The 54798-nt window shown below is 70.2% G+C and carries 55 protein-coding genes and 2 pseudogenes (1 of these 57 only partly in view); 20 read left to right on the plus strand and 37 right to left on the minus strand.

Features of this window, described 5'->3' with window-relative positions:
* Positions 1-131 precede the first annotated feature (131 nt).
* Positions 132-683 (minus strand): cysteine hydrolase family protein, encoded by a 552-nt coding sequence (locus tag ACH47Z_RS22915; RefSeq protein WP_399076466.1) that lies wholly within the window; start codon positions 681-683, stop codon positions 132-134.
* A 53-nt stretch (positions 684-736) separates the two neighbouring features.
* Between ACH47Z_RS22915 and ACH47Z_RS22920 the strand changes: the two genes are divergently transcribed.
* The 4 genes from ACH47Z_RS22920 to ACH47Z_RS22935 all read left to right on the plus strand — a co-directional run bounded on the left by ACH47Z_RS22920 (position 737) and on the right by ACH47Z_RS22935 (position 2665).
* The gene (locus ACH47Z_RS22920; RefSeq protein ID WP_399076468.1) at positions 737-1300 is read left to right on the plus strand and encodes a GNAT family N-acetyltransferase; all 564 of its coding nucleotides are present in this window, start codon (positions 737-739) and stop codon (positions 1298-1300) included.
* Between the two features lie 84 nt (positions 1301-1384).
* Positions 1385-2050 carry a Crp/Fnr family transcriptional regulator gene (locus ACH47Z_RS22925; RefSeq protein WP_399076470.1) on the plus strand — a complete coding sequence of 222 codons (666 nt, stop codon included), beginning with the start codon at positions 1385-1387 and terminating at the stop codon, positions 2048-2050.
* A 118-nt stretch (positions 2051-2168) separates the two neighbouring features.
* Positions 2169-2321 (plus strand): hypothetical protein, encoded by a 153-nt coding sequence (locus ACH47Z_RS22930; RefSeq protein ID WP_399076472.1) that lies wholly within the window; start codon positions 2169-2171, stop codon positions 2319-2321.
* 17 nt (positions 2322-2338) lie between these two features.
* Positions 2339-2665, plus strand: coding sequence for a hypothetical protein (locus ACH47Z_RS22935; RefSeq protein WP_399076474.1), 327 nt, complete (start codon positions 2339-2341; stop codon positions 2663-2665).
* 10 nt (positions 2666-2675) lie between these two features.
* Here the strand turns inward: ACH47Z_RS22935 and ACH47Z_RS22940 are convergent, their stop codons facing one another.
* The 9 genes and pseudogenes from ACH47Z_RS22940 to ACH47Z_RS22980 form a co-directional block, all read right to left on the minus strand.
* Complete coding sequence (locus ACH47Z_RS22940) at positions 2676-4139, minus strand: type VI secretion protein (RefSeq protein ID WP_399076475.1); 1464 nt, start codon at positions 4137-4139, stop codon at positions 2676-2678.
* Positions 4140-4154: 15 nt separating this feature from the next.
* The gene (locus ACH47Z_RS22945; RefSeq protein ID WP_399076477.1) at positions 4155-5567 is read right to left on the minus strand and encodes an ATP-binding protein; all 1413 of its coding nucleotides are present in this window, start codon (positions 5565-5567) and stop codon (positions 4155-4157) included.
* A gap of 14 nt (positions 5568-5581) precedes the next feature.
* Complete coding sequence (locus tag ACH47Z_RS22950; protein ID WP_399076479.1) at positions 5582-7141, minus strand: SCO6880 family protein; 1560 nt, start codon at positions 7139-7141, stop codon at positions 5582-5584.
* Positions 7138-8466, minus strand: a complete 1329-nt coding sequence (locus ACH47Z_RS22955; protein WP_399076481.1) for a hypothetical protein — start codon at positions 8464-8466, stop codon at positions 7138-7140. The genes ACH47Z_RS22950 and ACH47Z_RS22955 overlap by 4 nt, the downstream gene beginning before the upstream one ends.
* The gene (locus ACH47Z_RS22960; RefSeq protein WP_399076483.1) at positions 8456-9298 is read right to left on the minus strand and encodes a hypothetical protein; all 843 of its coding nucleotides are present in this window, start codon (positions 9296-9298) and stop codon (positions 8456-8458) included. The genes ACH47Z_RS22955 and ACH47Z_RS22960 overlap by 11 nt, the downstream gene beginning before the upstream one ends.
* A gap of 146 nt (positions 9299-9444) precedes the next feature.
* Entirely contained in the window at positions 9445-9753 is a 309-nt protein-coding gene (locus ACH47Z_RS22965) for a hypothetical protein (protein ID WP_009189392.1), read from the minus strand.
* Positions 9754-10137: 384 nt separating this feature from the next.
* Positions 10138-10640: pseudogene (locus ACH47Z_RS22970) on the minus strand (hypothetical protein); the annotation flags it as partial.
* A gap of 150 nt (positions 10641-10790) precedes the next feature.
* Positions 10791-12146 carry a peptidase S8 gene (locus ACH47Z_RS22975; RefSeq protein ID WP_399076485.1) on the minus strand — a complete coding sequence of 452 codons (1356 nt, stop codon included), beginning with the start codon at positions 12144-12146 and terminating at the stop codon, positions 10791-10793.
* A 275-nt stretch (positions 12147-12421) separates the two neighbouring features.
* Positions 12422-13027 (minus strand): TetR/AcrR family transcriptional regulator, encoded by a 606-nt coding sequence (locus ACH47Z_RS22980; RefSeq protein WP_399076487.1) that lies wholly within the window; start codon positions 13025-13027, stop codon positions 12422-12424.
* Positions 13028-13089: 62 nt separating this feature from the next.
* Here ACH47Z_RS22980 and ACH47Z_RS22985 point away from each other — a divergent pair, with 62 nt between their 5' ends.
* From ACH47Z_RS22985 to ACH47Z_RS23010, 6 genes are all read left to right on the plus strand, one after another.
* On the plus strand, positions 13090-13989 hold the full coding sequence (locus ACH47Z_RS22985) for an oxidoreductase (protein WP_399076489.1): 900 nt from the start codon (positions 13090-13092) through the stop codon (positions 13987-13989).
* Positions 13990-14082: 93 nt separating this feature from the next.
* Positions 14083-14478: a hypothetical protein gene (locus ACH47Z_RS22990; protein ID WP_399076491.1), complete on the plus strand. Its 396-nt coding sequence runs from the start codon at positions 14083-14085 to the stop codon at positions 14476-14478.
* Between the two features lie 616 nt (positions 14479-15094).
* Entirely contained in the window at positions 15095-15865 is a 771-nt protein-coding gene (locus ACH47Z_RS22995) for a trypsin-like serine peptidase (RefSeq protein ID WP_399076493.1), read from the plus strand.
* 21 nt (positions 15866-15886) lie between these two features.
* Positions 15887-17602, plus strand: coding sequence for a serine/threonine-protein kinase (locus ACH47Z_RS23000; protein WP_399076495.1), 1716 nt, complete (start codon positions 15887-15889; stop codon positions 17600-17602).
* Between the two features lie 102 nt (positions 17603-17704).
* Positions 17705-18661, plus strand: coding sequence for an NlpC/P60 family protein (locus ACH47Z_RS23005; RefSeq protein WP_399077024.1), 957 nt, complete (start codon positions 17705-17707; stop codon positions 18659-18661).
* 215 nt (positions 18662-18876) lie between these two features.
* Positions 18877-19581: a phosphatase PAP2 family protein gene (locus ACH47Z_RS23010; protein WP_399076497.1), complete on the plus strand. Its 705-nt coding sequence runs from the start codon at positions 18877-18879 to the stop codon at positions 19579-19581.
* Positions 19582-19610: 29 nt separating this feature from the next.
* On the opposite strand, the gene ACH47Z_RS23015 is transcribed toward ACH47Z_RS23010, so the two are convergent.
* Positions 19611-21167 (minus strand): FAD-binding oxidoreductase, encoded by a 1557-nt coding sequence (locus tag ACH47Z_RS23015; RefSeq protein ID WP_399076499.1) that lies wholly within the window; start codon positions 21165-21167, stop codon positions 19611-19613.
* Between the two features lie 410 nt (positions 21168-21577).
* Between ACH47Z_RS23015 and pstS the strand changes: the two genes are divergently transcribed.
* The 4 genes from pstS (at position 21578) to pstB (ending at position 25712) form a co-directional block, all read left to right on the plus strand.
* Positions 21578-22714: a phosphate ABC transporter substrate-binding protein PstS gene (pstS, locus tag ACH47Z_RS23020; RefSeq protein ID WP_399076501.1), complete on the plus strand. Its 1137-nt coding sequence runs from the start codon at positions 21578-21580 to the stop codon at positions 22712-22714.
* A 116-nt stretch (positions 22715-22830) separates the two neighbouring features.
* Complete coding sequence (gene pstC / locus ACH47Z_RS23025; protein ID WP_399076503.1) at positions 22831-23838, plus strand: phosphate ABC transporter permease subunit PstC; 1008 nt, start codon at positions 22831-22833, stop codon at positions 23836-23838.
* Positions 23835-24896, plus strand: a complete 1062-nt coding sequence (pstA, locus tag ACH47Z_RS23030; RefSeq protein ID WP_399076505.1) for a phosphate ABC transporter permease PstA — start codon at positions 23835-23837, stop codon at positions 24894-24896. The genes pstC and pstA overlap by 4 nt, the downstream gene beginning before the upstream one ends.
* A 39-nt stretch (positions 24897-24935) precedes the next feature.
* Positions 24936-25712: a phosphate ABC transporter ATP-binding protein PstB gene (gene pstB, locus ACH47Z_RS23035; RefSeq protein ID WP_399076507.1), complete on the plus strand. Its 777-nt coding sequence runs from the start codon at positions 24936-24938 to the stop codon at positions 25710-25712.
* 441 nt (positions 25713-26153) lie between these two features.
* On the opposite strand, the gene ACH47Z_RS23040 is transcribed toward pstB, so the two are convergent.
* Entirely contained in the window at positions 26154-27152 is a 999-nt protein-coding gene (locus ACH47Z_RS23040; protein ID WP_399076509.1) for an anion permease, read from the minus strand.
* A 7-nt stretch (positions 27153-27159) separates the two neighbouring features.
* Positions 27160-27780, minus strand: coding sequence for a DUF47 family protein (locus ACH47Z_RS23045; protein ID WP_365718149.1), 621 nt, complete (start codon positions 27778-27780; stop codon positions 27160-27162).
* Between the two features lie 206 nt (positions 27781-27986).
* Between ACH47Z_RS23045 and ACH47Z_RS23050 the strand changes: the two genes are divergently transcribed.
* Positions 27987-28292, plus strand: coding sequence for a metal-sensitive transcriptional regulator (locus ACH47Z_RS23050; protein WP_208900074.1), 306 nt, complete (start codon positions 27987-27989; stop codon positions 28290-28292).
* Positions 28293-28304: 12 nt separating this feature from the next.
* Here the strand turns inward: ACH47Z_RS23050 and ACH47Z_RS23055 are convergent, their stop codons facing one another.
* The 9 genes from ACH47Z_RS23055 to mshD form a co-directional block, all read right to left on the minus strand.
* The gene (locus tag ACH47Z_RS23055; RefSeq protein WP_399077048.1) at positions 28305-28463 is read right to left on the minus strand and encodes a hypothetical protein; all 159 of its coding nucleotides are present in this window, start codon (positions 28461-28463) and stop codon (positions 28305-28307) included.
* A 110-nt stretch (positions 28464-28573) separates the two neighbouring features.
* Complete coding sequence (locus tag ACH47Z_RS23060; protein WP_399076512.1) at positions 28574-29446, minus strand: hypothetical protein; 873 nt, start codon at positions 29444-29446, stop codon at positions 28574-28576.
* Positions 29447-29756: 310 nt separating this feature from the next.
* Positions 29757-30167: an NUDIX hydrolase gene (locus ACH47Z_RS23065; RefSeq protein ID WP_399076514.1), complete on the minus strand. Its 411-nt coding sequence runs from the start codon at positions 30165-30167 to the stop codon at positions 29757-29759.
* Positions 30168-30178: 11 nt separating this feature from the next.
* Positions 30179-31321: a CHAD domain-containing protein gene (locus tag ACH47Z_RS23070; protein WP_399076516.1), complete on the minus strand. Its 1143-nt coding sequence runs from the start codon at positions 31319-31321 to the stop codon at positions 30179-30181.
* Positions 31302-33713 carry an RNA degradosome polyphosphate kinase gene (locus ACH47Z_RS23075; RefSeq protein WP_399076518.1) on the minus strand — a complete coding sequence of 804 codons (2412 nt, stop codon included), beginning with the start codon at positions 33711-33713 and terminating at the stop codon, positions 31302-31304. Before ACH47Z_RS23075 ends, ACH47Z_RS23070 begins: the two co-directional genes overlap by 20 nt.
* Before the next feature lie 144 nt (positions 33714-33857).
* Positions 33858-34874 carry an ABC transporter permease gene (locus ACH47Z_RS23080; protein WP_399076520.1) on the minus strand — a complete coding sequence of 339 codons (1017 nt, stop codon included), beginning with the start codon at positions 34872-34874 and terminating at the stop codon, positions 33858-33860.
* Entirely contained in the window at positions 34871-35767 is an 897-nt protein-coding gene (locus tag ACH47Z_RS23085) for an ABC transporter ATP-binding protein (RefSeq protein ID WP_399076522.1), read from the minus strand. The genes ACH47Z_RS23080 and ACH47Z_RS23085 overlap by 4 nt, the downstream gene beginning before the upstream one ends.
* On the minus strand, positions 35764-36183 hold the full coding sequence (locus tag ACH47Z_RS23090; RefSeq protein ID WP_399076524.1) for a GntR family transcriptional regulator: 420 nt from the start codon (positions 36181-36183) through the stop codon (positions 35764-35766). The genes ACH47Z_RS23085 and ACH47Z_RS23090 overlap by 4 nt, the downstream gene beginning before the upstream one ends.
* Before the next feature lie 103 nt (positions 36184-36286).
* Positions 36287-37213, minus strand: coding sequence for a mycothiol synthase (mshD, locus tag ACH47Z_RS23095; protein ID WP_399076526.1), 927 nt, complete (start codon positions 37211-37213; stop codon positions 36287-36289).
* Between the two features lie 321 nt (positions 37214-37534).
* On the opposite strand from mshD, the pseudogene ACH47Z_RS23100 reads away from it, so the two are divergent.
* A pseudogene (locus tag ACH47Z_RS23100) lies at positions 37535-39143 on the plus strand (ABC transporter ATP-binding protein).
* Positions 39144-39149: 6 nt separating this feature from the next.
* Here the strand turns inward: ACH47Z_RS23100 and ACH47Z_RS23105 are convergent.
* The gene (locus ACH47Z_RS23105; RefSeq protein ID WP_399076528.1) at positions 39150-40028 is read right to left on the minus strand and encodes a helix-turn-helix domain-containing protein; all 879 of its coding nucleotides are present in this window, start codon (positions 40026-40028) and stop codon (positions 39150-39152) included.
* Positions 40029-40223: 195 nt separating this feature from the next.
* Between ACH47Z_RS23105 and ACH47Z_RS23110 the strand changes: the two genes are divergently transcribed.
* Positions 40224-40991, plus strand: coding sequence for a D-Ala-D-Ala carboxypeptidase family metallohydrolase (locus tag ACH47Z_RS23110; RefSeq protein ID WP_399076530.1), 768 nt, complete (start codon positions 40224-40226; stop codon positions 40989-40991).
* A 79-nt stretch (positions 40992-41070) separates the two neighbouring features.
* Here ACH47Z_RS23110 and ACH47Z_RS23115 read toward each other — a convergent pair whose 3' ends face one another.
* From ACH47Z_RS23115 to ACH47Z_RS23180, 14 genes are all read right to left on the minus strand, one after another.
* Positions 41071-42138, minus strand: a complete 1068-nt coding sequence (locus ACH47Z_RS23115) for an N-acetylmuramoyl-L-alanine amidase (RefSeq protein WP_399076532.1) — start codon at positions 42136-42138, stop codon at positions 41071-41073.
* Positions 42138-42515 carry a hypothetical protein gene (locus ACH47Z_RS23120; RefSeq protein ID WP_399076534.1) on the minus strand — a complete coding sequence of 126 codons (378 nt, stop codon included), beginning with the start codon at positions 42513-42515 and terminating at the stop codon, positions 42138-42140. Before ACH47Z_RS23120 ends, ACH47Z_RS23115 begins: the two co-directional genes overlap by 1 nt.
* Positions 42516-42535: 20 nt before the next feature.
* Positions 42536-42955: a DUF2690 domain-containing protein gene (locus ACH47Z_RS23125; RefSeq protein WP_399076536.1), complete on the minus strand. Its 420-nt coding sequence runs from the start codon at positions 42953-42955 to the stop codon at positions 42536-42538.
* 26 nt (positions 42956-42981) lie between these two features.
* On the minus strand, positions 42982-43413 hold the full coding sequence (locus ACH47Z_RS23130; RefSeq protein WP_399076537.1) for a DUF2690 domain-containing protein: 432 nt from the start codon (positions 43411-43413) through the stop codon (positions 42982-42984).
* A gap of 159 nt (positions 43414-43572) precedes the next feature.
* Positions 43573-44697: a tetratricopeptide repeat protein gene (locus tag ACH47Z_RS23135; protein WP_399076539.1), complete on the minus strand. Its 1125-nt coding sequence runs from the start codon at positions 44695-44697 to the stop codon at positions 43573-43575.
* Positions 44694-45938, minus strand: coding sequence for an ATP-binding protein (locus ACH47Z_RS23140; protein WP_399076541.1), 1245 nt, complete (start codon positions 45936-45938; stop codon positions 44694-44696). Before ACH47Z_RS23140 ends, ACH47Z_RS23135 begins: the two co-directional genes overlap by 4 nt.
* Positions 45939-45966: 28 nt before the next feature.
* Entirely contained in the window at positions 45967-46311 is a 345-nt protein-coding gene (locus ACH47Z_RS23145; protein WP_399076543.1) for a Uma2 family endonuclease, read from the minus strand.
* A 35-nt stretch (positions 46312-46346) separates the two neighbouring features.
* Positions 46347-46529, minus strand: coding sequence for a hypothetical protein (locus tag ACH47Z_RS23150; protein WP_399076545.1), 183 nt, complete (start codon positions 46527-46529; stop codon positions 46347-46349).
* Between the two features lie 268 nt (positions 46530-46797).
* Entirely contained in the window at positions 46798-48240 is a 1443-nt protein-coding gene (locus ACH47Z_RS23155) for a sensor histidine kinase (protein WP_399076547.1), read from the minus strand.
* Positions 48237-48971, minus strand: a complete 735-nt coding sequence (locus ACH47Z_RS23160) for a response regulator transcription factor (protein ID WP_399076550.1) — start codon at positions 48969-48971, stop codon at positions 48237-48239. The genes ACH47Z_RS23155 and ACH47Z_RS23160 overlap by 4 nt, the downstream gene beginning before the upstream one ends.
* Before the next feature lie 67 nt (positions 48972-49038).
* Positions 49039-49272 carry a hypothetical protein gene (locus ACH47Z_RS23165; RefSeq protein WP_399076552.1) on the minus strand — a complete coding sequence of 78 codons (234 nt, stop codon included), beginning with the start codon at positions 49270-49272 and terminating at the stop codon, positions 49039-49041.
* A gap of 57 nt (positions 49273-49329) precedes the next feature.
* Entirely contained in the window at positions 49330-50322 is a 993-nt protein-coding gene (locus tag ACH47Z_RS23170; protein WP_399076554.1) for a S1C family serine protease, read from the minus strand.
* A 103-nt stretch (positions 50323-50425) separates the two neighbouring features.
* Entirely contained in the window at positions 50426-51451 is a 1026-nt protein-coding gene (locus ACH47Z_RS23175; protein WP_399076557.1) for a LacI family DNA-binding transcriptional regulator, read from the minus strand.
* A 117-nt stretch (positions 51452-51568) separates the two neighbouring features.
* A complete protein-coding gene (locus ACH47Z_RS23180; protein ID WP_399076559.1) occupies positions 51569-52360 on the minus strand; it encodes a response regulator transcription factor in 792 nt (263 codons plus the stop codon).
* Positions 52361-52543: 183 nt separating this feature from the next.
* Here ACH47Z_RS23180 and ACH47Z_RS23185 point away from each other — a divergent pair, with 183 nt between their 5' ends.
* The 3 genes in view from ACH47Z_RS23185 to ACH47Z_RS23195 are tightly spaced (at most 57 nt apart) and all read left to right on the plus strand, a layout consistent with a single transcriptional unit that may run on beyond the window.
* Positions 52544-53395 (plus strand): alpha/beta hydrolase family protein, encoded by an 852-nt coding sequence (locus ACH47Z_RS23185; RefSeq protein ID WP_399076561.1) that lies wholly within the window; start codon positions 52544-52546, stop codon positions 53393-53395.
* A 57-nt stretch (positions 53396-53452) separates the two neighbouring features.
* A complete protein-coding gene (locus ACH47Z_RS23190) occupies positions 53453-53707 on the plus strand; it encodes a MoaD/ThiS family protein (RefSeq protein WP_399076563.1) in 255 nt (84 codons plus the stop codon).
* 7 nt (positions 53708-53714) lie between these two features.
* Positions 53715-54798, plus strand: the 5' portion of a protein-coding gene (locus tag ACH47Z_RS23195) for a hypothetical protein (RefSeq protein WP_399076565.1). Its footprint extends 8 nt past the window's final position; only the first 1084 of its 1092 coding nucleotides appear in the window; its start codon is at positions 53715-53717; the stop codon falls past the right edge of the window.

Genomic DNA, 54798 nt, shown 5'->3' on the forward strand with positions numbered 1-54798 from the left:
CCGGAAGCTAAGCCTCACAGCGCCGATGGTACTGCAGGGGGGACCCTGTGGGAGAGTAGGACGCCGCCGAACAAATTTTGAGAAAGGCCCACGCCATCCGGCGTGGGCCTTTCTGCGTTTCAGGAACCTTTTCAGAAGGTCACCTCGGCCGTGTTCACCGTCCCGCCCTTGCGGCCGGGTGCGTGCTGGCCGTTCCAGTAGAGGTTGGTGTGGGCGATGACCTGCTCGGGGGCCGGCGCGCCGTACTCGGTGAGGTCCTCCGTGGTGTGGGCGTCGGCGACCAGCGTCGCGTCGTAGCCCCGTGCGAGGGCGCCGTGCAGGGTCGATCGGATGCAGAAGTCGGTCTGGGCGCCCGTGACCACGAGGCGGCCCACTCCGCGCTCCGCCAGGACGGTCTCCAGGTCGGTGTCCTCGAAGGAGTCCCGGTATCGCTTGGCGATCAGGGGCTCGGAATCGAGTCGCTTCAGTTCCGGGACGTACTCCCAGATCTCGGTGCCCGGCACCAGCTCCTCGTCCTGGTGCTGTACCCAGAGCACGGGTACGTCCGCCGCGCGGGCCTCGTCGATGAGCGTGCCGATGTTGGCGATGACGTGCTCGCGGTTCGGTGAGCTCGGCACCATCACACCGTTCTGTACGTCGATGACCAGCAGGGCGGTATGCGGACGGTGAGGCAGTGTTGTCATGGCGTCCACAATATGGGATGCCGCTGACAACAAGGCCGCACTACGGTGAGGCCATGAGCAGCCATGACAGTCATGACTACGTCGTCCGCGCCATACGAGCGGACGACTGGCCCCGAGTGAAGCAGTTGCGGTTGGAAGCGCTGCGGGATCCGGTCGCGCATCTCGCCTTCATGGAGACCTATGAGGAGGGCGAGGCCAAGGCGGACGCCTTCTGGCAGGACCGGGCCGTGGGATCCGGTGAGGGGTCCACTGCGGCGCGGCAGTTCATCGCCGAGACGCCTGGTGGTGAGTGGGTCGGGACGGTGACCGTGATCATCGAGGAGGCCGGGACGAAGGACTGGGCGGGGCACGCCGTCGAGCGCCGGCAGGGGCATGTGGTCGGGGTGTACGTCCGGCCCGAGCACCGAGGGAACGGGCTGATCAAGGCCCTGTTCGACGCCGGCGTGGAGTGGGCCTGGGAGCGGGGCGCCGAGCGGATGCGGCTGCACGTGCACGAGGAGAACGCGCGGGCCCAGGGGGCGTACCGGAAGGCGGGGTTCGTGCCGAGCGGGGTAGAGATGGCGTTCTTCAAGGACGAGACGCAGAACGAGTTGGAGTTCGTGCTGGGTCGTCCCTGACCTACCCTGACCTCTCTGACCTTGTCTCTGCGCGGCATACATGGGGCATACCTAAGTCGAGTGTGGATTTGTACACTCAATCGCATGGGAAACCAGGCTCATTCGACCATCATGCAGGTGCTGCCCGCCGAGCAGCGGAAGGCCCTTCGGGCGCAGGGGAGCGAGGTCCGCTTTCCCGAGGGACAGGTCATCTTCTGGGAGGGGCAGCCTTCTCATTCGGTTCTCGTCATCGAGGAGGGCCATGTGAAGGTGACGCAGCGCGCCACGGACGGTGCGGAGGTCATTCTGGCCATCCGCGGGCCCGGCGAGGTGATGGGCGACGAGGGCGTGCTGATGGGGGAGCCCAGGTCGGCCACGGTCACGACCATCAGCGAGGTGGTGGGAGTCGACATCGCCGCCGGCGACCTGCTCCGGTTCGTGGAGGAGCAGAGGCTGTGGCCGGAGATGTACAGGGCCGCCGTACAGCGTCGTCGCCAGTCGGACCAGCAGGTGCTCCTGAGCCGGCTGGGGGTGCGCAACCGGCTGGCGCGCTGGCTGCTCGAGTTGGCCAACGAGATCGGTGAACAGTCGGACGACGGCTGGGTCCTGGCGGTGTCGATGTCCCAGCAGGACCTGGCCAGCCGTATCGGTGCGTCCCGGGATGCCGTGGCGATCGAGCTGCGGAAACTGCGGGATCAGAACGTCGTCAGCACCGGCCGGCGGCAGATCGTCCTGCACGACCTGGAAGCTCTCCGCAGATTCACGCTGTGAGCCAGGTAGACGCCCCTGCGCGTCTATGGAAAAGTACACACAGACACGCTGAATGATTCGTCTTGGGGGACGTATGAGTCTGCACGTTCTGGGTGCCGTGTGTATTGCTCTGGCGATCATGGGAGGGGGGTTGAAGATCAACGAGGTGGAGATCCCGCAGCTGTCCCAGCGGCGTATGGTCGCACTGGCCGTCGTCGGCTTCCTCTTCCTCGGGACGGGGCTGGTCTTCGATCAGTCGGGGGCTCAGTCGGTCATCGCGGCCATGAGGTAGCAGAAGGAGAAGGCGTCGTGGCGACAGAGGAGCTAGGTCCGTTTCAGGACATCTGGGATGCCTGGCAGGAAGCCCATGACGAGGTCACTCGCAAGCCCCTGTCCCACTTTCGGCGAGCCACCGACATCCAGTTCGACGAGCTCGAGGAGCATCTGGCCGCGGGAGACACCGAAGCCGCCGCTCGAGAGATGGTCGACATCGTCAGTATCGCGCTGAACACGATGCGGTGGCTCGGCCTCACGCCCGAGGAGATCGGCGAGATCGCCCGAGCCCGGGCCGAGCACAGGATGAAGGGCCAGGCGCATCAGATCCTCGCCAAGTACCAGGAGAGGTACGGCATCTGACGGCGGCGTGTCAGACCGGCAGGTCCTGGTGGGGCCAGCGGGAGCGGGCCTGTTCGCGGGAGCGGAGGAGGGCGAGGGTGGGGAGGCCCTGGGCGGGGCCGGTGGCGAGCAGGTCCGGGAGTCGGGGGAGCGGGGCGACGGCCGCGATGTCGTCCAGGACCAGGGTGAGTGGTGGGTCGAGCCGACCGGAGGATGACCGTTCGGCCATGCGCCGGCCACGCTCGACCACGCTTGAGACGAGGGCCGTCAGGAGCGGCATCGCACCCGGGTTGCTCCTGGGGTCCTCGATGGATTCACCGACCACATAAAGCGTGCCCCCTTCCTGGACGAAGGAATCCAGTGACAGGGCATCTGTTCGGTTCGGGGTGCAGGCCTCGCGGATGTTGACGGTGAAAAGGGCGGCGAGGGCCCGGCTGGTCAACTCCTGGGCGATGTCCCGGCGTTCCGGGTGTGCGGTGAGAGCGGCCTCGAGTTCGCCGGCGGCACCGGGGGCGGCCTTGGGATGGGTACGGAGGGTGCGTACGGCGTCCTGGATCTGGGTGCCCTGGGCCCAGCGGTGGACGTGGCGGATGGTCTTGCTCTCGAGGGCGGCGGCGTGGAGGTAGCTGCGCAGGAGTGTTATCGCCGTGTCCGCCACTGCCTGGTCGATCTTGGCTGTGGGTTGGACGGGGGCGAGGAGGGCGGTTGCTCGGTGCAGTGCCGTTTGCTTGTCCTCGCAGCCTGCTGTGGGGGACCAGTGGAGGCGGGCCGGGGTGTCGCAGAGATGGGTGGGGTCGTAGAGGAGGGTGGGGCCCAGTTTGGCTCTCGCGTCCTTTGTCTCCGCCCAGAGGGCTGGGTTCGAGGTGACGACGAGGGCGGGGCCTTCCGCTTCGCGTACGGCTTGGACTGCGGTCGTCCGGCGGCTCTCCCTGGGGGCGACGTGGATTTTTTCCCAGCCGCCAACCCGTTCGCCGTCGGCCGAGAGGCCGGGCAACGGCGCTTCCGGGGCCGCTTCCTGGAAGGCTTCCGTCGGGAGCGGCTCCGGCTCCTGCTCCTGCCTCGGCTCCCTGTGCGGCAGCGGCACCTCGTGTCCCGGCCCCTGCTCCTGCCGCACTGCGGCCGCCCTTCGCCTCCTCCCCGCCCGCCACCTCGCCACCGTGCCCATCACGAACACGGTGAGGACGATCAGGATCATCAGCTGGCCGATGAACAGGCCCCAGAACAGGCCCCAGCCGGACAGCTGACTCGCGGGGGTGTCCGGCCAGGCGCCGGTGATGTCGTGCGGCTGGGCGATCAGGTGGCGCATGGCCATGGGGGTGCGGGTGAAGGTGACGCCGGTGGGCCAGGCGCCCTGGGCGAAGAGGGCCCCGAGGCCCGTGGCCGTCCACACCAGCAGGGTCATGCCGAGGAGGAACGCGAGTATGCCGATCAGGAGGCCGTCGGGGATGCCGCCCTGGCCCTCCCGCCGGTCCGCACGGCGATCGTCCGGTCTCACGCCTGTCCCCTCCCGCTACGCCACCGTCGACTCGGAGTCGCCCAGATGCTGCTCCACGAAGGCCGCCGCCCGCTGCTCGGCCTCCAGCTCGGCGGCACGCAGCACGTCGTCGGCGACGAGGTCGCTGGAGGACTCGGTCATCGCGCGGTCGGTGAAGACCAGCGGGCGTTCCGTCTCCGTGACCAGGTGTTTGACCACCTGGACGTTGCCGTTGACATCCCATACGGCGATGCCGGGGGTCAGGGTGGGGATGATCTCCACCGCCCAGCGGGGCAGGCCCAGGACGCGGCCCGTCGCCCTCGCTTCGTCGGCCTTCTGGGCGTAGATCGTCCTGGTCGAGGCCATCTTCAGGATCGCGGCCGCCTCCTTCGCCGCCGCGCCGTCGATCACGTCGGACAGATGGTGGACCACGGCGACGAACGAGAGACCCAGTCGGCGGCCGAACTTCAGCAGCCGCTGGAACAGCTGGGCCACGAAGGGGCTGTTGATGATGTGCCAGGCCTCCTCGACCAGGAAGATGCGCTTCTTCCGGTCGGGGCGGATCCAGGTGTGCTCCAGCCACACACCGACGATCGCCATCAGGATCGGCATGGCGATGGAGTTGCGGTCGATGTGGGACAGGTCGAAGACGATCAGTGGGGCGTCCAGGTCGATGCCGACCGTCGTCGGGCCGTCGAACATGCCACGCAGGTCACCGTCGACCAGGCGGTCCAGGACCAGGGCGACATCGAGCCCCCAGGCCCGTACATCGTCTATGGCGACGTTCATCGCCTCCGCCGACTCCGGCTCGGGGTGCCGTAGCTGCTCGACGATGTCGGTGAGGACCGGCTGGCGGTCGACGATCGTCTCGTTGACGTAGGAGTGGGCGACCTTCAGGGCGAAGCCTGAGCGTTCGTCCAGGCCGTGGCCCATCGCGACCTCGATGATGGTGCGCAGCAGCGCGAGCTGGCCCGTGGTCGTGATCGACGGGTCCAGGGGGTTGAGCCGGATGCCGTGGTCCAGGGCGGCCGTCGGGTCGAGCCGGATGGGAGTTATCCCCAGTTCCTCCGCGATGAGGTTCCACTCACCCACGCCGTCCTCGCCCTGGGCGTCGAGGACGACGACCTGGCGGTCCTTGAAGCGCAGTTGCCGTAGGACGTAGGTCTTCTCCAGGGCCGACTTGCCGTTGCCGGACTCGCCGAGGACGAGCCAGTGGGGGGCCGGGAGCTGCTGGCCGTAGAGCTGGAAGGGGTCGTAGATGTAGCCCTTTCCGGAGTACACCTCGCGGCCGATGATGACGCCGGAGTCGCCGAGGCCGGGGGCGGCCGTGGGCAGGTAGACCGCCTGGGCCTGGCCCGTGGAGGTGCGGACCGGGAGGCGGGTCGTCTCGACCTTTCCGAAGAGGAAGGACGTGAAGGCGTCTGTGAGGACGGACAGCGGGTCCCGCATCAGCGCATCAGCCCCTACCTTCGGATTCCGGTGGCGAACGGAAGCGTGTTCACGAATGCCCGGTGGTGCTCGCGGTCGCACCACTCCAGCTTCAGGTACGACTTGCCGGCGGAGGCCCTTATCGTGCGCTTGTCGCGGTTGAGGGCCTCGGGGGTGCGGGCGGAGACGGTGATGTAGCCGACGAGGTTGACGCCGGCGGCGCCGCTGGCGAGGTCCTCGCCGCGCTGGTCGAGGCGGTTGTGGGCGGCGATGTCCCGGGGGTCGACGGTCCGGTTCATCTTGGCGGCGCGGGACGCCTCGGCCTCGTCGTTGGTCTTCTCGGTCAGCATGCGTTCGATGGCTACCTCGGTGGGCTCGAGATCCATCGTCACGGCGACCGTACGGATGACGTCCGGGGTGTGGACGAGGAGGGGCGCGAGGAAGTTCACGCCGACCGGGGTCATGGGCCATTCCTTCACCCAGGCGGTGGCGTGGCACCAGGGGGCGCGGGTGTTGGACTCGCGGGTCTTCGCCTGGAGGAAGGTGGGCTCCATGGCGTCCAGCTCGGCCGGCCAGGCGTTGCGCTGGGTCATCGCCTGGATGTGGTCGATGGGGTGGTCCGGGTCGTACATGGAGTGGATGAGCGAGGCGAGCCGACCCTGGCCGAGCGGCTGGCGGACGCGGATGTCGGCCTCCTGCAGGCGCGAGCAGATGTCGGTCAGCTCGCGGGCCATGACGACGGCGAGGCCGGCGTCGCGGTCCAGCTTGCGGCCGGACTGCGGGCGGGCGGCGCGGGCCATGGCCTGGGCCTCGGCGGCCAGTTCGCGGGTGTAGTGCATGCAGGCGACGAGGTAGGCGCGGTGCTGCTCGCTGCTGGTGGAGACCATGGACTGGAGCTGGTCGTAGGAGCGGGCCAGCCAGTCCGGGGCGCGGCCGTCGCCGCGCAGGGTGACGTCCTTGGCGTGGGCGTCGGGGTCGGCGGGGAGCGTACGGGCGAGCATCTGGAGGCGGGTGACGAAGCCGTCGCCGTTGGCCACGTGCTTGAGGAGGGTGCCGAAGCGGTCGACCAGGGCTTCCTGGTCCTCGGAGTCGCGCAGGCCGACGCCGGGGCCCTCGATCTCGATGGCGGCGGTGACGGTCTTGCGGTCGGCGTGCAGCAGTACGGCGATCTCGTCGGGCCCGAAGGGGGCGGCGAGCCAGCTGATGCGGCCGATGCCGGGCGGGGGCCCGATCTCGACCTCGCGGCCGTCGACGCGGGTGCCGGCCTCCATGGCGGCGGAGCGGTAGACGGCGCCGCGCTTGACGGTGCGCTTGTAGCTGCGGTTGATCTCGAACCACTTGTAGAAGGTGCGGCGCTTGTACGGCACGTAGACCGCGGCGAGCGCGAGCAGCGGGAAGCCGGTGAGCAGCACGATCCGCAGGGAGAGGACCGGGACGAGGAGGCCGCACATCATGCCGAGGAACGCGCCCGCGATGATCAGCGCGATCTCGCCGGACTCGCGGTTCCGGCCGACGATCGCGTTGGGCCGGGCGCGGCCGATGAGATACGTACGGCGGGGCGTGACCGGATGGGACAGATGGGACTCGGTCGTCAACGCCCTTCACCTCCTGAGCGGTTGTTGCGGGCGTTGCTGGCGTGCGGGGTGCTGGCCGGGCTGGGCGCGCGGGGCGCGGGCGTGGCGGAGGGGACTGCTCCGCCGCCGCCTCCGGAGGGGCGGCTGCTGTGGGCGGCGACGCCGCCGCTGGCGGGGTTGGCCGGGCGGGGGGTGCTGCTGCTCGTGCCGCCGCCGTTGTTGTCGGCGCGGGAGCTGTGGGTCTTGATGCCCTGGGCGACGAGGGTGGCGGGGGAGCTGATGACGGCGGCGGCCTTGCTCTCGGCGCCCTGCATGATGCGGTTGTTGCGGCCGTTGGCGATCTCGTCGCCGAAGCCGGGGACGAAGCGGTAGATCATCGCGCTGGCGAAGATGGCGAGCAGGATGATGGCGAGGCCGGAGACGACGGCGGAGAAGGAGTCGGGGCCGTTGCCGCTCGACAGCGCGCCGGCGAGGCCGAGGACGATCACGATGACCGGTTTGACGAGGATGACCGCGATCATGATCCCCGCCCAGCGCCGGACGTGTCCCCACAGGTTCTTGTCGACGAGGCCGGCGTAGACGACGGTGCCGAGGAGGGCGCCGACGTAGAGGAGGGCGGCGCGGATGACCAGCTCCAGCCAGAGGACGCCGGCGGCGAGGATGCTGACCAGGGAGACGACGATCAGCATGATCGGGCCGCCGCCGATGTCGGTGCCCTTGCCGAGGGCGCCGGAGAAGGTGCCGAAGAAGGTGTCGGCCTGGTCGCCGGAGGCCTTGGCGATGACGTCGGTCACGCCGTCGGTCGCGGATACGACGGTGTAGAGGATCAGCGGGGTGAAGGCGGAGGCGAGCACGGTGAGCCACAGGAAGCCGACGGCCTCGGAGATGGCGGTGGTCAGCGGTACGCCGCGTACGGCCCGCTTGGCCACGGCCAGGAGCCACAGCAGGAGCGTGAGGATCGTGGAGGCGGCGAAGACGATGGCGTACTGCTGAAGGAACTTCTCATTGGTGAAGTCGACGTTGGCGGTCTCCTTCACGGCCTTGCTGAGTTTGGTGATGGTCCAGGAGGCGGCTTCGGCGCAGCCTTTGGCGAGGGAGGAGAGGGGGTCCAGGGAGTCGGTGAGGGGGGCGTTGGTGGAGCCGGAGGATCCCTTGGAGCCGTTGTCCTTCTCGCAGAACTGCTTGGCGGCGTCATGGATCAGCGAACAGGCGTCGCCGCTCTTCGACGGGGACGGAGTGGGCGTCGGAGTGGGGGCGGCGAAGGCGCGGGCGGCCAGCAGCACCGTGGCAGTCTGCACGGTGCCGAGGATCGTCGCGAACCTGAGGACGCGGTGGTTAGCGCGCATACGTGAACCCTCCGTACTCCTCGACGGCCTTCGTCATCTGGTCAGCGGTGGACGCAGTCTGATCACGACCGACAGGCACGGGGCCTTCCTTCTGTTGGTCGCCGGCGATCTTCCAGTCGTTGTCGGCCCACTTCAGTACGTACGTCGTGGTGTACCAGCTCTCCGTCACCGGATTCTTGGAGGCCTCCCCGGAGAGACCGAAGAGCGAGGTGTACCAGACCTCGACCGTGGCCGTGTCCTGGCCCGAGGAGGTGACCTTGGTGCCCACCGGAATCGCCCGGGACACGAACGTCTGCCCCTTCGGCGCCGTGCCGTCCTTCGTCAGGCCGATGGTGGACAGGAACGTCCCGCTGGAGTAGGCGCTGTCCAACGCCGATTGTCTGGCGGCCGCCACGTCGGGTACGTAGAGCGCGCTGACGATCGCGTGCCGCCGCGCGGTGGTGAACATGTCGGCGGATCCCAGGGCCACCGAGTAGTTCGCCGCCGCGCTCTGCGCCCCCTGCTCCGTGTGGGCGAAGCCCGAGGGGATGCCGGTGGTCTTCGTGTCCACGGGGCGGGTGCCCGAGGGCGCTGTGGAGGACGTCTGCGGCGCGGAGCCCTTTGTCGTCGTGCCGTCGGCGCTGCTGTTGTTGCCGTCCCCTCGATTGGCAAACGCGATCGCCGCGATCAGCAGGACCACCACGCCCACCACCGTCACCAGGCTGCGGGAGGAGGAGCGGGTGGGGCGGCGGGGGGCGCCGCCGTAGGGGTCGTTGTCGGGGAGGCGGGTTCGGGTGGGGACCGGACCCGTGTCGCCGTAGTCGGGGTAGGACCCCTCGTCTCCGGGATTCATGGCGTGTGCGCCCCCTCACCCTCGTAGACATACGACGGTAGCCGTGCTGGTTCCCGCGCGGGCGCGGTGTGGTGACTCGACATCAGGGAAACGCAACCTCAGCCGGTGGGCACGACGGGTGGGAGGAGAGAGGGAGGAACGTGCGGTTACACCGCCATGCCGTACACGATCGTGAACAGCGTGCCGAGGGAGCCGATGATGAAGACTCCGGTGAGGCCGGCGATGATGAGGCCCTTGCCCTGTTCCGCGCTGAAGGTGTCGCGGAGGGCGGTGGCGCCGATGCGCTGTTTGGCCGCACCCCAGACCGCGATGCCGAGGCACAGGAGGATGGCTACGGCCATCACCACCTCGATCATCACCTTCGCCTCGTTGCCCAGGCTGCCGAAGGGGCCCCAGTTCGGGGCGATCCCGCCGATGATGGTGTTGATGTCTCCCTTGTCGGCCGCAAAGAGCATGTAAGTCACCGCCCCTGGTGGGTAGTTCCGCAAGGCCCCCGCGGTGTGCGGAGGTCAGGTCTCATTGTCGCCGACAACTTCGCGGTCGTATGTCGACTTGACGTCATTGACTGGCGGGTTTCGTACGAATACCTCGTACGGTCACTCTGTGTATCACGGCAGGTCACGCCGGGCAACGAGATCCGACCGGAACCTGTCGTGTGGTTCCGTCGTTGTCCTCCCTTACGACCTGGCACGGTTTCTGACGGCCGGTCGGGTGAGGCGTCGGGATGATGTTCTCATGGGGAGTGGGCGGAAAATGGACATGGGCCCCGGCGGCGGATGCCGTCGGGGCCCCATCATCTGCGGGGTTGACGCTCGGTCAATCGGCCGTCAGCCGGTGAAGGCCGCCGTGCCCTCCGGGGTGCCCCAGTCGACGGTCACGCCGTAGGAGTCGTGGACCGGGACGCCGGTCGCCGGGTCGGCCACGGCGGACACGTCGGCGATCGTGCGCTTGGCGCAGCCGGTGTCGGTCCGCCGGTTCGGCTTGGTGTCGTACGAGGAGCAGCCGGAGCCGTCACGTACGTCGACGCCCGGGTGGTTGAAGTAGGAGGAGTCGTACGACGTGTCCGACGAGGACTCCGAGCCGCCGTGGCCTCGACCAGCAGGACGGTCTGACTGACCTTCTTGAACCAGCTGTTGGAGGTGGTGCAGGAGGACAGGCCGTAGTACGAGCGGTACTTCGCCAGGTCGGCCGCGGCGTTCGGGTCGTCGTAGGCGTCCGGGAAGGCGGTGAGGCCGCCGGTCACCCGGAAGGAGTCGCAGGCGAGTTCGCCCTGGTGCTTGGGGGTGGCACAAGGCGTCGTGGTCCAGGTCGTCCGAGCGGACGGGGGCGCCGTCGCGTTCAAGGGAGTTGGACAGACAAGGGGGTGTTGGACAGGGAAAACGGGCCGCGGCCGGCTGCCGTGGCCCGTCTTCCTTTCCGTGCCGCCGAGGGGACCCCACGTCCCCCTCACACTGGCGGCTCCCCGTGACCCGACGGGGCGGATCAGGTGGTACTAGCTCGCGCTGAAGGCGCTCGTGCCCTCCGGGGTGCCCCAGCCGGTCGGGCCGTCGTAGCCCGTCCCGGCGTTGCAGAAGTAGTCCGTGTCGCAGGTGCCGTTGCTGCCGCTCGTCACGTCGTTGAGAGCGGAGGTGCCGGCCGCGTTGTACGGGTACTGGGCCGGGTAGTCGCTGCTGCCCGGGGTGCCGGCGAGGGCGTACACGCTCGCGATGATCGGCGAGGAGGCGCTGGTGCCGCCGTAGGTGTTCCAGCCGCTCGCCTGGTAGGTGTCGTAGACCGAGACGCCGGTGGCGGGGTCGGCCACGGCGGAGACGTCGCCGATCATGCGCGTCGAGCAGCCGCTGTCGGTCTGCCAGCTGGGCTTGGGGTCGTAGGCGGAGCAGCCGGAGCCGGTGCCCTCGGTGCTGGAGGTGTTCCAGACGGACTCGGTCCAGCCGCGGCTGCTGGAGTCCGTCGACAGGGAGGTGCCGCCGACGGCGGTCACGTACTGGGAGGCGGCCGGGTACTCGGCGCCGTAGGCGCTGTCGCCCGCGCTCGCGGTGATGGCGACGCCCGGGTGCTTGTAGTACGAGGTGTCGTACGAGGTGTCGGAGGAGGACTCCGAGCCGCCGTAGCTGTTGGAGACGAACTTTGCGCCCAGCTTGACGGCCTCGTTCACCGCGGTGCCCAGGTTGGCGTCGGACGCCGACTTGGCCTCGACGAGGAGGATGTTGCAGTTCGGGCAGGTCGCGCTGACCATGTCGAGGTCGAGGGACTCCTCACCGGCCCAGCCGCTGTCGGCGGAGGGGAGCGAGGTGGTGGAGCCGGTCTGGCTGACCTTCTTGAAGCAGCCGTTGGACGTGGTGCAGGACGGCAGGCCGTAGTACGAGCGGTACGTGGCGAGGTCGGCCGCGGCGTTCGGGTCGTCGTAGGCGTCCACGATGGCGACGGTCTCGCCGGAGCCGTTGGAGGAGGCGGCGTCGGTGAGGCCGTAGGCCGACTGGATGTCGCTCGGGCCGTATCCGGTGGGGGAGGCGGAGGAGGCGTTCGGCGAGACGGTCTTCGGCGCGACGCCCTTCAGGGCCGCCTGCTTCTCCATGAAGGCGGTGGTGCCGCCGGTGACGCGCAGGGCGTTGCAGGCGGCGTAGCCCTTCTTCGGGGTCGCGGCGCACGCCTTCTCGTAGCGCACGTGGGCCTTGGCGACCTGGGCGGCGATGGCCTTGGCGCTCACCTTGTGGGGGGTGGTGGCGGCTTCGGCGTGGGCCGCGGTGGTCAGACCGGCGGCGAGGAGCGCGGCGGTGGCCGCGGCGGCCGATCCGAACCGGCGCCATCTGCCGGATATGTGGGGGGAGTCGGGGGTGGACGTACGCAAGGTACAGCCTCCTGGAAGTGGTGGGCAGAGGCCTGCGGGTGTGGGGGTCCACCGGTGGGTGACCGGTGGGGGCGGCGGCCCGTGACCGACCATCGCTTGTTGAGTACGCGACAACAAGGGGCTTTCGGAATCCTGACTACCGCATTGCTCACGGGGGTTGGGTGCTTACTGATCAATGACGGGCGGATGGCCATGGGCTGGCCGGGCCTTGACCCTGTGCACAGCACAGCCACAAGGCGTGGCTACGCGCGTAACTGATGTGGAGCCGAGGCGCGTTACCGCGGCCGGAGTCCGTTCAGCAGGAGATGCACGTGCTCGTCCAGGCCACTCATGGCTTCCTCGGCGTCGAGCGCGCAGCCGGCGATGAGGGCGGCGAGGCCGTGCAGGCTCGCGGCGACGACCATGGTGATCCGCTCGGGGTCGCCCGCGATGATCTCCCCTTGCTCCTGGGCGTCGGCGATCATCCGTGCGAAGGAGCCGAGGGAGTGGTCGACGGCCGCGGCGAGCTGGGCGGAGCTGTCGGGTTCGTGCTTGCGCGTGAACATCAGCTCCAGCAGCTCCGGGTTGTCGACGGCGAAGCCGAGGTAGGCGCGGGCGACGGCGGCCATGCGGTCCTCGAAGGTCCGGCTGAGCCGGCCGGCGGCTGTGTCCAGGGCGTGGTTCAGCCGCTCGTACCCGTCCAGCGCGAGGGCGTCGATCAGCGCCTGCTTGTCCTTGAAGTGCCGGCCCGGTGCGGCGTGGCTCACACCGGTGTCCCGGGCCAGCTCGCGCAGCGACAGTGCGCCGACCCCCTTCTTGCGCAGGGTGCGCTCGGCGCTCTTGAGCAGGGCGGCGCGCAGGTCTCCGTGGTGGTAGGGGCGGCTTATGGACTGGCGCGACATGCGCACCATCGTATCCCGATGTTGTCATTGACAGCATTGTTGTCGGCGCCTACATTCGGGGTATGGCTGATACGAAATGGAAAGTGACCGACCTCCCCGACTTCACCGGCCGTACCGCGGTGATCACCGGCGCCAACAGCGGCCTCGGCCTCGTGACCGCCGAGGCGCTGGCGGGGGCCGGCGCGCATGTGGTGTTCGCGGTACGGGATCTGGAGCGGGGCGGTGCCGCGGCGGCGCGGGTCGGGGGCAGTACGGAGGTACGTCGCCTCGACCTGGCGGATCTGGACTCGGTAAGGGAGTTCGCCGCCGGCTGGGACCGCCCACTGGACCTGCTGATCAACAACGCGGGCGTGATGATGCTGCCGGAGCAGCGGACGAAGCAGGGCTTCGAGATGCAGTTCGGCACGAACCACCTCGGGCACTTCGCGCTGACGAACCTGCTGCTTCCGTACGTCACGGACCGGGTGGTGACGGTCGCCTCCGGCGTCCACCGCTTCGGCGACCAGGCGATCCACTTCGAGGACGTGAACCTGCGCGGCCGCTACACCCCGACCCGCGCCTACGCCCAGTCCAAGCTGGCGAACCTCCTGTTCACCCTGGAACTCCAGCGCCGCCTCACCGAGGCCGGCTCCCCGGTCCGCGCACTGGCCGCCCACCCCGGCTGGGCCGCCACCAACCTCCAGAGCCACCACGGGAACCCCCTGATGAGGGGCGCCCTGACGATCGGCAACAAGCTCTTCGCCCAGTCCGACAGGGCCGGTGCCCTACCCACCCTGTTCGCCGCGAGTCAGGACCTGCCCGGAGCGGCGTACGTCGGCCCCGACGGACTCGGTGAGATGCGCGGCGCGCCGACGCTGGTCAGTCGCAGCGCGGCGGCCAGTGATCCGGGGGCGGCGCGGAGGCTGTGGGTGCTGTCGGAGGAGATGACGGGGGTGGGGTGGGGGCTGAAGCCGGTGGGGTGAGCGTGGGGTGCGCTTCGACGAGGACTGGAGTACGGGCAGGTGGGCTAGATTCGTGGCCGTCTCCGCACGACCCCACTGCCTGAGGAACCACCCGTGTCCCACATACCGCCCCTGGGCGGCTCGAACGCCTCGTACACCTCGGCGCAGATACGACGCAACCGCCTGATCTTCCTCGGTCTGGTCCTTGTCATCGCGGGCATGGTGACGTTCTGGGCCCTGGGCCCGTACGACACGAAGGACCAGTCCGCGACGCTCAAGGCCGGTGACTGCTTCCAGAACATCGGAACGGCCAAGGAAGCGAAGGCCAAGAAGCTCGACTGCACCGACCCGCATGCCGACTACAAGGTCCTGAAGATGGACAAGGGCAGCGTCGTCGACACCTTCTCGTGCTCCGACGTCCCGGGCACGACCGGCTCGCTCACTCAGTCGGACCCCGGAAACTGGTTCGTCGTCTGCTTCAAGGGCAACGACGAGAAGGGCGAGAAGTAGCCGGGCGCACTCCGATGAACGGGGGAAGACAGGTGCAGAACGAGCGACGCCGCCCTGATCCGGCGGATCTCGCCGTGGCCGGATGCGGATGGCTGCTCATGCTTCCTCTGCGCGCGCCGGAGGCTGCGCCGCTGACAGGGTTCTCCGTTCCCCGACCGAATCACCCTGTGACGAAGTGGTCGAACTCGCCTGCCCGTACGCCGAGCACGAAGGTGACCGTCTGGGACACCGACCCCCGCGTCCCGGCCGGCTTCGCCGCCGGCGCCGTACCCGTGGCCGTACCAGAGGGCGCGGAGAGGGGGCGCGGACTGCGCCTCGTGCGGGCCTGTGCCGAGTCCTGGGGTGTCTCCGTGCTGCGGGAGCCGGGTGCGTCCAGGGGCGGGAAGGTGTTGTGGGCGGAATGTCAGAGTCGTGGCGCACCGTAATCGTGCCTGTTCATCAGGTCGTCTTCGGTGGGTCTCTTCCGTAGATGACCTTCTGGCCTTACTTTCGTCGGTGGCTCACCGCACGTCCGCACGGCCGTTCGGGTCTGCGGTGCGCCCCAATGGGGTTTCACAGGAAAAACTCAGTGAAGTCTCAGCGGGTTTCTCACGTTCGCACGGCAGAGTGGGGGCTGATGAAGCGCATCACACGCATCTCCGTCCACTCGCGTCCCGCGTTGCTCGGGGCGGTGGTGCTGCTCGCCCTGACCTCGGCGTCCGTGGCGGCCGCCGATGACGGGCCGGGGCCGCTCGGGGTCACCGCCGATGTCGCCGCGACCCGGCAGACGGCGCGGGTCGGTGCGCTCTTCAGCACGGACCGGGCCGCTGATCTCAAGGGTGGCCACTACTGTACGGCGTCGGTCGTGCACAGCCCGGGGCACGATCTCATCGTCACGGCGGCGCACTGCGTGGCCGGCGCCGACGACGGTGGTCTGCTCTTCGTGCCGGGCTACCGGGACGGGAAGGCGCCGTACGGGGTGTGGAAGGTGGGCAAGCGGTACCTGCCCGACGGGTGGGCCAAGGACCAGGACGAGGACAGCGACCTGGCCTTTGTCGTCGTCGAGGACCTGAACGGGCGGAAGCTGGAGGACGTGCTCGGGGGCAACCGCTTCACGGCCGGTACGGACACCGGCGCCACCGCCGTGACCGTCATCGGCTATCCCAGCTCCCGCGAGGTGCCGATCCGCTGCACCAACAAGCCGACCGCGCACAGCAGCACCCAGCAGCGCATCGACTGCCCGGCCTTCACCGCCGGTACCAGTGGCAGCCCCTGGATCAACGGCGACGGCCAGGTCGTCGGCGTCCTCGGCGGCCATGAGGAGGGCGGCGACACGGACGACGTGTCGTACAGCGTGGTGCTGGGGAGACAGGCGGCGGAGCTGTACAAGGACGCCACAGCTAACTGATCTTCATGGCAGGGTGTGTCCGTGGACGCACTCAAGCCGCAGGACCCGGCACACATAGGCACCCATACGCTGCTCGCCCGGCTCGGGGCGGGCGGGATGGGGCAGGTGTACCTCGGGCGCTCTCCTGGGGGTCGGCTGGTCGCCATCAAGGTGATCCGGGACGAGATCACCGGCCATCCCGAGGCCCTGGCGCGCTTCCGGCGCGAGGTGGAGACGGCGCGTGCGGTGCGCAGTGCCTATACGGCGAACCTGATCGACGCCTCGCTGGACGTGGCCCCCTACTGGCTGGCCACGGAGTACGTCACCGGCCCCACCCTCGCCCAGGCGGTCGCCGAACGGGGGCCCCTGCCCGTCGAGACCTGCCGCAGCCTCTTCGCCGCCCTCGCCGAGGGCCTTGCGGCCGTCCACGAACACGGGGTCACGCATCGGGATCTGAAGCCGCAGAACGTCATCCTCGCCGCCCAGGGCCCCCAGCTCATCGACTTCGGCATCGCCCGTACGGCGGACCAGACCGCCCTCACCGACGCCGGGTTCGCGCCCGGCACGCCCGGCTTCACCGCCCCCGAGGTACTGATGCGCAACCAGGTCGGCCCGCCGGCCGACGTGTTCGCCCTCGGCGCCACCCTCGCCTACGCGGCGACCGGCCGTGCGCCCTTCGGTTCCGGTGACCCCAACGGCGTCAGCTACCGCGCCGTCCACGAACCCATCGACCTGGCGGGCGTCGAACCGGAACTGGCCGCCCTGATCGAGGCCTGCGCGGCCAAGGACCCCGCCGCCCGGCCGGGACTCGCGGAGGTGATCGCCCGGTGTGGGGTGCGGTCCGCACTCGTGGAGGATCCGTTCTACGCCGGCCTCGCCGCGCTGGGCGAGGCCGCGCCGCAGACCCCGCCGACGTCGATGCCGATTCCGCAGCCGGTGGCGTCGCCCGTAGGGCCGCACGACCTGCCCACGGTGGGGCCCGCGTACGGCGGTCACGGCTACACGCCCACCCAGCTGGGCCAGCCCGCCCGCCGTCGGAGCAAGCGGTGGATGGTCGCCGTGGCGGTGGGACTCGTGGTGGGGATCGGAGCGGCCACCGCGGTGGTGCTCGCCCAGCGGGGTGACGGCAAGGACACCGCTGGGGGCCGGGCTTCCACGAGCGCGTCGGGCAAGGCGTCCAGCCCGCAGGCGACGGCGTCCAAGACGGCCACCGGCACGGGCGGCGCGCCCGCCCACGCGCTTGACAACATCGACCGCCAGTACTGGAAGTCGTCGACGGGACAGTGCCAGCTGCCGGACGCGGAGCTGGCGCCCAAGGATTTCTTGTCCTCCATGTCCGACCCCGACGACCCCGGCAATCGCGCGGAGCGCCCGGTCTTCGAGCACAAGGTGCGGATCGGGTTCTGGCACAACAGCTACTCCGGGCACCCCGGGATCCACGGCCCGTACTACGTGACCGTCAGCGTGAAACCGCCGCACGGCATCGATCCGAGCACTGGAAAGCCTGTCGCCGGAGTGCTCTCGCAGAGCGCGACGCTGGGCTACACCAGCAAGCCCATCGACCTCTACGGCGGTGACGCGTCCGCCTGGACGTACCTCACCTACCCGGACGACTTCCGTACCTGGTTGGACGGGAAGAAGTCCTTGCCCGCCATCCCGGTCGGCAACGATCCCGGCGACTGGACGGTGCAGTGGTTCCACATCCGCACGCCCAGCGACTACACCAGCATCATGTGCCAGGGCTTCACTGTGAAATGACGCCACATCACGCAGAAAGTGCCTTGAACCGACCCGGCATGGGGGAAAGTTGAACCCGTGCGGAAGGTATGGGTGATCGGTGGGGCGGCCGTCGGGCTCGGCATGGGCTTCGTCATGCTGCTCGTCGTCGGGGTCTACGTCGTCGCCGGGAACCTCGTGGGCGGCGTGGTCTCGGGAGGCCGGGCGTTGGCCAAGGGGGCTGTGCCGGCCGCTTACCAGGGGCTCGTGCAGAAGTGGGGCAACCTGTGCCCGGAGCTGAGCCCGGCGCTGCTCGCCGCGCAGCTGTACCAGGAGAGCGGCTGGAATCCGAAAATCGTCAGCTCGGCCAACGCGCAGGGTATCGCGCAGTTCATCCCCGGCACGTGGGCCATCTACGGCCTCGATGCCAACGGGGACGGCAAGCGGGACGTCTGGGATCCCAACGACGCGATTCCGTCGGCCGCTTCGTACGACTGCCAGCTGGCGAAGGACGTGAAGCACGTGCCGGGCAACGTCTCCGACAACATGCTCGCCGCCTACAACGCCGGTGCCTACCGGGTGATAAAGGCCGGCGGGGTGCCGGGCATCAGCGAGACGCAGAACTACGTCCAGCGGATCAACAGCCTGGCCAAGAGCTTCGCCGCGCCCGTCAGCCGGATCGACCCCACCCAACAAGCCGCCGGCGCAATCGACTTCGCGCAGAAGAAGCTCGGGACGCCGTATCTGTGGGGTGGGGAGGGGACCGCTGAGCAGGGTGGGCGGTTCGACTGTTCGGGGCTGACGCAGGCCGCGTACGCGAGTGTCGGGATCACGTTGCCGCGGGTGGCCAACGATCAGTACAACGCCGGGCCGCATCCGTCCCGGGATCAGTTGCTTCCCGGTGACCTCGTGTTCTTCTCCACCGACCTCAGCGACTCGCGGGCCATCCATCACGTGGGGATCTACGTGGGGGGCGGGTACATGATCGACGCGCCGAGGACCGGTGCCGTGATCCGGTTCGATCCCATCGACAGCCCTGATTACTTCGGTGCCACCCGCGTCACCGAAGATGGCGCAAAAGCGCTCCCCACGGCGGTGTGAGACGGTGTCAACTGAGCGTGAACCAACCCCCTGAGCTGCGGTGATGAGTCTCTCTTCGATAACGTCTGAGTGATCATTCAGTGGAGAGTGGAACGTATTCATGAGGGGTGTGCGTTCCTGTTGACGTAGCCGAGCGGAAGCGGATCTACGAACCACGGGGGTAGGAGCGGCGCACACGAGGTGCGTCCGGCAGACGACGAAGGGGCCGCAGCACCATGGCTGTACTCGCCGAATCCGGATCGAACCCCGACGTCGGCCTGCTCTACGACATCAACGGCCTGGCCGCCGACGCTCCGCACTGGTTCGACCGCGTCATGGAGTTCGTCGGCGAGTACGGGCTGCTGCTCGCCATGTCCCTGCTCGTCCTGTGGTGCTGGTCGTCCGTGCGGCGCCGGGGCGGTGAGGACGCCGCGTCCTCCGTCGCCGCGCTGGTGTGGGCACCGATCGCGGCCGCCATCGCCGTACTCGTCAACATCCCCATCCGAGGGTTCGTGCAGCGGCCCCGGCCCTTCGTCGATCACCAGGGACTCGACGTCCTCGTCTCCGGCAAGACCGACTTCTCCTTCGTCAGCGACCACGCCACCATCACCATGGCGCTGGGGGTGGGCCTTTTCGTCGCCAACCGCCGCTTCGGGATCGCCGGGATCGCGCTCGCGCTGCTCGAGGGCTTCTGCCGGGTCTTCATGGGCGTGCACTACCCGACGGACGTCGTCGGCGGCTTCGCCCTCGGCACTGCCGTCGCCCTGCTCCTCTCCCCGGCGGCCATGGCCCTGCTCACCCCGCTGATGCGGGCGGTGGAGCGGTCGCCGCGGGCGGGGTGGATCGTACGGCGGCGGTCCGCGGCGGGTGGGCAGCAGGATGCCTTGCTGCCCAGCGCCCGTGCGTCCGTGGAGAACGAGGAGCGGGACCTGGCCGCGTAGCGGGTACCAGCCACGTCCCGCTCGGTGCCCTACAGCCCCTGCGCGTACGAGAAGAACCTCGCCGGGTCGTACTGCTTCTTCACCTTCCCCAGCCGGGTCACCGCGTCCCCGTAGTACGCCTTGCGCCAGTTGCTCAGCGTCGGGTCGGTGTAGTTCTGGTAGGCGGCGCCGGAGGCGTACGGCTGCATGGCCCCGTGGGCCGACGTCAGCCAGGACTGTGCCGTACCGCCGGAAGCCCCCGCGCCCCAGGACGCGATGTACTGCGCCAGCATGCGCGAGCGGCGGTGGACGAAGGCCGTTGCCGTCGGTGAGACACGGTTCACCGCGCCGCCGAGGGCCGTGAAGGCGATGCTGCCCGCGCCGCCGCGCACCGAGGCGATCTGCCGCAGCACCGTCTGGATGCCCGCCGCCGACAGGGAGCGGTCGAAGAAGTCGGACCGGGCCGCGTACGTCTCCCGGCTGAGCCCGCCCTGCGGGGAGCGGCCGGGGGTCGAGCCGGGCAGGTGGCACTGTGCGTCCGTCGCGAACGAGGAGCAGCCCGCGTAGGCCTCCATCGCCTCCTCGTAGCCCTTGCGGCGCAGCGTCACGGACGAGGCGTTGGCGCCCGCCTGGTGGGCGAGGCGGTCGACGGCGTTCTGGAGTTCGCCGTACGTTCCCATCGAGAAGCAGGCCACCGAGATCGACGGGGTGCGGCCCGGGGAGCACTCCAGGTGCAGCGACGACCAGATCTCGTCCGGCTGGGTCGGGCCCCACTCCTGCCAGGCCTTGAGGACCGCCGCCGCCTTCGACCACGGCCAGGTCAGGTACGCCGTCACCGCTTGCGGGGCCGCGTGCGTCCTGAACTGCAGCTCGGTGACCACGCCGAAGTTGCCGTTGCCCGCGCCGCGCAGCGCCCAGAAGAGGTCCGCGTGATCCTTCGCGTTCGCCGTGACCTGCCTGCCGTCCGCCGTGATCAGCGTCGCCTGGGTGAGGCTGTCGCAGGTCAGGCCGTACGCGCGGGACGCGACGCCGTGGCCGCCGCCCAGCACCAGGCCGGAGACCCCGACGGAGGGGCAGGAGCCCGCGGGTATCGTCACGCCCTTCGCGGCCAGCGCCCGGTAGACGTCGATCAGCTTGGAGCCGGCGCCGACGACCGCCTGTCCGCCGCTGACCCGGATGCGGTTCAGCCGGGAGACGTCGAGGATGAGGCGGTTGTCGCCGGAGGAGTAGCCGGCGTAGGAGTGGCCACCGTTGCGTATGGACACCTTCAGGGCGTGTGCCCGGGCGTAGGAGAGCGTGGTGCGTATGTCGTCGGCGTGGGCGACGTAGGCGACCGCGGCGGGCTTCAGGGTGTCGAAGCGGGTGTTGTAGAGCTGGTGCGCCGTCTTCCAGGCCGCGTCGCCGGGGCGGACCAGGGTGCCGTCCAGGTCACGGGCGAGGGCCGTCCAGTTGGCGGCGGCACCGGCACTGGCGGACTTTGCGGACATAAGGGACGATTTGCCCGTGCCTGTCGTCGTGGCCGATGTGCCCGCGCCGCTGCCGCACCCCGAGAGTGCGGTCGCGGCGAGCGCGGCCGTGCCACCCGCGATGAACGTGCGCCGTTCCATGCCCATGGTCGTCTGTCGCCTTTCCCCGGTTCCCCTGGATCCCCCGGGCCTGCTTGGCCCTTCCTGGGGTGAGACGGCGCCTTGGGCGGGAAAGTTCGTCACAGTTCGCACACAGCGGTTCGTGACCGTTCACGCACAGGGATACGAACGCCGAAGACGTGTGGGCGTAACCCTGCCGTCGCCCGCCGCCCGGAACCTGAGTGTGCCCTCCCTGTAAGCATTCCGTGACCTAACCAGGCCGACGGCAGGGGTTCACCCCCCGTTCACTTCCGGCCATCGGCGGCTTCACCTGTTCTGCCTAATTTCGGCCGTACCCGGTGCGGAGTGCGGCCATCAGTGCGCTCACGCATCTGACGAGACTGACTTCGCACGCCGCCGACCGCGGCGGCTCCTGGAAGGAACTCCCGAAAGTGAAGCTTCAGCGCAAGAACCGGCTGCGCGCCGTCTCCCTCGGTGCTCTCGCCGTCTCCGGCGCCCTGGCCCTGACGGCGTGCGGCTCCGACGACAACGGTGGCGGTTCGAAGGCCTCGGGTGGCCCCTCGACGTCCACCAACGCCTCCGCCATCAAGTGCGACGGCGCCAAGGGCCAGCTGCTGTCCGACGGCTCTTCCGCGCAGAAGAACGCCATCCAGGCCTGGGTCAAGAACTTCTCGCAGGCCTGTGGCGTGCAGATCAACTACAAGGCCGGCGGTTCCGGCGCCGGTGTGACCGCGTTCACCCAGGGCCAGATCCCGTGGGCCGGTTCCGACTCCGCGCTGAAGCCCGACGCCGTCGCCGCCTCCAAGAAGGTCTGCTCCAGCGGCGGCCAGGGCATCGACCTGCCGATGCTCGGCGGCCCGATCGCCGTCGGTTACAACGTGAACGGCGTGGACAACCTGGTCCTGGACGCCCCGACCATCGCCAAGATCTTCGACGGCAAGATCACGAACTGGAACGACGCCGCGATCAAGAAGCTGAACCCCTCGGCGAAGCTTCCCGACCTGAAGATCCAGGCCTTCCACCGTTCGGACGACTCCGGTACGACGGACAACTTCACCAAGTACCTGAAGGCCGCCACCCCGGAGAACTGGAAGTACTCGGGCGGCAAGACCTGGCAGGCGTCCGGCGGTCAGTCCGCCGCCCAGTCCTCCGGTGTGGCCCAGCAGGTCAAGCAGACCAACGGCGCCATCGGCTACTTCGAGCTGTCCTACGTCGGTGACGGCATCAAGGCGGCCAGCGTCAGCACCGGTGCCGCCCAGCCGGTCGCCCCGAGCTCCGACAGCGCCACCAAGGCCATCGCGGACGCCAAGATCGTCGGCACCGGCAGCGACCTGTCGCTGAAGCTGAACTACAACACCAAGGCCGACGGCGCGTACCCGATCACCCTGGTGACCTACGAGATCGTCTGCGACAAGGGCAACAAGGCCGACACCCTGCCCACCGTCAAGTCCTTCCTCAACTACATCGCGTCCGAGGACGGCCAGAAGATCCTGAGCGGCATCAGCTACGCGCCGATGCCCGACGAGATCATCGGCAAGGTCCGCACCACCATCGCGGGCCTCAGCTGACCTGATCCGAGAGTGCGGCCCGGTGCCTGCAGGGGCTGGGCCGCACCGTCCGGTGCACCGCCGCCACGAGCCGCACCACCTCACCCGGTGCGCGGCTCCGCAGACCGGAGAACCTGATGGACATATCGACCAAGACAACTGACGCATCTCCCCCCACCCCCCAGCCGGCCGAGACCGGGCACCGGCGCGCCCCGCGCGGCGCGACCCGCCCCGGTGACCGCATCTTCCTCGGCCTGTCCCGTGGCTCGGGCATCCTGCTGCTGGTGATCATGGCCGCGATCGCGGTCTTCCTCACCTACCGCGCGTCCCTCGCGATCAGCAAGGACCACGCGAACTTCCTGACCACGTTCGAGTGGAACACCAACGTCATCCCGCCGTCGTTCGGCATCGCGGTCCTGGCCTTCGGCACGGTGGTCTCCTCGATCATCGCCATGGTGCTGGCCGTGCCGGTCGCGGTCGCGATCGCGCTGTTCCTCACGCACTACGCCCCGCGCAGGCTGAGCGGTCCGGTCGCCTACGTGATCGACCTGCTCGCCGCCGTGCCGTCCATCGTCTACGGCCTGTGGGGCGCCCTGATCCTCGTACCGCACATGAACGGTCTGTTCGGCTGGCTGAACGACTACCTCGGCTGGACCGGGATCTTCTCCTGGCAGGGCGGTGCCCCCCGCTCCCTGCTCACCGTGGGCATCCTGCTCGCGATCATGATCCTGCCGATCATCACCAACGTGAGCCGCGAGGTCTTCCGCCAGGTCCCGCAGATGCACGAGGAGGCCGCGCTGGCCCTCGGCGCCACGCGCTGGGAAGTGATCCGCATGGCGGTCCTCCCCTTCGGCCGCTCCGGCGTGATCTCCGCCTCCATGCTCGGCCTCGGCCGCGCCCTCGGCGAGACGATAGCCGTCGCCACCGTGCTCTCCCCGACCTTCGACATCCAGACCAGCCTGCTCGACCCGGGCGGCGGCACCTTCGCCCAGAACATCGCCAGCAAGTTCGGCGAGGCCACGCAGGACGGCCGTGACGCGCTCATCGCCTCCGGTCTGGTCCTGTTCGTCATCACCCTGCTGGTCAACGGCGCGGCCCGCGCGATCATCGCCCGCCGCAAGGAGTACTCGGGGGCCAACGCATGAGCACCGCTCTTGTCACCGACAAGCTGCCCAACAGCCTGCGCAGCGCACGTCTGCCGAAGTGGTCGCCCTGGGCGATCGCCGGCGGCTCCGTCGTGGTCGCCGTGGGCATCGGCCTGGGCGCCGGACTGGACAGCAAGGTCCAGTGGGGTCTGATCGCCGCGATCCTGTTCGTCGTCGGCACCTTCGTCATCTCGACGGTGGTCGAGGGCAAGCGGCAGGCCAAGGACCGCATCGCCACCTCCCTGGTCTGGGTGGCCTTCCTGATCGCGCTCGTCCCGCTGGTGTCGCTGATCTGGACCACCGCCAAGCGCGGTGTGAAGGTCCTCGACCCCTACTTCCTCACGCACTCGATGGGCATCGTCGCCGACACCGACCCGGGCGGCGGCATCTACCACGCCATCATCGGCAGCCTGGAGCAGGTCGGTCTGGCCACCCTGATCGGCGCCCCGATCGGTGTCCTCACCGCGATCTACCTGGTGGAGTACGGCCGTGGCGGCCTCGCCCGCGCGGTCACCTTCTTCGTCGACGTGATGACGGGCATCCCCTCCATCGTCGCGGGTCTGTTCATCCTCAGCCTCATGCTGATGGCCGACCTGCAGCCCTTCGGCTTCGCCGGCTCGCTGGCCCTGGCCATCCTGATGATGCCGGTCGTCGTCCGCTCCACGGAGGAGATGCTCAAGCTCGTACCGAACGAGCTGCGCGAGGCGTCCCTGGCGCTCGGCGTGCCCAAGTGGCGCACCATCCTGAAGGTGGTCCTGCCGACCTCGATCGGCGGCATCACCACGGGCATCATGCTGGCGATCGCCCGTATCGCGGGCGAGACCGCGCCGATCCTGCTGCTGGTGTGGGGCAACGCCTTCATCAACAACAACCCGTTCTCGGGCGCGCAGCAGGCTCTGCCGCTGTACATCTACCAGCAGTACGCGAACAGCTCCGGTTCCCCCGCGGCCTACGACCGCGCCTGGGCCGCTTCGCTCACGCTGATCGCCTCCGTGATGATCCTCAACCTGGTGGCCCGCGGCATCGCCCGCTGGAAGGCCCCGAAGACCGGTCGCTGACGGCGGCCCCCTCAGCGACTGACTGGAAGTGAAGTACTAATGGCCAAGCGAATCGACGTAAGCGGACTGACCGCCTACTACGGCTCCCACAAGGCGATCGAGGACATCTCGATGACCGTCGAGCCGCGCTCGGTGACGGCGTTCATCGGCCCCTCCGGCTGCGGCAAGTCGACGTTCCTGCGCACGCTGAACCGCATGCACGAGGTCACCCCCGGTGGCCGCGTCGAGGGCAAGGTGCTGCTGGACGACGAGGACCTGTACGGCGCCGGCGTCGACCCGGTGTCCGTCCGCCGCGAGGTCGGCATGGTGTTCCAGCGCCCCAACCCCTTCCCGACGATGTCGATCTTCGACAACGTGGCGGCGGGTCTGCGTCTGAACGGCAACTTCAAGAAGTCGGAACTGAGCGACATCGTCGAGAAGTCCCTGAAGGGCGCGAACCTCTGGAACGAGGTCAAGGACCGCCTGAACAAGCCGGGTTCGGGCCTCTCGGGCGGCCAGCAGCAGCGTCTGTGCATCGCGCGGGCGATCGCGGTGGAGCCGAAGGTCTTGCTGATGGACGAGCCCTGCTCGGCCCTTGACCCGATCTCGACGCTCGCCATCGAGGACCTGATCGGCGAGCTGAAGGAGCGCTTCACGATCGTCATCGTGACGCACAACATGCAGCAGGCCGCGCGTGTCTCGGACCGTACGGCGTTCTTCAACCTGGCGGCCGTGGGCCAGCCGGGCCGCCTGATCGAGATCGACGACACCGAGCGGATCTTCTCCAACCCGTCCGTCCAGGCGACGGAGGACTACATCTCCGGCCGCTTCGGCTGACCGGTACCAAGACCCCTCGCGGTGCTGCATGGCGGTGCCACCGCGAGGACGCAGAAGGGCCCGCCCCCGGCTCCCGGGGGCGGGCCCACTGCGTTCGGCCTGGCCACCCCTTTTCGCCCACCCGCCCACCCGACTCGGTCTGCTGGAAGGCCGGCGTGGGTGGCGACTCGGTCGGCCGGGAGGTGTTGGTCACAGGCAGCCTCACGGTGCCGGAACTCACCGCCGAGCAGACCGCCCCGAAGCGTACCTACTACCCGCAGTACGTGGCCTGACGCCCCGCGCTGAGCGGCGCTGATCCGGCCCCCGTCGTCTCCTGCCTCCGTGGGAGATGGCCACGGCCCCGTCTCCTTCTCGGGAGACGGGGCCGCGGCTGGAGGGTGGGGGTGGGAGGGTCGGCTTTTCAGCGGGCCGGGACGGGTGGGCAGGTGGGAAGGGAGCGCATTACAGCGCCGTCAGCTTGACGACCCCGAAGGCCAGCGCAGCGACCGCCGCCGCCGCCGGCATCGTGATGAACCAGCCGAGGACGATGTTCTTGGCCACGCCCCAGCGGACGGCGTTCACGCGCTTCGTCGCGCCGACGCCCATGATCGCCGAGGTGATGACGTGGGTCGTGGAGATCGGCGCCTTGAAGAGGAACGCCGTACCGAACATGATCGACGCGCCGGTGGCCTCCGCGGCGAAGCCCTGCGGCGGGTCAAGCTCGATGATCTTGCGGCCGAGGGTGCGCATGATGCGCCAGCCGCCCGCGTAGGTGCCCAGCGACAGCATCACCGCGGACACGATCTTCACCCACACCGGGATCGGATCGCCGAACGTCTCGTGGCCGGAGATCACCAGGGCCATCACGACCACACCCATGGTCTTCTGCGCGTCCTGGAGACCGTGGCCCAGCGCCATCCCGGCAGCCGAAACCGTCTGCGCTATGCGGAAGCCCCGCTTGGCCTTGTGCGGGTTGGCGCGGCGGAAGATCCACATGATGGCCAGCATGACCAGGTAGCCGACGACCAGGCCGACCATCGGGGACAGGAACATCGGGATGATGATCTTGTCCAGCACCCCGTTCCAGTGCACCGCCGTACCGCCCGCCAGGGCCGCTCCCACCAGGCCGCCGAACAGCGCGTGGGAGGACGAGGACGGGAGGCCGTAGTACCAGGTCGTCAGGTTCCAGACGATCGCGCCGAGGAGGGCCGCGAAGAGGATGCCCATCCCCGTCCCGCCGGACGGGGTCTCGATCAGGCCTTCGCTGACCGTCTTGGCGACCCCGGTTCCGAAGAACGCGCCGGCCATGTTCATGACCGCCGCCATGGCGAGGGCCGCCCGCGGGGTCAGCGCCCGCGTCGACACGGATGTCGCGATCGCGTTCGCCGAGTCGTGGAAGCCGTTCGTGTACGTGAAGAAGAGCGCGACCAGGATGGTCACGATGAGGGCGAAGGTGTCCATCGACGCCTCAGGACTCCTTGACGGCGATGGTCTCCACCGTGTTCGCCACGTGCTCGAACGCGTCCGCCGCCTCTTCCAGGACGTCCACGATCTGCTTGAGCTTGAGCACCTCGATCGCGTCGTACTTGCCGTTGAAGAGGTGGGCCAGCAGCTTGCGGTGGATCTGGTCCGCCTGGTTCTCCAGACGGTTCACCTCGATCCAGTACTCGGTGAGGTTGTCCAGCGTCCGCAGGTTGGGCATGGCCTCGGCCGTCAGCTCGGCCGCCCGCGCCAGGACCTCGATCTGCTGCTCGACGCCCTTCGGCAGTTCCTCGATGTTGTAGAGGACCACCAGGTCGACGGCTTCCTCCATGAAGTCCATGATGTCGTCGAGGGATCCGGCGAGGGAGTAGATGTCCTCGCGGTCGAACGGCGTGATGAACGAGGAGTTCAGCTGGTGGAAGATCGCGTGCGTGGCGTCGTCACCTGCGTGTTCCGCGGCCCGCATACGCTCTGCGATCTCGGCTCGGGCAGGTGCGTCCGCCCCGAGCAGTTCCATCAGGAGTTTCGAGCCCGTGACGATGTTGTCCGCGGATGCGGCGAACATGTCGTAGAAGCTCGTCTCCCTGGGGGTCAGACGAAAGCGCACAAGGGGTCCTCGGGGTGCATCGGTTTCGGTCAGGCTGATGCTAGGCGCATCATCCGGCCACGGCTAATGGGCCGTCCCCCAGTGTCGCCCATCAGGCACAGTGGTCCGCACGGGGGCGTACCAAGGGCCCCATACCCAGCAAAATTCGTTACCATATACCCACCAGGGGTATGTATCCCCAGCTCGTCCCGAGACGGAGGCCTGTGATGACGACGACCGAGGCCGGCGCCACGCACGGCTACCACAAGCAGAAGGACGAGCACCTCAAGCGACTGCGCCGGATCGAGGGGCAGATCCGCGGGCTGCAGCGGATGGTCGACGAGGACACGTACTGCATCGACATACTCACCCAGGTCTCCGCCTCCACCAAGGCGCTCCAGTCCTTCGCGCTCCAGCTGCTGGAGGAGCACCTGCGGCACTGCGTGGCCGACGCGGCCCTCAAGGGCGGTGACGAGATCGACACGAAGGTGGACGAGGCGACGAAGGCGATCGGCCGCCTCCTGCGCTCCTAGGCTGCCGCGCTCCTAGCCCTCGCGCTCTTCCGCGACCCGCAGCACCTCGTCGATGCTCTCCAGGCTGAGCCGGTCCTCGGCGGCCGAGGCCGCGATGATCAGCTCTCCGCACAGCTCGATCTCGGCGAGGGCCACGTGGTCCTGAACCGCCGTGCCGCCGACCGGAGCCACCCGCCTCACCTCTTCTCTGCCGTCACCGACTTCCTAGAGTAGGCAGCGCTCTACACACCGCGCATGGCACGGACGGGCTACTTACGGGGTGGCCCGAAGCAGGACGCGGCCTAGTGCTCGTCCTCCGCGATCCGGCCCGCGTAGATGTCCCGCGGGCGCGGCAGCGTCACGTCGGCAGGGGCGCCGAAGTCGTACAGCAGCGTGGTCGAGGCGACCGCGACGGGCGTCTTCTGCCGGCCGTTGACGAAGCTGAAGCGCTGTCTGAGCTTGCGGATGCGGCCCTGGTCGTCGAGGTAGGCATCGAACAGGACCTCGGCCGTGGCGAACCCTTTCGCCGCCGCTGCCAGGGGCGCCCGGTTGGCGGCGGAGGCAGTGCGGGCCGCGCCGGCCAGGTCCGCGGTGCCCCGGTAGTGCCGTACGGGGGTGCCGCCGACCTCGGTCCGGCCGACGTACGTCGCCGTACGGGTCCCGCGCAGCACCTCGGCCGCCGTGTACGGATCGGTCGCGCCGCCGGTGACCAGGTTGCCGTCGGACACGGTCGCGGTGTCCACCCGCACCCACTTGTCGGCGGGCACGCCCGCGCCCCGGTTCTTCATGAACAGCGCGCCGGGGGCGAGGAGTTCGGTGATGGGCTGGTGCTCGGCGGTGCCGGCCGGGTCCTCGGGCAGGACGACGGTGAGCCGGCCGAGCCGGTGCCGGTAGTCGTAGACCCCCTTGCCGCGGATGGTGACCCGGGTGCCGCCGGTGGCCATCTCCATGGAGGTGGTGGCCTTGGAGCTGCCCGCGCCGGCCAGGGTGTCGGCGGCCCGCCGCAGCAGGGCGACCGGATCGCCCCCGCCCTTGACGTCGTCGGCGGCGGCCCGGCTGTCCGAACAGCCCGTGGCTCCCGCGCCGAGCCCGAGCAGGAGGCCGACCGCGACGACCGTCGTTCCCGCGCGCCTGTGCTGCCGATCTCGCTGTTCCCGCCGATCCCGCCGTTCCATCGCCTGCCTACCCCCAAGCCGGTACGTCCGTCACGGGCCCCCTGTCGTTCCGGTTAACGACGGGTAGGGGGCGCCGTCACGCGCCACCGGGCGCACGGGAGACCGGCCGCGCACTGCGGGATCGCTTCGGGCGCGGGCTGGGTAACGTTGTCGGTGTGGCGCAGCACGAGGGGCCGGAGCGTGTCCGGCAGGGGCAGGACCATCTCACTTCTACGGCGGACCAGGGCCGCTTCTGCGTGGCCCGCTGCAGCTGCGGCTGGAGAGGTCCGGCCCGCCGGGCCCGCAGCCAGGCCCGTACGGACGCGGAGACTCACACCGCCAGTCTGTGAAGGACGTCTTCCACCAGGTCCCGGTCGCGCGGCTGGGTGAGCCGGCTGCGGGCGGCCGCGGGGGAGAGCCACAGGATCCGGTCCACCTCGTCGCTCGGCGTGAAGTGGCCGGAAATCGCCTGTGCCGCCCAGTAACGCACCTGCTTCGGGCGGCCGTTGGCCAGATAGCGCAGGGTCGGCAGCTCGACGCCGGGCTCGGCCGTGTACCCGGTCTCCTCCGCGACCTCGCGCAGGGCACCGGCGAGCGGGTCCTCACCCCGCTTGAGCTTGCCCTTGGGGTGGGACCAGTCGTCGTACTTCGGCCGGTGGACCAGACAGATCTCCAGGTCTCCGGCGACCGGGGAGTGGCGCCACAGCACGCAGCCGGCCGCCTGGACCAAGGTGTCGTTCACACCGCCTCCGTTCAGGGTGCGCTGACGGTCTGCTTCTGCCAGGCCTGCTGGAACGCGAACCTGGACGCCTCCACCTCGTGCCGCTGGTCGGCGTGGAGCACCCCGAGCGCGTACGCCGTCGCCGGCGCGATGCGCGGGGTACGGGCCGCCTGCGCCGCCGCGGCCGCGGCCTCCGAGGCGTCCCGGTGCCGGTTCAGCGCCTGCCCCGACGCCAACAGCCGTACGTCCACGGGCGTGTTGCCGCCGTTCAGCACCTCCTGGCCGTACCGGTGCAGGCGCAGCAGCAGCCGGACCTGGTGCCAGGGGCCGTCCTGGGGGTGCGGGGACGGGTCCGGGGACAGGCCGTGCACCAGGGCCTCCGCGTTGTACGGGTGGCCCGCGGTGACCAGGGGGAGCGCGCCGATGGCCACGGTCAGCCGTTCCTCCGCGGCGGCTGCCAGGGGGCGCAGGTCGGTGCTGGGGGCGGTGCGGGTGAGGGGGACTTCACTGGCGAGTACGGCGACCTTGTCGGCCACGGCGTGAAAGCGCGAGGAGCCCAGGGCTTGCAGGGCCGTGGAGTGGGCGCGGGTCCTTGCCAGGGTCAGCTGGCGTTCGAGCAGGGCGCCTGCCTTGGCCGCGCCCACGGTGAGGTTGCCGCGCTCCGGGGCGGGGCTTGCCGGCCCGCTGGAGCCGAGCGGTGCCGTGGCCGGCGCGGCATCCACGGCCTGGACCGGGAGCACCGCCGTCCCCGACAACCGGTGCAGCGCCAGCAACAGCCGTTCCAGGCGGGCCTCGTACGCGTGCTCAAGCCCCAACGTGCCGGACAGCCACGCCAGTTCGGGGCGCATCTCCTCGGACCAGTCGGGGTCGAGGAGGGGGCGGAAGGTGTGCAGGCTGCCGCTGATGCGGCGGGCCGAGCGGCGCAGCAGGCGTGCCGCGTCGACGGACTCCTGCGCGCCGTTCTCCCCCACGCTCGACTGCTCCCCCACTCTCGACTTCGCTCGGGCGGGGGGACCCCCATGCGCGGGGGGACCCCCACCGTTGCCCCCGGTTTCCCGGTGCAGGCGCAGGGCGCGAAGGAACTCCGTGGCCCGGGCGCGCAGGTAGGCCGCCAGGGCCTCCCCTGTTGCCACGCCCGCCCCGGGGTCCGTCGGGTCAAGGTGTTGCTGTGCCACGCCGGCGCCTCCGGGCGTCTATGAGCATCTCCTGGACGTTGCGCAGGGGCTGTCCGTCCGCATCGGTCGCGTGCCGGGTCCACTCGCCGTCGGGGCCGAGGTGCCAGGAGGCCGTCGTGTCGGACATGCCGGTGTCGAGCATCCGGTTCAGGGCCGCCCGGTGGGCCGGGTCGACGACACGGACCAGGGCCTCGATCCGCCGGTCGAGGTTGCGGTGCATCATGTCGGCGCTGCCGATCCACACCTCGGGCTCCCCGCCGTTGCCGAACGCGAACACCCGCGAGTGTTCGAGGAACCGGCCGAGTATGGAGCGGACGCGGATGTTCTCCGACAGGCCTGGGACGCCGGGGCGGATCGCGCAGATGCCGCGCACCCAGACGTCGACCGGCACGCCCGCCTGCGAGGCCTGGTAGAGGGCGTCGATGACGGCCTCGTCGACCATCGAGTTGACCTTGATGCGGATGAAGGCGGGGCGGCCCGCGCGGTGGTGCTGGGCCTCCTTGTTGATCCGCGCGATCAGGCCGTCCCGCAGCGACTTGGGGGCCACCAGCAGGCGGCGGTAGGTCTCGCGGCGGGAGTAGCCGGACAGCCGGTTGAACAGGTCGGAGAGGTCCGCGCCGACCTGCGGGTCGGCCGTGAGCAGGCCGAGGTCCTCGTACAGGCGGGCGGTCTTCGGGTGGTAGTTGCCCGTGCCGACGTGGCTGTAGCGGCGCAGGGTCTCGCCCTCCTGGCGGACCACCAGGGACAGCTTGCAGTGCGTCTTCAGGCCGACCAGGCCGTAGACGACGTGGCAGCCGGCCTCCTCCAGCTTCTTCGCCCACTTGATGTTGGCGTGCTCGTCGAAGCGGGCCTTGATCTCGACCAGGACGAGGACCTGCTTGCCGGCCTCGGCGGCGTCGATGAGCGCGTTGACGATCGGGGAGTCGCCGGAGGTGCGGTACAGGGTCTGCTTGATCGCGAGGACGTCCGGGTCGTCGGCCGCCTGCTCGATGAAGGCCTGCACGGACGTGGAGAAGGAGTCGTACGGGTGGTGCAGGAGCACGTCCCGCTGGCGCAGGGCGGCGAAGATGTCCGGCGGCGACGCCGACTCGACCTCGGCGAGGTCACGGTGGGTGCCCGCGACGAACTTCGGGTACTTCAGCTCCGGCCGGTCGAGGCCGTGGATGCGGAAGAGGCCGGTGAGGTCCAGCGGGCCGGGCAGCGGGTAGACCTCGGCCTCGCTGATCTTCAGCTCGCGGACCAGCAGGTCGAGCACCTCGCGGTCGATGGACTCCTCGACCTCCAGGCGCACCGGCGGGCCGAAGCGGCGCCGCATGAGCTCCTTCTCCAGGGCCTGGAGCAGGTTCTCGGCGTCGTCCTCCTCGACCTCGAGGTCCTCGTTGCGGGTGAGCCGGAAGGCGTGGTGCTCCAGCACCTCCATGCCCGGGAACAGCTCTTCCAGGTGCGCGGCGATGACGTCCTCGACCGGGACGTACCGGCCGGGGCTGCTCTCCAGGAAGCGGGACAGCAGCGGCGGCACCTTCACGCGCGCGAAGTGCTTGTGGCCGCTGACCGGGTTGCGTACGACGACGGCCAGGTTCAGGGAGAGGCCGGAGATGTACGGGAACGGGTGCGCGGGGTCCACGGCCAGTGGGGTGAGGACCGGGAAGATCTGGTGCCGGAAGAGCGTGAAGAGCCGGGCCTGCTCCTTCTCGGTCAGCTCGTTCCAGCGGACGAGATGTATGCCCTCCTCCGCGAGCGCCGGGGCGACGTCCTCGTGGTAGCAGGCGGCGTGCCGGGCCATGAGCTCGCGCGAGCGGGCCCAGATCATCTCCAGCACCTCGCGCGGCTGGAGTCCGGACGCGGACCGGGTGGCGACCCCGGTGGCGATACGACGCTTCAGACCGGCCACCCGGACCATGAAGAACTCGTCCAGGTTGCTGGCGAAGATCGCGAGGAAGTTCGCGCGCTCCAGCAGCGGTGTGTTCGGGTCCTCGGCCAGCTCCAGGACCCGCTCGTTGAAGGCGAGCCAGCTGCGCTCCCGGTCCAGGAACCGGCCCGTCGGCAGGGTGGTGTCGTCGACCGGTGCCTCCTCGAAGTCGTCGAGGTCGGCGTCGAGGTCGGGGGCCAGGTCGGAGGCGGCTCCGGTGGCGACGGTGCGCGGGCGGTGCGCGGCGAGGGAGCCCACGGGGGGCTGCGTGTTTGAATTGGCGCCGCGGCCCGAAGGGTCTCCACCAGGGGCGGTGGTGGGAGACGGGTGGGCCTCTGCCTGGGTGTCTGACTGGCTCATAAACCCATTCTTCCGCGTCACGGGCATCACGGGCGCGTCGGAACGTGCGGGCGGGAGCGTCACGGCCCCGTTTTCCGCGGGCCCCTCGGGGGGCGGCGAAGGCTCTGGCACGACGGGCTTCATTGGCCGAGGGTCGCAAGCCTGGCTGAATCAATGGTTACGGCGACATGACGTGCGGGATAGCGCGGGGCGGCTCCCGGGGGGAGCGACCGGCCACGACGGGCCCGCGTACGGCGACGGCCCGTCGTGGCTGTGCCGGCGGAGCGCTCAGGCGGAGGTTCCCCTGCGTGCGGAGAGCTCCCCGGCCGGACCCGTCAGCCGGCGCAGCACCAGGAAGCAGGCGAGCACGAGCAGCCCCGTGACGGCCAGGATCAGTGCGCTGGTGGTGAGCTGGAGCGGCCAGTAGTGGGAGGAGGGGTGGAAGGTGTTGTAGTAGCCGACGGCTTTCGCGTAGACGGCGTGGCACGTCGCATCGGAGGAGCAGTAGGGGCTCGGCAGATGCGCGCCGGTCCGGGTGACCAGGCCCTGCTCGACGCTGATGCCGGAGCCGGGGTAGCCGTCCTTGAGGGAGGCCGTCCGGGTGACCGTCGGCCACAGGTGCGGCATCAGCTGCTGGGCCAGGCCCCAGACACCCGACGTGAACACCACGCCGAGGATCAGCGCGGGCAGCGTACGGCGGCACAGCAGGCCCGCCAGGGCACCGGCCGCGAGCCCGGCGAGGGTCAGGGCGAGGGTGGTGGGGCCGTTGGCGTGGAAGGTCCAGGTGTCGTACCAGGTCTTGAGGGTGTCGATACGGCCCCGGCCGGCGGCCCACGCCCGCCGGTGCAGCCAGAACAGCAGGCCGGTGCCGGCGGCGACGGCGAGCGCCGGCACGGCGAGGCGGACCGTGAGCCAGCGGGCCGGGGAGCTGGCCTGGGTCCAGGCCAGCCGGGCGGTGCCGGACTCCAGCTCGCGGCCGGTCAGCGCGGCACCCGCCCAGGCGGCCACCAGGAGGGGCAGCACGTTCAGGGTCGTGGTGGTGTAGTCGTACCAGTCCTTGTAGCGCAGGATCGCGTTCTGGTCGTAGTGGCACGGGTCGTGGAAGTCGCAGGCGTCGTACTGCCGCCAGCCCTCGGCCGCCGCGTCGGCGAGTGGGCCGGCCAGGGCGATCAACAGGGCGGCGAGTACGGCGGCCAGGCCGACCCAGCCGTACAGCGCGGGCCGGTGCAGGCGCAGCACCCAGCGGGTCAGGCGCGGCTTCCCGGCGGCCGGTACGGCGGTGACGGGTCCGGTCAGTACGGTCACGCGGCACTCTCCTCGGGGACGGCCGGGGCGGTGGTCAGGGCGGGGGCCTGCGGATTGCGCAGGTGGGCGAGGACCAGTTCCTCCAGGGAGGGCACGGAGGCGCGCCAGTCGCCGGTGAGCGGTCCGGCCGGGCGGATCAGCGCGGTGAGCTGGCGGCCGGTGGTGCGGGACTCGACCACGGTGTGCGCGCCGAGACCGGCGTCGGCCGCTCCCGTGATCCGGCGGTGGGCGGCGCGCAGGTCGTCGATCTCGCCGGCCAGGCGGACGCGGCCGTCGCCGATGAGCAGCAGGTGGTCGCAGGAGTCCTCGAGCTCGGCGACCACGTGCGAGGACATCACGATCGTGGTGCCGTGCTGGGCGGCCGCCGCCATCAGCGTGCCCATCAGCTCGTGCCGGGCCAGCGGGTCGAGGTCGGCCATCGGCTCGTCCAGGAGCAGCAGTTCGGGCCGTTTGCCGAGGGCGAGGGCGAGCGCGACCCGGGTGCGCTGGCCGCCGGACAGCGAGCGGACACGGGCCTTCGGATCGAGGTCCCCGCCCGCGACGATCCGCTCGGCGACGGCCGCCTCCCAGCGTCCGGGGTTGAGGTCGGCGCCCATGAGGAGGGTCTCGGCGACCGTGAGCTGTGGGTAGAGCGGCTTGTCCTGGGCGACGAAGCCGACCCGGGGGCGGGCCTCGGCCGGGCTGGTGCCCAGCACCGTCAGGTGCCCCTCGGTGGACGGGAGCAGCCCGGCGGCGAGGGCGAGCAGCGTCGACTTGCCGGCGCCGTTGGGACCGACGACGGCGCACACCCGCCCGGTGGGCAGCCGGAAACCGCACTCCCGCAGCGCCCAGCCTCCCCGCCGACGGCCGAACCGTTTCCCTAGTGCCTCGGCCTTCAGCGCCGTGTCGGTCATGACGGGTCTCCCTGCGCGTGCTTGTCGAGTGATGTGTGGTCTGCCGTGAAGTGCTTGTCGAGTACGGCGGTGAAGAGCGCGGCCACGTCGTCCCGGTCCAGCCCGGCCTCCCGGGCCCGGCCGGCCCAGGCCTCGAGCTCGGCGCGGAGCGCGGTGTCGGCCGTCGCGGCGCCGAGCGAGCGCCGTACGAAGGTGCCGAGTCCGCGCCGGGCCTCCACCAGTCCCTCGCGTTCCAGCTCCCGGTACGCCTTCAGGACGGTGTTGGGGTTGATCGCGGTGGCCTCCACGACCTCGCGGGCCGTGGGCAGCCGGTCTCCCGGGCGCAGCAGGCCCATGCGCAGGGCCTGTTTGGTCTGCTGGACGATCTGGACGTAGGTGGCGACCCCGCTGTGCCGGTCGATGCGGTAGTCGACCATGCGCGAACCACCCTTTCACTAATTGAGTAGTGAAAGAGTGGTGTAAAGAAGGGGCGGCCGTCAAGGCGACCGCCCCTGGTGAACCCGTATGCCAGAGGTTGTGTCAGGTCTCGGTGCGGTACATCAGGTCCGTCTCGTACGTGGTGAACCCCAGCCGCTCGTACACCGACACCGCCGCCTGGTTGTCGGCGTCGACGTAGAGCATCGCCGTCGGCAGGCCCTGGGCCGCCAGGTGGCGCAGGCCGGTCGTCGTGAGGGCCTTGCCGAGGCCGCCGCCCTGCTCGCCGGGCCGTACCCCGAGCACGTACACCTCGCCGAGCTGCTCCTCGGCGTGCACCTTGGTCCAGTGGAAGCCGATCAGCTCCCCGCGCCGTTCGGCGAGGAAGAACCCGGCCGGATCGAACCAGGGCTGGGCCTTGCGGTCGTCCAGGTCGCGCTGGGTCAGTGAGCCCTGCTCGGGGTGGTGCGCGAAGGCCGCCGCGTTCACCGCGAGCCAGGCCGCGTCGTCCTTGCCGGGCCTGAAGGTGCGCACGGTCACGCCCTCCGGCAGCCCCGGCCCGGGCAGCTCCAGGTCCGCCAACGACCGCCGCATCTGGCGCAGTTCGCGGAACAGGGTCAGGCCGAGCACCTGGGCGAGGTGCCGGGCGGCGGGGTGTCCGCCGTGCGCCCACACCCGCAGCCGCTTGCCGGAGGCGGCGAGCAGGGCGGAGCCGAGCGCCCGCCCGTGCCCGTGCCCGCGGTGCTCGGGGTGGACGACCAGCTCGGCGGCCGGCGCCTCCACCGGGTCGGTGTCCTCCAGCTGGGCGTAGCCCACGAGTTCGCCGTCGACGGTCAGCAGCAGATGCGAGACGCCCTCCCGGGCGCCCCCGCGCAACTGCAGCCGCCCCTGCTCGGACACCGGCTGCTGCCCGTCGGTCAGGGCCGCCTCGCCCAGCAGTTCGAGCACGGCCTCGGCCTGCTCGGAGGTGAGCGCGGAGTGGGTCGCGATGGATCGGGCGGGGAAGGCCCGTACGGTGTCGTCGCTGCTCATGCGTACGAGGGTACGGGTTGGATCACCGGCGCGCCATAAAACATGTGTGAATACCTCCGCGGTTCCAGAATTCCCCTGTGAATTGCCCACAGGGGCATTTCACCGAGGTCTCATCGGAATTGGCTTTTCCCGGCTCGTGTATTCCGTAATGTTTTCCGTGTCGAAAGCGAAAGGTGCGGACGACACCGAAGAGAGAAGGATGAGCCATGAGCTTCCGCAAGATCATCCCCATCAAGAAGCAGCACTGCAAGCCGGCTCCTGGTCGTACCGGTGGCCCCGCCTCGGCCTGTGTCCACAGCTGTGGAAAGGAAGGGGTAGCCGATGCCGAGGGAGTCCCTCGAGGCCTTCCGCCGGTTCTGGCCGCTGACCCGCGGGGACCGCACGTGGCTCGGGGTGATCGTCGCGTGCGTGATCGTGGCCGCGCTCGCCGAGACCGCCGCGATCCTGCTGTTCGCCCGCCTCACCGACCACGCCCTGAAGACCGGTTCGCTCGCCGCCTTCTGGGGACCGGCCGGCGCCTGGCTGGGCGTGGCCGCGCTCGCCGCGCTCGTCGGGTATCTGGGCAACTCCCTGGCCACCTGGACGGCGGAGAGATTCGTCCTGCGCGTACGGGCATCCGTCTTCCGGCACGTCCAGGACCTGCCCCCGCACTTCTTCCAGCGCCACCGTCAGGGTGACCTGGTCGAACGGCTCACCGGAGACGTCGAGTCCATCGAGCAGCCGGTGGTCTCCGGCATCGTAGGAGCCGTGTCCGCGGCCTTCTCGGCCGTCTTCTACGCCACCGCCGCCTGCTGGCTGCGCTGGGACCTGGCGCTGGCCACCTTCGTCCTCGCGCCCCTGTTCCTGCTCGCCGCCCGCCGCTTCTCCGGCCGTATCGCCGAGGCGTCCCGGGACGGCCGGGTCGCGGACGGCGCGATCACCTCGGTCGTCGAGGAGTCGCTCGGCAACATCGTGCTCACGCAGGCGTACAACCGGCAGCGGGACGAGGAGAGGCGGCTCGACCGCGAGGCCCGCGCCTGGCTGCGGGCGAGCGTGCGCGGGGCGCGGCTGAGCGAGATGTACGAGCAGTGCGTCGAGGTCGTCGAGACGCTGTGCGTGCTCACGGTCATCGGCTGACCCCACCGCCCCCGTCCCGGCCTGGCCGGTATGCGGACGGCTCGCCTTCCACCGGGTCTCCTTCCGCTACCCGGGCTCCCCCCGCGCCTCCCTCCGGAACATCGAACTCACCGCGCATCCCGGCGAGTTGATCGTGGTCACTGGCCCGAGCGGCGCCGGCAAGTCCACCCTCGCCGCCCTCCTCACCCGCTTCTACGACCCCTCCGCCGGCGCGATCACCCTGGACGGCGTCCCCCTCACCGACGTACCCCTGCGTTTCCTGCGCGAGCAGATCACCCTGCTGCCCCAGCGGACGCTGATTCTGAACGGCACCGTCCGCGAGAACATCGCCTGCGGCCGTCCCGGTGCGAGCGAGGCCGAGATCGAGCGGGCGGCGAGGGACGCGGCGGCGCACGAGTTCATCACCGCGCTCCCCGACGGCTACGACACGCACATCGCCCCCGGCACCGCCGCCCTCTCCGGCGGTCAGCTCCAGCGCGTCGCCATCGCCCGCGCGATGCTGCGCACGTCCCCGGTCCTCGTCCTGGACGAGCCGACGGCCGGTCTGGACGCGGTGGCGGCCCGCCAGGTCGTGCAGCCGCTGCGCCGCCTGGTGTCCGGCCGTACGACGATCATGATCACCCACGATCTGTCGCTCGCCCCCGACGCCGACCGCATCCTGGTCGTGGAGCGCGGCCGGCTGGTGGAGACGGGGACGCACGAGGAACTGCTCGCGAGGGGCGGGGTCTACGCACGGCTGGCGTCGCCGCTGCCGGAGGCGGTCGCGGGACAGGAACCCGCTCCGGCGGACGAGACGATGATCCTCAGGTGGTAGCCGAGGTCAGGGCGCGGGCGGCTTGGTGTCCGGCGCGCACTCCTGCTCGTGCTGGCTGGGTATCTTGCCGCAGATGGTGATGGTGGAGGCCGGTGCGTCGGCGGTGGAGAGCATGCGGGTGTAGGTGTCGGTGCCGACACGGACGGTGGAGTCCTCGGTGCGGCCCCAGCGGTCGGTGATGGAGACGGCGTCGCCGACGGTGCCGTTCTCCACGCGGCCCCAGACGGCCTTGCAGCGGGCGCTGTAGCGGAGCTGGATCTGAAGTCCCCTCAGCCAGGTCTCGCGGGCGGTGACGGCGTCCCACTGGCAGTTCCTGGCCTGGGGTTCCCCCTCGAGACAACTGTCGCCCCGGCAGCCGGGCTTCGGGGCGGCGGCCGTGACATCGGCGCCGACCGCGCGGGACGGGAGCGTCCGGGGCGCGGCGGCGGCCGACTGGCCGTGGTCCATGAGCAGGACCGCGCCCAGCGCGCCCAGGACGGCGCCGAAGACGACGTAGCACAGGGGCAGGAGCCGGCGCAGCAGCACGCCGGTGTTGCCCCGGCTCACCCCGGTGCTGCCGGGAGTACCGGTCTCCTGGCTGTCGTTGGGGGCCGAAGGCGTGTCCCGCGGTGTCTCGGCCAGCTCGCGGGACGTGGTGTCGAGGGCGTCCCAGTAGGCGAGCAGCGAGGCTGGCTCCTTGCCCACGGCGGCGGCCAGTTGCTCCACCGCGACCCGGGTGGGCAGTTGCTTGCCGTTCAGGAACCGCTCCCAGGACGAGCGGCTGTAATGAGTACGGCCGGCGAGGCGCCCGTAGCTGAGCCCGGAAGCGTCCTTCAGCCTGCGCATCTCGGCGAGCAGTCGTTCTCTCGCATCGATGGGCGCCTCGCTCGCGCCCCTGTCCGTCATGGTCACGGAATCCCCCCTGGTCGTCCCCCGGTCATGAGCATTTTGCGGTCATCCCTCGAGCCGCCCTCGACGGCTGGCCGGTGATGTGCGTCACGGGATGTCCCAGACGTCTCTGGGATCCCGCGAACCCTGGTGGGACGGTGGCCCACGGACCACGCTGGTGAACGTTTCCCGCCTCTCGCTCAGGAGCGTGACGTGACCGATTCCTCCCTCGACCGCCGTGGCTTCCTCCGCCTCGGCACCGGCGCCGTCGCCGCGGCGGCCTCACTCGCCGTCGTCGCCGACCTCGGCCTGGCCGGCCAGGCCTCCGCCTACAGCTGGGGCGGCAACCTCTCGCAGGGTTCCTCCGGCAGCGACGTCGCCGAACTGCAGATCCGGATCGCGGGCTGGGCCGCCGACTCTGCGTCGCAGACCTACGTGGCCGTCGACGGCTCGTTCGGGCCGGGCACCGACGCGGCGCTCCGGCGCTTCCAGTCGGCGTACGGGCTGTCGGCGGACGGCGTCGCCGGGCCGCAGACCTTCTCCGTGCTCAACGGCCTGGAGAAGTCCGACGGTTCGACCGCGCACTTCGACTTCTCGGAGTTCACCAGCCACGACGGCTCCGGCTTCAGCGGCGGCAAGGTCGGCGCGAGCGAGGTGAAGGAGAACGTACGGCGGACCATGTACAAGCTGGAGGCCCTGCGCAAGAAGGCCGGCAACAGCCCGGTCACCATCAACTCCGGCTTCCGCAGCGTCGCGTACAACTCCTCGGTGGGCGGCGCGTCCAACTCGATGCACGTCTACGGTGTCGCCGCCGATCTCGCCGTCTCCGGCCACTCCACGCTGCAGGTGTACCGGATAGCCGAGACGTGCGGCTTCTCCGGCCTGGAGACGTACACCGTGTCCTGGCAGCACGTGGACAGCCGGATCGAGCACCCGGACTACGGGTCCGGCTTCTGGTGGTGGCAGGACGGCGTGGCGTAAGCGGCCCGTCGCACGACGACATGAGGGTGCCCCCGCAGAACCGGATCCGCGGGGGCATCTCGTGCGTCTGCGCCGGACTCTAGGCCACCAGGCGGCTCCAGGTCCGGGCGTCCACGACGCCGTCGGAGGGCAGGCCCGCCGAGGACTGGAAGGACGTCACCCCGGCCGCGGTGGCGGGCCCGAAGGTGCCGTCCACCGTGGTGGCGATGCCGTGCGCGGTGAGCTGGCTCTGCACCGCCTTCACGGCGCTGCCCGAGGCGCCGGTGGCCAGCGGCGCCACCGCCTGGCTCCAGGTCTGGTTGCCCGCGACGCCGTCGGCGGCGGCGTGCGTGGTGTTCTGGAAGGCGGTGACCGCGGCCTGCGTCGCCGGCCCGTAGGAGCCGTCGACGGTGAGCGTCTGTCCGCGCTGCACCAGCAGGTACTGCAGCGTCCGCACCTGTTCGCCGGTGGAGCCGCTCGCCAGCACCGGCCACACGGGGCCGGTCGGATCGCCGCCGATGCGGGCGGCGACGTCCTTGCGTATCTGCGGGATGAGCGCGTAGAGGCGGTCGCCGGGGCACTCGGTGTTGTTGAAGTCCCGGTGCCCGTAGACCTGGTAGGCGCGCAGCCCGTACTGCCGGCAGATGTAGGTGATCAGGTCCACGAGTGCCGCGTACTGCGTGCCGAGCGGATCGACGGTGCTGTACGTGCCCTCGTTCTCGATGCCGATCGCCACCGTGTTCTGCGCCGTGCAGTGCGCCGACTCCACGTGCTGCGCACCCGACTGGAGCGTGGACAGGCTGCTGTGGCGGCCCTCCGTGATGTAGCCGCCCCGGCTGATCGTGAAGTGCTGTCCGGTGTCGATCCAGCCCTCGGTGTCCATCTGGTACGTCTGCATCGCGCGGGCCAGCGCGTAGGCGTGGGCCTGCGAGTAGTCCGTGACATTGTCGGTCGCGGTGTGGTGGACGATGACCTTGTCTGGGGCGCCGCCGATGACGTTGAGCGGCTTCGCGGGCGGCCGGGCACCCCAGGTGTCGGTCCCGGCGATCGTCGGACCGCTCGCGGCCCGCGCGGTCCCGGCGGTCAGCCCGGACGCCATCAGGGTGCCGGCGCCGATGGCGATCGCCCCGGTGAGGACGCTGCGGCGGCGGGGTGTGGGCGTCGTCATCAGCAGGCCTCCAGTCCCGCGGGCGGGTCGGAGGGGGTGTTGACGTTGCCGCCCCACGAGTAGACGTCGTAGTACTGGATGTTGGTACCGGGGTCCTTGACGTTGCCCTTGTACCAGACGTCCGTGTGGTAGTGCCCGTCGTCCACGTAGGTGCCGCGGGTGTAGCAGTAGATCCAGAAGTCCAGCTCCTGGGTGGTGATCCCACGCGTGGCGCTGGAGGTCGAAGGACCGTTCCGCAGGCGGGAGTTGGCGTCGATGGAGTAGTGCTGCCAGTCGTACGCCTGAGCCGGCGGCGCGGTGACGGCGAGTCCGGCCGTCGCGGTGAGGGCGAGGGTGAGGGAGGCGGCCGCGGTGCCGGCCCTGCTGCTGAAACGCATGTTCCACTCCATGGGACGGTTCAGAACCAGTCCGTGCAGATCGGGTTGTTGCCGTGGTCGTCGTACTGGCACGCGTGGGACTGGAGATCGGCGTCCTGGACCATGGCCGTCCACTGGGTGTACGTGCCGGTGGGGATGAAGGAGTAGCCGAAGTACCGGTTGTTCATGACCTCGTACTTGTCGAAGGGCACCGGGTTCTTCACCCGGGCCCAGGCGGTGCGGCAGTACGGGCTGTAGCGCAGTTCGACACCGGTGTACGTGGTGTGCACGGTCTCCGCGTCGTTCTGGCAGACGGTGGTGGCGGGGTCCAGGCCGTCGCACAGGTCCGTCTGGCACCACGTGGCCGCGGACGAGGGCGAGGCGGCGCCGAGGACCAGTCCGGACGCGGCGAGCAGCAGCGAGGCACCGAGCGGAGCGAGCCGTCGGGTGAGGGAGCGCATGGGTGCGGAGATCCTTCCGGCGGCCGTCAGTACCAGGTGGAGCAGACGTGGGTGTCGGGGTTGCCGAGGTTGTCGCAGGCCCGGGACGTCAGGTCCTTGTCGTTGACCATCAGCGTGTAGTAGGTCCCGCTCGCGTTGCTCGGAACGTCCACCGAGTACGACTGGCCGTTCGAGTTCTCGACCCAGACCGTGTCCGTGCCGCCGTTGATCCCGCCGATCCGGCGCGCCCAGGCGGCCCGGCAGGTGGGGCTGTAGCGCAGTTCGACGTTGGTGAAGGTGGTGTCGATGGTTCTCGCGTCGTTCGCGCAGATCGTGTTGGCGGGGTTGAGGCCGGTGCAGCCGGCCCCGTAGCAGCTGGTCGCGGCGGAGGCGGGTGAGGCGGTACCGAACAGCAGGCCGGAGGCGGCGAGCGCCATGACGGCGCCGGTCGTACCGAGACGGCGGGGCAGGGAAGGCATGGGAACTCCGTTGGCTACGCAGGAGATGGAGAGGTTCGGACACCGAGCCCGCTCAATCTCCCCCGCCGTCCCGCGTCCCGGTAACCGTCCCGCGTCCAAGGGACGTCCCAGAGACACGCACCCGCTACGGCTCCTGCGGGTACGCGCGGCCCACGGCCGTCAGGTCCGCTTCTTGCGGTCGAACCAGATCGTCGCGAGCGTCGGCACCAGACCCGCCCAGAACACGATCCGCGGCACGCCCCGCCCGGACCACGGCACCTGGCTGATGACCAGCGCGCACAGCACGGCCCAGGCGGCCTGGCCGAGGACGATGCGGGGCCAGCGGCGCCGGCGGATCAGGGAGCGGAGGTTGTAGCGGACGCCCATCCGCAGCCGCCGGTAGCGCAGCAGCGCGCCGACGGCCCACAGGACGCCGACGGGCACGAAGTACCACAGCCGCTGGACGAGGGGGACGGGCAGCTCGCGCGGGACCTCGCCCTCCTTGGTCCACAGGTCGAGCATGGTGCCGGCGAGTCCCAGACTGAGCAGGGCGATCCAGCGCACCCCGCGCAGCAGCCGGTACGAGGCGTGGTCCAGGCCCTGCTGCAGGGATGCCGAGTCCGGGGTGGCGGCGAGGGCGTCGGCGTAGAGACCGGCGGCCTCGGCGGCCTTGACGCCGGGTGCGGTGGCGGCCTGCCGGGTGTGCCGGGCGAGGGCCTCCGGGTGGTGCGGATCGAGCCGGAGGATGGCCCGGTCCATCTCGTTCTTGACGGCCTCGTCGTCGGCCATCCTGGCGATGCCCCAGCGCACCTCGTACGGGAACACCTCCTCGGGCGCCAACCGTATGGCGGTGAGGGCGAGTTCGTCCGCTTCGCGGAGGAAGCCGGTCAGTGCCTCCTGGGTGACCGTACCGCCGTTGGCCTGCCCGAAGCGCAGTGCCCGGATGCGGTACAGCCAGTGGCCGAGCAGGGCATACCCGTACCAGTACTCGGGCGCGAGCCGGATGACCTCGCGCAGTGGCTCCTCGGCCTCCGTGATGCGGGAGTTGGACTGGAGGGCGCGCGCGTGCTGGAGGAGCGCGCTGATGTGCTCCGGATCGATGGCCAGCGCCCGCTCGGTCGCCTCCAGCGCCTCGGCCCTCTCGCCCTGCTCGGCCAGGCAGCGGGCGAGCCGCACCCAGGCGCCGACGTCCTCGGGATCCTCCGCGAGCCGCTGTCCGAGCAGCGCCTTCGCCTCGTCGTAGCGCCGCAGTTCGTACAGCGCGTCGGCCCGCTCCAGGGCCGGGTGCAGTCCGGTGTTGCTCACAGCTTCCGCCGCTTCTTCAGATAGGCGATGAGGTCGTCGTACATGCCGCCCTCGTTGGCGAACATGGCCACGTTCCGGGCGGCGGCGAACCACGGCTCGGTGGACGGTACGACCGCCTTGGCCGCCGCCAGCAGATCCTTCATGCCGATCATCCGTACGGTGCCGGTCCGGGCGGAGTCGAGCAGCGCGCGCTCGGACGCGGCCTCGCACACATGGGCCAGGTCGGCGCCGGAGAGCCCGTCGGTGGCCTTGGCGAGCTTGCCGAGGTCGATGTTCTCGATGGGCCTCTCCCGCAGGTGGTAGCGGAGGATCGCCTCACGGGCGGGCGCGTCCGGCGGCAGCACGAGCAGGGTCCGGTCCAGCCGCCCCGGCCGCCGCAGCGCGTTGTCCACGTCCCAGGGCACATTGGTGGCGGCGAGCACGAACACGCCCTCGTTGGCGGCCGAGTCGATGCCGTCCAGCTCGGTCAGCAGCTGGTTGACGGTGTTGCGCATTCCGCTGTGCGCGGTGCGGCTGCGCTTGGCGCCGAGCGCGTCCAGCTCGTCGAGGAAGACGACACAGGGCGCCTGCCGCCGGGCGGTCTGGAAGATCTCGTGCATGTTGCGCTCGGAGTTGCCGATCCACATGTCGAGAACGTCATTGACGGACACGGACAGAAAGGACGCCCCCAGCTCGCCCGCGACAGCCCGCGCGATGAAGGTCTTCCCGCACCCGGGCGGCCCGTACAGCAGCAGCCCACCCCGCAGGGACTTTCCGTACAGCTTCCGCAGCTCGGGATTCCTGAGCGGCGCGAGAAAGGCGGCCTCCAGCCGCTCCTTGACCTCCTCCATCCCGCCGACGTCCGCGAGCCGCACGGCACCGGGCCGCTCCACGTCCCACGCGTCGGCATCCCCCGGATCGCCTTCCCCGTCCGCCCGCAACGGAGTCTCCGGTTCGACGAACCGCGGCGGTACGACGTCCCCGACCTGCTCCTCTGCGGCCCGCCAGTCGAACCCGGGCCGGGGGGCGTCCGGCGCGCTCGGCGTCACCTGCTGGGGCAGTCCCATGGCCCGCGTCATGAGCTGCCGTGCCTGCTCGTCACCCGGCGCGTTCTGCAGGGCGATGGCCACCTCGGCAATTGCGGCCTCCGACTGCCCCTCGTCCAGCAGGAGTTCGGCCAGGTGCAGCCGGAGCGGCACATCACGGGGCGCGGCGGCGAGCGCCGTACGCAGGCTTCGGATCAGGGGAGAGTCTTCCGGCATAGGGACACCCTACGGAGCCCCCGTACCGTCAGCTCCGCTTGGGCCCGGTGATGGCCTCACCGATGACGAATCCCTTGGCGGGGCCTTCCGGGATGGTGACCTCGGTGCCGTAGGGGACGCGGTGGATGTCCTCCCAGTCGGCCTTGTCGGGACGAGGGCCGGTGAAGAGGGTGACGGCGCCTTGACCGTCGTAGTCGTCGATGAGGACGTAGAGGGGGATGCCGGCGCGGGCGTACTCGCGGCGCTTGCGGACGCGGTCGCGGTCTTGATTCCCCTTGCCAGGGGAGGCGACCTCCATCACCATCGCGATGGCGGAAGCCTTGATCCCGAAGCCTTCCTCGTCCGCGATCAGCTCCGTGTCCCGGGGAGCCACGAGCCCGTCCGGAATCCACGCCCTATGGGAATGGATCACGTAAAGCGTCCGGTAGGCGACACCTCGATGGCTCCCTCGATGATCTCGGCGCGGTAGCCCTCGGGGAGTTCCATGGCCTTCCACGCCTGCCACAGGACTTCGTCAAGGTCAGGTCCGTTCAGGGAATCAGCCGGAGCCTTGGACATGGTCTCGGGCCTCTCATGTGCGAGAGCGGTCAAGGTGGCACCTCCTCCTCAAGTCTGGGCTGGGTGTGCTCTGGGCACAAGCAACGCGATCACGGTAGGCGTGGCGGTGCATATGACCGGGGAAAATGACCTCCACTCACCCGTTCGGGCGACCCCTGCGACCGACCGCGACGCGAAGCACCTCCTCCAGCGACTCGGCGGCTCGCGTCGGCGCGAAACGCACCGCGTGTTCCCCCGCCGTCCGGTCCGCGAGTACGGCCCGCGCTCCGGCCAGCACCTGCTCGCCCGACCGCAGCTGGGCCTACGGTGTCTCCGGCGGCGGCTTCGGTGCCCCCGGCAGTCGCACCGTCGCCACCGTGCCGCCGCCCTCCGCGGGCGTCAGGGTGACCTCGCCGCCCGCCTGCTGGACCGTACGGGCCACGATGGACAGGCCCAGGCCCGAACCGGGCAACGCGCGCGCACTCGGTGAGCGCCAGAAGCGGTCGAAGACGTGCGGGAGTTCGTCCTCGGGGATGCCGGGGCCGTGGTCGCGGACGGTCAGCACGCCGTCGGCCAGCCGTACCTCCACCGTGCCGGCCTCGGGGCTGAACTTCACCGCGTTGTCGAGGACGTTGACCACCGCCCGCTCCAGCGCGGACGGCTCCGCCCGTACGTACCAGGGCTCCAGGTCCGCCGTGATCGTCAGCTCCGGCCCGCGCAGCCGCGCCCGGCGCAGGGCCGCCTCAACGGTGTCCAGCAGCGGTACGACCTGGACGCGTTCGCCGTGCTGGCCCTCCGAGCGGGACAGTTCCTGCAAGTCGCCGATCAGCGAGGCCAGTTCGGTCATCTGGGCCTTCACCGAGGCCAGCAGCGCCTTGCGGTCCGCCGGCGGGATCGGGCGGCCGGTCTCCTCGCTGCGGGTGAGCAGCTCGATGTTCGTCCGCAACGACGTCAGGGGCGTACGGAGTTCATGGCCGGCGTCGGCGATCAGCTGCTGCTGGAGCTCGCGGGAACTGGCCAGGGACGCCGTCATCGAGTTGAAGGAACGGGACAGGCGCGCGATCTCGTCCTCGCTGTCGTCCTCCACCGGGATGCGGATGGTCAGGTCCTCGGTCCTGGCCACGTGCTCGACGGCCTCGGTCAGCTTGTCGACCGGGCGCAGGCCTGCCCTGGCCACGGCGAGCCCGGCGGCGCCCGCGCCCACGACGCCCACGCCGGAGACGAGGAGGAGGATGAGGGCCAGGTCGTTGAGGGTCTTCTCGGTGTTCCGGAGGGGGAGGGCGACCATCACACCGACGTTGGGTCCGCGTCCCCCGTTCGAGGTCGAGGTGGGGAGGAGGGGCCGGGTGAGCACGCGCAGCTCGTTGCCCTGCTGGTCGACTCCGTTGCGGAAGTAGAGCTTGTTCTCCAGGCCCTTGATCTCGGTCTTGTCGGCCTGGGTGACCTTGATCCTGCCCGACGCGCCCCCGAAGAGACAGACCTTGCCGTCCTCGGTGACCGCCTGGGAGTACCTGTCCTGCAGGAGCGGGTTGGTCGCCGGTGTATCGGTGCAGTTGTAGAGGGTGTACTGCAGCTGGTCGGGCTGCGACGTGCCGCGCAGCGACTTCTGCAGATCGTCGTCGAGCTGGTCGTACAGCTTCCCCTGCACAATGAACCAGCACGTCACCGAAACCGCCGCCACCGCGAACGCCACCGCCGCCGCGACCAGCATCGCCAGCCGGGCACGGATGGGCAGGGACCGGTAGCGGCGGATCAGTTTCCTCACTCGGCGCCGCCCTGGCGGAGCACGTACCCCACACCCCGGACCGTGTGCACCAGGCGCGGCTCGCCGCCCGCCTCGGTCTTGCGGCGCAGGTACATGACGTAGACGTCGAGGGAGTTGGACGAGGGCTCGAAGTCGAAGCCCCACACGGCCTTCAGGATCTGCTCGCGGGTGAGGACCTGGCGCGGGTGCGCCATGAACATCTCCAGCAGGGTGAACTCCGTGCGGGTCAGTTCGACCTGGCGGCCGCCCCGGGTGACCTCGCGGGTCGCCAGGTCCATGCGCAGGTCGCCGAAGGTGAGCGCCTCGTCCTCCTGGGCCTCGGGCGACACGGCGGCCGCGTACGAGCTGCGGCGCAGGAGGGCGCGGATGCGGGCGAAGAGTTCGTCCAGTTCGAAGGGCTTGACCAGGTAGTCGTCGGCACCCGCGTCCAGTCCGGTCACGCGGTCGCCGACGGTGTCCCGGGCCGTGAGCATGAGGATCGGCGTCGTGTCGCCGGCGCCCCGGATGCGGCGGGCCGCGGTCAGGCCGTCCATGCGCGGCATCTGGATGTCGAGGACGACCAGGTCGGGCTGGTAGGAGGTGGCCTTCTCCAGCGCGTCCGCGCCGTCGACGGCCACCTCCGTGTCGTACCCGTCGAACGCGAGGCTGCGCTGGAGCGCCTCGCGTACCGCCGGCTCGTCGTCGACGATCAGGATGCGCTGGGGGTCACGGTCGCCTTCGGCGGGACTCATCGCTCGCGATTCCTCGGGGGGTGGGGTGGGACGGGGGTGGGTACGGCTGTCTCTCAGCCTGCCACGCTCAGGCCCGCACCGCGGTCAGGCGGTTCAGCGGGACCTTGCGGCGGTGGGTGCGGACGGCGGGGGTGCGCAGGCCCATCAGCTGGGGCTGGGGGACCGGCGGGGTGGTGACGACCTCGGGGGCACGGGGCTTCGGGATCGGCAGGTGCAGGTCGCGGGCGACCAGGAGCGCGATGCTGATGTCGGCGGGACCGTGGCCGGTGATCGTGATCTGGTGCGAGATGTGCGTGATCATGACGTACTCCCTGCTGACGTGCCGGTGGGGCGGTGGAGCTGTGGAGTTGTGGAGCTGTTAGCTGGTGGAGCCCGACCGCAGCTTGGCCAGGTCGGACGTGACGGTGTTGACCGGGATCGCGAAGCCGAGGCCGATACTGCCCGCGCCGGAGGACGACGAGGACTGCTGACTCGACGAGTACATCGCGGAGTTGATGCCGATGATGTTGCCGCTCGCGTCGATCAGCGCACCGCCGGAGTTGCCGGGGTTGAGGGACGCGTCGGTCTGGATGGCCTTGTACGTCGTCGTGGACGAGCCGGTGTCGCCGTTGAACTGGCGGCCGCCGAACTGGAACGGCCAGTTTCCGTCGCCGTTCTGGCTCTGGCCCTGGTTCTCGTCCGTGGAGACGGTCACGTCCCGGTTGAGCGCGGAGACGATGCCGCTGGTGACGGTGCCGGTCAGGCCCTCGGGGGAGCCGATCGCGACGACCGTGTCGCCGACCTGGACGCCCGACGAGTTGCCGAGCGAGGCCGCCTTCAGGCCCGAGGCGCCCTGGAGCTTGATCAGCGCCAGGTCCTTGGAGCTGTCGGTGCCGACGACCTGGGCGGTGTAGCTCGTGCCGTCGCTGGTGCGCACCTTGATCGACTGCGCGCCGGAGATGACGTGGTTGTTGGTGACGATCTCGCCGTTCGACGTGATGACCACGCCGGAGCCGGTGGAGGAGCCGTTGCTGAGGGTCGCGTTGATCTCGACGACGCTCGGGCTGACCGCAGCGGCGATCGCGGCGACGTCGCCGCGCTTGCTCGAGGGCACCACATGGGTGGTCGTACCGGACGAGGCGGCCGTGTCCGTGCCGGTCAGCTCCTGGAAGGCGTACGCCGTGCCGCCGCCGACGGCCGCCGCGACGATCGCGACCGCCGCGAGCAGGACGACCGGGCCGCGGGTGCGCTTCTTCTGCGGCGCGGCCTCCGGGGCGGCCACCGGCTGGTACGACGGCGGGGGCGGCCACTCGGGGTTCACAGGAGCGGAGTAGGAGTGCTGCTGCGTCTCGTTGCCCTGGCTCTCGGTCATGCCATAGAGCGTCCCCCGCGAACGTGAGAGCTTCCTGAGTGCTTGCTGAGAAGCCCGGCAGAACCTCGTTTGCCCGATATAAAGAACCTCCGGGCAGCGAACCTCAGACGCCGCAGCCGCAGGACGTACGCACCACCAGCCGCGACGGGAACGTCCTCAGCCGCTCCCTTCGCGAGCCCGCGACCCGCAGCCCGTCGTCCAGGACCAGGTCGACCGCCGCCCGGGCCATCGCCGAGCGGTCGGAGGCGACCGTGGTCAGCGGCGGGTCGGCGAGCGCGGCCTCCTTGATGTCGTCGAAGCCGGCCACCGCCAGCTCGCCGGGCACGTCGATGCGCAGCTCGCGCGCGGCCCGCAGCAGGCCGATCGCCTGGTCGTCGGTGGAGCAGAAGATCGCGGGCGGCCGGTTCGGGCCGGACAGGACCTCCAGGGCGACCCGGTAGGCGTCGTAGCGGTTGTACGGCGCCTCGAACAGCCGGCCCTCGGTCGGCAGCCCCGCCTCGGCCATGGCCCGCTTCCAGCCCTCGACGTGGTCGGAGACCGGGTCGCCGACGGCCGGCGTCTGAGCCGTACCGCCCATACAGGCGACGTACTCGTAGCCGTGCTCCAGCAGGTGGCGTACGGCGAGCTGGGCGCCCCCGAGGTCGTCCGTCACCACGGCCACGTCGTCAATGGCCTCGGGGCGCTCGTGCAGCAGCACCACCCGGGCGTCCCAGGCGTCGATCTCGGCGGCGGCGAGGTCGTTCAGGGCGTGACTCACCAGGATCATTCCGGAGACCCGCATGCCCAGGAAGGCGCGCAGATAGTGGACCTCGCGCTCGCCGATGTAATCGGTGTTGCCGACCAGGACCATCTTTCCGCGCTCGGAGGCGGCCTGCTCGACCGCGTGCGCCATCTCGCCGAAGAACGGCTGGCGGGCGTCCGGGATGATCAGGCCTATGAGGTCCGTGCGGCGCGAGGCCATGGCCTGGGCGACCCGGTCGGGCCGGTACCCCAGTTCCTTGATCGCCGCGAGGACACGCTCGCGCGTGGCCGGGGCGACCGGCCGGGGTCCGTTGTTGATGACATAACTGACGACGGCGGTGGAAGTTCCAGCCAGCCGCGCCACATCATCACGAGTCACCTTGGCCACGCGCGGAGTCTACGCGGATGGACCCGCTCTGGGCAGGGCGTATCAGCGCTTGGATGGTGAAGCGATGTGCGGAAGCAATGCCCCATCCGAGCGCCTGTCACACCTGCCCGTCGCGAGTTACGCGTCCACGTGGACGTCGGCGCCGTCCCGGACGGCCGATGTGTCCGCATCCGCCGCCTTTGCCCGGTCGGCCTTGGCCTTGGCCTCCTCGGCGGCCTTCTCCGCGGCCCGCTCGACCTTCTCGGGTGTAACGAATCGATAACCGACGTTCCGTACGGTGCCGATCAGCGACTCGTGCTCCGGGCCGAGCTTGGCCCGCAGCCGCCGTACGTGCACGTCGACCGTGCGGGTGCCGCCGAAGTAGTCGTAGCCCCAGACCTCCTGCAGCAGCTGGGCGCGGGTGAAGACGCGGCCCGGATGCTGGGCGAGGTACTTCAGCAGCTCGAACTCCTTGAAGGTGAGGTCGAGCACCCGCCCCTTGAGCTTGGCGCTGTACGTCGCCTCGTCCACGGACAGATCACCGTTGCGGATCTCCATCGGGGAGTCGTCGTTGACGATCTGCTGGCGGCCCATGGCGAGCCGCAGCCGCGCCTCGACCTCGGCCGGGCCCGCGGTGTCCAGCAGGACGTCGTCGATGCCCCAGTCGGCGGTGACGGCGGCGAGACCGCCCTCGGTGACGACGAGGAGGAGGGGACACCCCGGCCCGGTGGACCGCAGCAGCTGGCACAGGCTGCGCACCTGCGGCAGATCGCGGCGGCCGTCGACCAGGATGACGTCGGCGCCCGGGGTGTCGACCAGGGCGGGGCCCTCGGCGGGGGCCACCCGCACGTTGTGCAGAAGCAGGCCGAGGGCGGGCAGTACCTCCGTCGACGGCTGGAGGGCGTTGGTCAGGAGCAGCAGAGAACTCATACGTCTGGTTCCTCCTCGGTCCCTGCGAGGACGTCGTGCGGACGGGCACTGCTCTGCGATCCCGAAGGCCCGTACACGGCCACGGTCACCTGGGGTTTCCCGTTTCGTATACAACGCTTCCGAAAGCACAAAAGGACCCGGGGGCTACGCTGCCCGAGTCCTCTGCCCAGCAGAATAGCCCACATGAGGAACCGTTCGGCAGGTCAAGCGGCGCATTCCACCGTTCGTCCGAATCCCGAGACAGACAGACAGGGCCCTATCCGGACGTTTCTGCGCACCGCCGACGGTATTCCGGTCGATTCCGTATACGATCCGGGCCCCGCCGTATACGAAACCCCACCGGACACCCACCGTTCGGACTCCCGTTCCCCGGTGTTCGTGATCGCCCACGGCTTCACCGGGGACGTGGACCGCCCGCACGTACGAAGGGTGGCGGGTGTCCTGCGCGGTTACGGCGCGGTCGTCACCTTCTCCTTCCGGGGCCACGGACGCTCCGGCGGCCGCTCCACGGTCGGCGACAAGGAGGTCCTGGACCTCGCCGCCGCCGTGGACTGGGCCCGCGGCCTCGGGCACGCGCGCGTGGTGACCGTCGGCTTCTCCATGGGCGGCTCGGTGGTGCTGCGGCACGCGGCCCTGCACCCGGGTACGGCCGACGCGGTGATCGCGGTCAGCGCGCCCGCCCGCTGGTACTACCGGGGCACCGCCCCCATGCGCCGGCTGCACTGGCTGGTCACCCGCCCCGAGGGCCGCCTGGTCGGCCGCTACGGCCTGCGCACCCGCATCCACCACCGTGACTGGGACCCGGTCCCGCTGTCCCCGGTGGAGGCGGCCCCGAGGATCGCCCCGACCCCCCTGCTGATCGTCCACGGCGACCGGGACGGCTATTTCCCCCTGGACCACCCCCGGATGCTGGCCGAGGCGGCCGGTGACCACGGGGAACTCTGGGTGGAGCCCGGCATGGGCCACGCCGAGCACGCGGCGGACGACGCGTTGCTGGCCCGGATCGCGGACTGGGCTGTGGTGAAGGCGGGCTAGCCTGACACCATCTGTCTTCTGTCTTTGTCTTTCCCTTGCCGTCGATTGAGGAACGAGATGCCCAAGGTCACGGTGCGCTACTGGGCCGCCGCCAAGGCCGCGTCCGGCGTCGCCGAGGAGCCGTACGACGCGGACACGCTGGCCGACGTGCTGGCCGCGGTGCGCGAGCGACACCCCGGTGAACTCACGCGCGTGCTGCAGCGATGCTCCTTCCTCATCGACGGTGACCCCGTCGGGACCCGCGCGCATGAGACGGTACGGCTGGCCGAGGGCGGCACGGTCGAGGTGCTCCCGCCGTTCGCAGGAGGATGAGGCGCCGATGAGCGACCAGCCGTATCAGGGGCCGTACGACGGCTACGACCCGTACCAGCAGCAACAGCAACAGCAGCAGTGGCCCGGGTATGAGCAGCAGCAGTACGGGCAGTACGACCCCCAGATGACCCAGCAGTGGCAGGGCCAGACCTGGGAGACCCAGACGCACGCGCAGACGCCGGTGCAGACATACGAGGCGCAGCAGCAGTACCAGCCGTATCAGCAGCCGTACCAGCAGCAGTACGCGCAGCCGGTACAGGCACCGGACGTCGCACCTGAAGTCGCACCGGAGCCGGAGGAGGCGCCGGAGTACGGCCCCGCGACGCTCGCCGGGAACTCCCGGATCACGGACGCCCAGCGGGCGCGACTGGAGGGCCGTTCGCCGGTCATCGAGCCCGGGATGCAGCCGGCGCTGCTGACCGCGGTGCTGGGTCTGCTGCTCGCCGCTACGGCGCCGGTCGCCTCGTACGCGCTGGTCGTGCCGCTGGTGGTGCTCCAGGCGGTGACCGCGGCGGGCTGGTTCCGGCTGAACGGCATGTGGCCGGCCCGGCAGGGCATCGCCCTGGCCTTCGCGGGCGGCCTGACGGCCGACGTGGCGGTCCTGGCCGCGGGCCGCGACAACGCCCCCGCCGCGATCCTCGGCCCGCTCGGCGTCTGGGTCCTGCTGTCCCTGGTCCTCCAGCTCCGCTCGCACGCCTCACCGGACGAGCGGATGTACGGCCTGATGGCGACGGTCGCCTCGTCGTCCCTGTCGGTCCTGGCCACCGGCTACCTGGCCGCGGGCCCGCACGCGGTGACCGTCGGCGCGGCGGCGGCCGCGGTCGCCGTCCTGGCCAGGGCCCTGCCCCTGCCGATCCCGGTCTCGGTCGTCGTCGCCCTGCTGGCCGCGGCCGGCGCCGGCATCGCGGCCGGCGGCATGACGGACTTCGGCAACAAGGGCGCGCTGCTGGGAGCGGCGGCGGGAGCCTGCGCCCTGATCGGCCACCGGGTGGCGAGCTACGACTACCCGTCCCGCTTCGTGCATTTCACGGCGGGTGTCGCTCTGCCTCTGTCGGCGGCGGCCCCGGTGGTGTGGGTCCTGGGGCGGGCGC

Origin of the sequence: Streptomyces sp. NPDC020192, from assembly GCF_044388685.1 — a bacterium.
Lineage (GTDB): Bacteria > Actinomycetota > Actinomycetes > Streptomycetales > Streptomycetaceae > Streptomyces.

Excerpts from the sequence above, each read along its gene's own strand:
- ACH47Z_RS22930 (WP_399076472.1), top strand. The coding sequence starts at position 2,169 with ATGGGAGGGGGGTTGAAGATCAACGAGGTGGAGATCCCGCAGCTGTCC.
- ACH47Z_RS23005 (WP_399077024.1), top strand. The coding sequence starts at position 17,705 with ATGGGCTTCGTCATGCTGCTCGTCGTCGGGGTCTACGTCGTCGCCGGG.
- mshD (WP_399076526.1), bottom strand. The coding sequence starts at position 37,213 with ATGAGCAGCGACGACACCGTACGGGCCTTCCCCGCCCGATCCATCGCG.
- ACH47Z_RS23050 (WP_208900074.1), top strand. The coding sequence starts at position 27,987 with ATGACGACGACCGAGGCCGGCGCCACGCACGGCTACCACAAGCAGAAG.
- ACH47Z_RS23115 (WP_399076532.1), bottom strand. The coding sequence starts at position 42,138 with ATGACGACGCCCACACCCCGCCGCCGCAGCGTCCTCACCGGGGCGATC.
- ACH47Z_RS23130 (WP_399076537.1), bottom strand. The coding sequence starts at position 43,413 with ATGCCTTCCCTGCCCCGCCGTCTCGGTACGACCGGCGCCGTCATGGCG.
- pstA (WP_399076505.1), top strand. The coding sequence starts at position 23,835 with ATGAGCACCGCTCTTGTCACCGACAAGCTGCCCAACAGCCTGCGCAGC.
- ACH47Z_RS23190 (WP_399076563.1), top strand. The coding sequence starts at position 53,453 with ATGCCCAAGGTCACGGTGCGCTACTGGGCCGCCGCCAAGGCCGCGTCC.
- ACH47Z_RS23075 (WP_399076518.1), bottom strand. The coding sequence starts at position 33,713 with ATGAAGCCCGTCGTGCCAGAGCCTTCGCCGCCCCCCGAGGGGCCCGCG.
- ACH47Z_RS22920 (WP_399076468.1), top strand. The coding sequence starts at position 737 with ATGAGCAGCCATGACAGTCATGACTACGTCGTCCGCGCCATACGAGCG.
- ACH47Z_RS23010 (WP_399076497.1), top strand. The coding sequence starts at position 18,877 with ATGGCTGTACTCGCCGAATCCGGATCGAACCCCGACGTCGGCCTGCTC.
- ACH47Z_RS22945 (WP_399076477.1), bottom strand. The coding sequence starts at position 5,567 with ATGCGGGACCCGCTGTCCGTCCTCACAGACGCCTTCACGTCCTTCCTC.
- ACH47Z_RS23040 (WP_399076509.1), bottom strand. The coding sequence starts at position 27,152 with ATGGACACCTTCGCCCTCATCGTGACCATCCTGGTCGCGCTCTTCTTC.
- ACH47Z_RS23165 (WP_399076552.1), bottom strand. The coding sequence starts at position 49,272 with ATGATCACGCACATCTCGCACCAGATCACGATCACCGGCCACGGTCCC.
- pstB (WP_399076507.1), top strand. The coding sequence starts at position 24,936 with ATGGCCAAGCGAATCGACGTAAGCGGACTGACCGCCTACTACGGCTCC.
- ACH47Z_RS23105 (WP_399076528.1), bottom strand. The coding sequence starts at position 40,028 with ATGACGGACAGGGGCGCGAGCGAGGCGCCCATCGATGCGAGAGAACGA.
- ACH47Z_RS22980 (WP_399076487.1), bottom strand. The coding sequence starts at position 13,027 with ATGTCGCGCCAGTCCATAAGCCGCCCCTACCACCACGGAGACCTGCGC.
- pstC (WP_399076503.1), top strand. The coding sequence starts at position 22,831 with ATGGACATATCGACCAAGACAACTGACGCATCTCCCCCCACCCCCCAG.
- ACH47Z_RS23180 (WP_399076559.1), bottom strand. The coding sequence starts at position 52,360 with ATGAGTTCTCTGCTGCTCCTGACCAACGCCCTCCAGCCGTCGACGGAG.
- ACH47Z_RS23160 (WP_399076550.1), bottom strand. The coding sequence starts at position 48,971 with ATGAGTCCCGCCGAAGGCGACCGTGACCCCCAGCGCATCCTGATCGTC.
- ACH47Z_RS22925 (WP_399076470.1), top strand. The coding sequence starts at position 1,385 with ATGGGAAACCAGGCTCATTCGACCATCATGCAGGTGCTGCCCGCCGAG.
- ACH47Z_RS23085 (WP_399076522.1), bottom strand. The coding sequence starts at position 35,767 with ATGACCGACACGGCGCTGAAGGCCGAGGCACTAGGGAAACGGTTCGGC.
- ACH47Z_RS22965 (WP_009189392.1), bottom strand. The coding sequence starts at position 9,753 with ATGCTCTTTGCGGCCGACAAGGGAGACATCAACACCATCATCGGCGGG.
- ACH47Z_RS23120 (WP_399076534.1), bottom strand. The coding sequence starts at position 42,515 with ATGCGTTTCAGCAGCAGGGCCGGCACCGCGGCCGCCTCCCTCACCCTC.
- ACH47Z_RS22955 (WP_399076481.1), bottom strand. The coding sequence starts at position 8,466 with ATGCGCGCTAACCACCGCGTCCTCAGGTTCGCGACGATCCTCGGCACC.
- ACH47Z_RS23060 (WP_399076512.1), bottom strand. The coding sequence starts at position 29,446 with ATGGAACGGCGGGATCGGCGGGAACAGCGAGATCGGCAGCACAGGCGC.
- ACH47Z_RS23140 (WP_399076541.1), bottom strand. The coding sequence starts at position 45,938 with ATGCCGGAAGACTCTCCCCTGATCCGAAGCCTGCGTACGGCGCTCGCC.
- ACH47Z_RS22995 (WP_399076493.1), top strand. The coding sequence starts at position 15,095 with ATGAAGCGCATCACACGCATCTCCGTCCACTCGCGTCCCGCGTTGCTC.
- ACH47Z_RS23170 (WP_399076554.1), bottom strand. The coding sequence starts at position 50,322 with ATGACCGAGAGCCAGGGCAACGAGACGCAGCAGCACTCCTACTCCGCT.
- ACH47Z_RS23015 (WP_399076499.1), bottom strand. The coding sequence starts at position 21,167 with ATGGAACGGCGCACGTTCATCGCGGGTGGCACGGCCGCGCTCGCCGCG.
- ACH47Z_RS22915 (WP_399076466.1), bottom strand. The coding sequence starts at position 683 with ATGACAACACTGCCTCACCGTCCGCATACCGCCCTGCTGGTCATCGAC.
- ACH47Z_RS22960 (WP_399076483.1), bottom strand. The coding sequence starts at position 9,298 with ATGAATCCCGGAGACGAGGGGTCCTACCCCGACTACGGCGACACGGGT.
- ACH47Z_RS23185 (WP_399076561.1), top strand. The coding sequence starts at position 52,544 with ATGAGGAACCGTTCGGCAGGTCAAGCGGCGCATTCCACCGTTCGTCCG.
- ACH47Z_RS23090 (WP_399076524.1), bottom strand. The coding sequence starts at position 36,183 with ATGGTCGACTACCGCATCGACCGGCACAGCGGGGTCGCCACCTACGTC.
- ACH47Z_RS23125 (WP_399076536.1), bottom strand. The coding sequence starts at position 42,955 with ATGCGCTCCCTCACCCGACGGCTCGCTCCGCTCGGTGCCTCGCTGCTG.
- ACH47Z_RS22985 (WP_399076489.1), top strand. The coding sequence starts at position 13,090 with ATGGCTGATACGAAATGGAAAGTGACCGACCTCCCCGACTTCACCGGC.